The organism is Paenibacillus sp. MAHUQ-63 (assembly GCF_028765165.1).
Lineage (GTDB): Bacteria > Bacillota > Bacilli > Paenibacillales > NBRC-103111 > Paenibacillus_E.
On sequence record NZ_JARADB010000003.1, the window covers coordinates 1,183,713 to 1,241,383 of the forward strand.

A 57,671-nucleotide genomic window follows, 5' to 3' on the forward strand; every position below is an offset into this window, starting at 1 on the left:
CGTAACAAATGCCGTTTTTCCATTTAAGAAATATGAATTCATGATATTTAGTCTCCTTTTAATGTGATTTACATGTGATCTTAGGGGAATGATCGTTCCAATTCAGAACAAAAAAAATTATCGTAAAAAATAAAGGGAGGTCTCTAAAATGGTATCCAATGTTTTTCGATCTGCAGACGCGGAGGTGATGGTTATTCCATTCGTAACGTTTACAAGGTATTGAGAAAGATCACGTAAATTGGGTTTACCTTTTATTTCGCCATTGGCAAGCCCGCGTGTAAGTAATTGAAAGAAAGCTCTTTCTCTTAAGTTGTTATTCGTACTAACTCTTGCTCGAACTTCAGGATGCTCACTCATTTCCAAGGATGCATAGATTAGTAAGCAAGTTCTAACACTATTATGTTCAAACAATTTATTGAAAAACCTCAATAGCACTTCTTTACAAGTACCAGGTTCATATAAGATGGCAGTAATGTCGCTCGTTTTCTCCCCATAGCGATCAAGTGCCACTAAATACAAGTCTTCTTTACTTCGGAATGTCTGGTATATGCTGCTCCGATTTAGAGACAATGCACTGACCAAATCCTGCATGGATGTACCCTGGTAACCTTTTTCTCGAAAAACATCAATTGCCTTATCGATTGTCTCTTCTATCTGAAATGTTTTTAGTCTGGACATTACTCATCATCCCCTGTTACGTATGCTATCTCAAATAAGACTCACTGTCAATACTTTAGGAAACGATCGTTCCAATTGAAGCGTATCAAGTCGCTATTGTAATATTCTCCGTTAAGTTGAACGAATAGAAACTTTTTCATTCATCGATTTGGAACTATTCTGCCCGTTAGCGTGGAAAAAGCAGCCGATCGTCATGGCCGGCTGCCGCGGTGTTTTATTAAGCTATAGTTCCTCGATAGTTCAATGAGCGTTAGAAGTTACTGATTCTTTTCTTAATCAAGTATTACTCTGATAGTACTAGATCGAGCCAGGATCTCGCCTCATGATACAGAACTGGATTGTTTTCCGGCGTGTAGTAAGCCAGTACGCCCACTGCCTGAGAAACGACCCATCCGCGGGCTCTTGCCCACGTAGCGTCGTCCGTCGGAAGATATTCACGGAACGCATCACGGGCCGCCGGCGAGTGTAACTTCCAAGCGACCATGACATCGCATGCAGGATCGCCAATGCCCATTGTAGCCCAATCGATCACACCGGTGATACGTTTTATTTCGCACGAGCCAGTTACGCGCGTCAAGATCACCGTGATGCCAAACCGGCGGGCCTTTCCACGTAGGCGCAGCAAGCGCCGATTCCCACACAGCAGACACCGAGGGATCGCCATCGAACCGCGCCAGCCAGTAGCGGAACTCCTCATCCAGTTGAGCTAAAGGAATGCCGCGGCCCGGCGGCCCGCCCGATGGATCGAGTTGTTGCAGCGTTCCAACGAACGCCGCAAGATCACGCGCAACCTGAATCGCATCAATCTCCTCTATCGGTACAGTCTCGCCTTCAACCCACGTATGGATCTCCCAAAACCACGGATATTCAATATTCGGTTGTCCCTGAGCGATAGGTACGGGGATTTCAAGTGGAACCAATGGCGCCAGCTTAGGCAGCCAAATAAACTCGCGCCTATCTGGTGTCGAAGGCCCCTCCCGCCGCGAGAGCCGAACAGAAAATTCGTCGCCTAGCCTAAAGACGGCGTTCTCTGTGCCAGCAGGCTCGATTCGTCGCAGGGACAGTCCTGCCCAGTGGGGAAACTGGGCGACAAGTAGTCGGCGAACGAGAGCCTCATCAATTTCTATTTCGTCGTCGTGCATCTTCTCACCCATTAGTCGACTCCTCCTCGTCCGCATTCACGTTTGTAATTCGAGTTCTGCATCATGTGATCGTGTTGTTCCCCCTAACACCTCTTTAGTTCGTAGCCCTCGTATAAACGAGTCCTCACAGCCGCTTGTTCCTGAATCACTGCGCTGTTATCAATAAACAGAACTTGACCAGCCCCTTGCTTATTACGTTATCTTCACAGTTAGTTCAACGAGGCATGTGACATATATTCACGTTTGATTCTAACCCTTATATTTCGTAAAGCTTTAAGTTCTGGGACACTATTTTCTCAAGATTATTCTATTTCAATGGATTTTGTTCAAAAAACATTGCTCATTGTTCCTTATGTGCTGTATTGCCAACTAACTTTTTACCAGAAGAAAAAGTGATTTCATAAACATAATAATTTTGATTCTGCGGATCAAATCGGTCTTCCCTGAGATCTTCTTCGTTAATTGGACTTGTATCAAGTATGCATTTTGTTTGCAACAATTTCTTCTTGAAGTTACTGAGAGCTAACTTTCTTCTTAATAACGAAATTATACCTGCTTCTTTCCAAAGCTCTAATCCATTTCCTAATTCTATATGCCTAAAAGCCTTTTCTTTCCATTCAGTTATAATCGTTACCGCCGAAGTTGCTAAACATTGAATCAACACAAATGATGGGAAATGATAATAAATGAGTAACTTGTTGTGAATATTAAATATGTGCTGTTTTCCAGTTCAAATAAATATTTAAAAAGGAGTCACAAATGGCTACCCAACAATCAAATCAAGCAAATAATCAAGCTAGTAATGCAGTATCACAGTCTCAATCAGCTAGTAATCAATCTGCCACCTCAGCTAGTAATGCAGTATCACAATCTCAACCAGCTAGTAATCAAGCAGCCACCTCAGCTAAAGCTACACAAGCTCAGACTACTGGTTCCACAAATATTTCTGAGCAAGAGCATGAATAAAGGAATTTGTTGAATTCCATGAAAAGTAGTCTATTCGCTATAATATAAAATTTGCTACTTATCATCAAGCCCCCAATAATAAGGGGCTTGTTTCTTATCTTAAGTGGGTAGGCACTCAATTTATTTCAGCATCACTTAAAATTTTCGCTTGAATATTGGAGTATATAAAAACCACCCCATCGCGCATTCCAAATTAAAAAACCTAATATATTGCTCAAAGATAAAACTGTTTTGGTGATAGCACGACAAAAGATGACGGGTACACTTGAACTAACGTTCTTTCGTTAATTCAACAACGTTTATTTACTTCTTAAATACATGAAGACGTTTATCCAGAAGATGCATCCGAGTAAAATATGAATGCCGCTTTCTTCAATATGTATCCCGTTACCACTTAGTAATATTCCTGAAAAGAAGCCAAGCACAATAGATATAAATACTTCAAGCAACCTACTATTCATAATCTTTCTCCTTTCTATCCTTCTGCAATCGGTTCAAATTTAGCATAAGAAACACTTCAAAAAAACCATATGTGATTTGCTCTACTATATTGCCCTTTAGTTTAATGAAGAGAACTGCTGCCGGCCGCGGCGAACTGCTCCCTTAACTTTCCACTAACGTTCCCGATAGTTAAATCGTGTTTTTTAGGGGCTGACTTCGAATCGGTATACTTTTCTTTTCTTTTCTTTGAGCATCACGAATTTTTTCTAATTAACATCTTGTATCTATTCGATTCCTCCTCCAATAGCGGGGGAGCAAATCGCAGCAACTACGATTGGATAATCCGCTCCGCCTCCAAAGCATCCCAGTTCGGCATAGGCACATCCGACCTGGTCCTCAACTCGGCGAATGTGTAATTCAACGCATTAAGCTCCACATCCGTCCCATCAATCAACCGACTAACCGGGAGCAAGAAGAAAAGCATTAGGGCCCAGCGAACTAAGCGTGGATACCTGATAATCCAAGATGCTTGACCCACCGGGGTCAGCGGGTAACCCAATGAATCCAGTACGTGAAAGCCCTCCCTCATAGCCGCCACCAACTGACGCAATCTCTTGCCGTCACGAACAACCTGTTTCATTTGGAAGCCATGGAACAGAATGACCATGTTCATGGGCACGACTAACACCATGTGATTTTTAAGCCAGGCATCGATCTGATCATGATAGTTGAGCTTGTACTTGGTTCGCTTGAATGCCTGCTCCAGCAGGGAGCGGAACGGAATGGGGCCGTTCAATCCCCCGATGACCATCTGCCCGTGGCCGCCACGGATGCAAATGACTTGCCCATCGGCACGAGTACCAGCGGTAGTCTGGAATCCAAATGCGACCTGCTTGGGTGACCGTCCAACCTTCAAATAGTCCTGCATAGCATAGGTATCCATATTGTTGCCAACCAGTATAATATTGCGGCTATCGTTGTTCGCGAGGATCGACAGCACAGCCCCAAAGTCCGAATATTTCATCATGACGAAGATCAAGTCATACAAGTCACCCGGCTCAAGGGTACGAATCACACGAACCGGATCGAAGGTTGTCTTGCGCTGAAAGTAATGCCGGATGACCACTCCTTTCTTTTCCAGTTCCTCCGCTCGCTTTCCTCTTGCCAACACGGTCACATCATGACCGCCCCGTACTAGGACGTGCGCTAAATAGCTTCCCTGCACACCTGCTCCGTACACAAGTATGTTCAATATAGTCCCCTCCCCATGCAATTAACAGATGTTGAATATATAACACCTGTGTACTACAATCAAGGTATCATTGGAACTAAAGCAAGCGCAATGGCTAATCGTAACTGCTTTTGTTGAGAAATGAACAACGAAAGCTGGATATGTTCAAGAATGAGGGGAAAAACATGGATCGACGCATCGAGCGATCAAGACAAATGATTATGCAAGCGTTCATCGGGTTGTTGGAGGAGCAGGATTTTGAGAAGATCACCATTCAAGGGATTGCGGATCGGGCCAATGTCAACCGCGGAACAGTCTATTTGCATTTCACAGACAAATATGACCTGCTAGAACAGAGCGTGGAGACTTATCTGATGATGCTTGTTGACAGCTGTTTACAGGAGGAAGGAGTAGCCACTGAACTATCCCGGGAGCAGCTAATTCGTGCGTTCACGTATCTGAAGGAACATGCATCGATCTACCGCGTGTTGATGACCAACAAAGGCATTCCAACTTTCAGACATCGTATGACACAGTTCATTAAGGGAAATATTACCGTGGTGGTGAACTACATGAATCTTGAAACAGGTATCCATCGAGATGTGATGGCGCAATTCTTATCCATTTCCGTTACGGGGTTGATTGAGTGGTGGATCGTCGAATCCATGCCGTATACGCCAGAAGAGATGGTCGAACAGATGACTAAGATACTGGAAGCACGGCTGCAGCTATGGTCAACTTAATTACTAATCCAAGTATAACATCGTCGTTGCAACTAACCTGCTCGTTAGCGTGGAAAAGGCAGCCGATCATTATGGCCGGCTGCCGCGGTGTCTTGTAGAGTAGGGGACTGGTTTCCCAGTCCTCCCTCATCAAACCGTACGAGCGGTTTTCCCGCATACGGCTTTCCGATGTTCTTCACCTTGGGCAGTATAGCTGCCCCAAGCGCTTACTTGTTTCAAGCCCATACGGACAAATACCTCGGCGACCCTCCTCGGATGCAGTTGGTTTCGCTTGTGCTTTTTGTTCCAGTACAGTGTCAGTCTACGAATAATATGCCAGTCCACTTTTAATAGAAATTTGTTCGACATGCCAGGATCTACACTACCATAATAGTTCTTCCATCCTTCTATAATGGGATTGAGCTTGTCTACCATTTGCTTTGGCGACCAGTAAAGTCGCGCACGTGGCGCTGTTACTTCCTTTACTTTGTCACGCATCTTCTTCATCGCCTTTTTGGATGGAATACTTCGCAGGTCATAGAATTTCCCTGACTTAAATAATTTCGGCATGCGGCGTTGATGGAATCCGAGAAAGTCGAATCCCTCTTTATCCAGCCACAGGTTAACAAGCTTGGACTTATCTGTGTTCATTGTCAATTCCAGCTTCCTGAAAACTGCCTTAAGCACCTGAATGGCTTCCATAGCGTGGGGTTTATTTTTACATAAGATAACTAGATCATCCGCATATCGCACCAATGTACCAATATGGGAAAATTGCTTTTCCCATAGCGTATCGAGATGGGCTTCCGATCTCCGTGTTATGAACCTGTCCATCTTCCATGACACCGGCTTTCAACCACTGTCGAATAAGTTTCAACACTCTTCGGTCACTCACCCGTTGTTCCACGAGTTTGAGCAATTTGTCATGTGGGATATTGTTAAAGTAACCGGCGATGTCTACATCAACCACCCAGTACACTCTCCCATAGTTCACTGTCTTGTGTATTCGCTCGATCGCCTGTTTCGCGCTTCGCTTCGGTCGGAACCCAAACGAGCAATCCTTGAAATCCGTCTCGAATATTGCCTCAAGGACGATTTTCGTTGCCATTTGTACCAGTCTATCTTGAATGATGGGTATTCCGAGCGGACGTGTTTTACCATCGCCCTTCGGTATATCCTTCCTCCGAACCGGCTTAGGACGGTAGAGGTTTTCCACTAGCTGGCGTTGTACTTCCATCACGAATCGCTCTTCTCCATACTCCTGTACAATGTGCTGAATAGTCACACCGTCGATACCGGCGCTTCCTCGATTTGCTTTGACCCTTTTCCATGCTTCCCACATGACATCTGTCCGGTACACTTTGTCGTACAGAGCATGAAATCTGCGCTTGTTACTTGCCTTAGCCGCAAGGTAGAGGGTCCTTTGGAGTTCTTGAACTTTGACTTTGGTGTAGTTAGCAGATTTCACTGCATTCACTCGCTCTTACCTCCATTGTTACCCATAAACAAAGTAAGGGTGCTTTCCTCCCGCAGGTTATGTTGTCCTGCGTTCATAGGTACTACCACCCTCTCCGACTCCCTTCTCGCCGCTTACCACTTCACCCTCCGGGCTTATAGGTTCGCGCTTTACGACGCTGTCGTGCGAGGTAGGGTCTCCCTAGTTCCAGACACAACTGTTACTACATGCTGTTCCCCATACACCGGAGGATTCTTCCGCGCTGCTTTTCCAAGTTCTTCACGCGTTCCGTGGCCTTCACCGTAGAATACGGGGTTCGGCTCCCTCTTGTCCCCTTCGGGTTCGATATGTCGATGCGGCAGGATTCACTTTATGTTACAGCCTGCAGTTTTGCTTCACCCCAGTTGGGGGTTTTCACAGGGCTTCATCCTTAGGATCTCCCCACCAGATGCCTGCTAGCTACGAGGTGGCTTGGTCCCTACCTCGGTTGGACTTTCACCAACTAGTTGTGCCTAGCTTTGCTAGGCGCACTATTCAGCTATCGTTCCCCGTTAGCACAAAAAATAAATCTTTTAATCTTCATATTCCCAATTACATAAACCCGTTAGAAATGAGTTGAAGTTATTAGCCAGCTCAATAGTGAATCCACCATCACTCTCAATATATTTTACTGGAGGTTCATCGTTGCAATTGCGGTAATCTAAAGCAATCCACAAGTGACCATCGCCTGATATGATGATAAGTTCTTCGGTAGTCCCCATTCACTTTCCTGACTCCAAACTCCCGTTAGGTGAACGAAAGGCTGCCGTGCATTGCCGGCAGCCTCAGACTTTTTATTTTTAGGAAATATACGCAACCTGGTTTCCTGTAGATAATGGGGGCTCCCCGAAAGTAACCGGAATCAGTTTCGAAGCATTACTTCACTTTTGGTGATTTGCTCTTAGGGATTCCGGTTTGAGAACGATCCCCCTATTAGAAACGTTTGGCAACTTCCTTAGCATGTGCAATTGCTTTTTCTTTAATAGCTGGAGCTTGCTCTTGTGATTTTAATGCCGTTCCTTCTACAAAAATTGCCTCAATAGATTGAATCCCATAGAACTGTAACACCTTATTCAGATAGTTGTATCCCATTTCAAGTGGAGCAAAAGGACCTTCCGAATAAACAGAACCACTAGCTTGAATGTGTAAGGCTTTCTTACCGTTCAACAGACCTTCAGGGCCGTTTTCAGTATATCTAAAAGTCTTACCCGGAATTGAAGTCGCATCAGTGTATGCTTTCAAAACCGGTGGGATCATGAAATTCCACATCGGGGAAACATATACATACTTATCTGCAGCCACGAATTGATCAACAACCGCCTCAAGACGAGCCACTTTTGACTTCTCAGCATCAGTCAGTTGATCGAAAGATGAACCCGACCGAAGCTTTTCCCAACCTCTTAAAACATCAGCATCAAATTGTGGAATATTCTCTTTGTAGAGATCCAAATGAACAACTTCATCTTTCGGATTTGCCTCGCGGTACGCTTCGATAAACTCTTTGCCTACAGCGAGGCTATACGATGATTGGGGATCGAGAGGGTGTGCGGTGATGTACAATACGCTTGCCATGAATCAAAACTTCCCTTCTGTAATTAGAATAATTATACTTTCAAGGATAATCATATTATATATACTTACTTATTTTAAGTACGCACATTAATGTGCTATAGTATTAAAAAAGGTACTGTATTGGAGGCCTACGTATGCAAAAAAATCCTGTCCAATGTCAATTCGTTGTGGCGCTGGATTCGATCGTCGGCAAATGGAAGCCGATTATCCTTTATCATTTGCTTCAAGGTAAACCTTTGCGGTTCAATGAGCTAAGAAGATTGCTGCCCGATATCACTCAAAGGATGCTTACGCTCCATCTGCGCGAATTGGAAGAAGAAGAAATCGTTAAACGAGTCATTTATCCGCAAATACCGCCTAAAGTAGAATACTCCATCACGGAATACGGCATGAGCCTGTCTCCGATTTTGGAAACCTTACATCAATGGGGAGTGGCCCATGTAGAGCGAAAGCATATCAAAAAGGAGAAAAATGAACAAACTGAAACGGACTAGCGTGTTACGCTAGTCCGTTTCATTCTGCTCCGAGTCACAGCACCACGGCCTGCCAGAACATAAAGAAGATCAATAAATTCGAAGTATGCTGCCCGTTAGCGTAACGCGGTCACCGTTTCACGCCGACGTTTTTAGTGAAGTTGATTTCAGTTTCTGGTTGATCTAACTGGCGGGGGGAGCTAATTACATGTGTCCTTAGGCGAAGAGCGGCACTTAAATTGAACTTGCAACGGTAAACAATAACAAATGGAGGTTTTCCCGTCTCTTCGCATGTCACCTTCATACTAAACCTTAACATACCGATTTCGATCGGCCTCATCAATCTACATTTCTTTGCTGGATGAACATGCAAAAAAGCTCCTCTTCATTGAGAAGGGGAGCCTATCTGCCAGCCTTATGGATTATAGCTCACTTTGGCATCATCTACGCTCATCGAGCTGGCGTTGCCGCCGATTGATGTGCTCAGTTTGTCGACCTTGGTCAACCCGGAGTAACGATAGTTCCACTGGGAGCCTCGCAGCTCGCCGTTTACATAAACATCAAACTTTTTCATTGCTGTGTCGATCACCACTTTAAGACGGTATGGTTCTCCGTTCGTGATCGAAGTCAACACGTTCGTTTGGGTACTACCGTTATAGCCCCAGATTCTGCCGTTCTGCATAATGAGATGGGCTGCACTGCTGTTCGAAGCGACGCTGCTATCTGCGACGATCAAGGCGTTCTTCCATTGTTGTCATCGGCGGTTACGGTCGCTTCTGCGATGACAGTGCTGCCTTCCGGTGCTGTAAATACTTGATACGCCTCGGCTTTGCCGGAGGGGGACGTTGTTGTCAATTTGACAGCCTTGTTCGCAGCCGATCCGCTCACCATCTGTACAACCCCGGTATTCCCCGCAACACCGCCGTTATCGAACACCCAACTGCCTTGCCCATTTAGATTGCCGAGCGTGAGGCCATCAAAGTTCTCGTCGATGAGGGAGGTTAGCGTAAGCGGCTTATACGAAACTTTCACATCGTCCACACTCATCGAGCTGGCGTTGCCGGCGATAGAGGCCGAGAACTTGTCGAGCGTGTTCGCTCCCGCGTATCGGTAGTCCCAGTTCGTGGCGAGCAGCGCATCGTTAACGTATACATCATATTTTTTTGTAGATGTATTGATTACTACTTTTAGACGATAAGGCTGACCATTGGTTATTCCCGTCATAACATCGGTTTTGACAGAACCGTTATAACCCCAAATTTTGCCGCTTTGCATAACCAATTGAGCCGCATTGTTATTGGCAGTTAAGCTGTCCGCTATGATTAAGGCATTTTTCCAATTGCTGTCGTCAGCCGTTACGGTAGCCTCTGCAGTAATGTAGCCGCCTTGAGGCGCATGAAAGAGACGAAACGCTTCAGCACTTCCGCTTGTTGAGGCTGTCGTTATTTTCAACGATTTTTCCGTGTTATTGCTGTTCTCCGGCTGCACAACAACGGTATTCTGCGCCACGCCGCCGTTATTATAGATCCAGCCATTTTGCCCGGTCAGCGCCCCCGGCATCATACTGTCAAAATCTTCGTTCACCGTGTAGCCGGTAACCTGGCCGGCAATAGGCGTTGCAAAAAACGCCTTAATACTTTTCCCGCCGGCGCCGTTCACATTAACGGTGAGGGTAGTCGTGCCGTTGCTTGTGCTGACTGTAATCCGGGAGTCCTTGTAAGCCACCGGTCCGAGATTTTGCGTAAGTGTAACTTGAATGGTGCCTGTATTGGCCAATGTTGGGTCGGATACGGAAACTTCAGTTCCGTTCTCGCTCGTACGTACCATGACGGACGCCTTTTTGTTGCTTGTAATACCGCTCACGGTTTTTACCGCATCATTCCAGAAGTTAATACCCAGCACGCCCAATGAGTTTTCCTTCACAGCCTGTGCATCGCCTGAATTCTCAACGACTGTGATGTCCGGGTTAGCCGCATACGTATCCACTTCTCCACTCGTTTTGTTCGGCAGCAGTACATACGCATACCCTGAGTTCGTCGGATTCGTCCCATGATCGAACCATAGATTCATGTAGTTACGTGTAAAATTCGTCGTATACTCGGGACCAAGATTGTATTGGTTGATGCTCGACCATTGGTCTGTTCGCGCTTCACGCAATCCCTTAATCGTTGTTGTTGCAGGGAAATAGTAGCCGACATCCGAACCGGTTACACTTCCGGCCAAATGGATGCGATTTATGCCATTCATCGTCTCGCTCCATCCGAGTGCTGTGGATTTAGCTGCACCGTTGACCGTGAGCGCATTGTTTCCACTACTGTTCAGCTTGCGGTTATCAACAATAGTTTCGACAACTTTATTATCCGTAGACGTAATACCGGCGCCAAGATTTACAATTTCATCATCAAACATAAACCAGGATTTCTTCGCTGTGAGATTGTAGCCATTGGCCGTGTATTGCATGCCTGTTGCTCCGTACAAGCCTGCAACCTCTGTGCCCCCGACCCAACTATTCGGATTTTTGACATTAGCAGCAGCTGTCGTATTCTGATTAACGGTCGTACCCGGCATGCGATAGCTGTTGACCGTCGGCCAGAAGGAATCTTTATATTGCTCCAAATCCGAATTATACAGATAGGTCATCCCGTCCCCGGTATGCCAACCTCTTAAATTGACACCATTGATAAGCTCATAATTTCCGATTTTATTGGAAGACATGCTGACGCCAAATGCAAATCCCGGTCTATGGTGTACAACTCTAGCCATATTCGGGTATTGTTTGTTCATAATCAGAGGCGCTCTTGGTATTACGGATGCATCACCCTCGATTTGCTTAGCTTGTACGATGTCGCTCATCATAACCAAATCCGCATACTTCGTAGGCGAAGTGGCCTCCAGCAGCCACTTTTTGACCATCGATTTATAGGCTGCCCGATCGTTGGCATTCGGTGCGGACAGTGCCATCCGAACCACGGCAGGCCCAATCGCTTTTATAGAAGTTAATCCTTTATCATCGTCTCTAAATCCAGCAATACCTCTTCCTCTGACATTATCAAACATGGAGTTATTATAATATAGCGGTTCAAAAGCCGTATAAATCCATTGATATATGTTACTCACATCCGGATCTACGATATCCCAAGAGGACCCAGCTACGACATACATCAACTTTGTCAAATTATCGAGCAAAGCGGTGCCATATCCCCCGTTATAGGGAATGAGAGCGGTGTGTTGAAGAAAGGAACCGTCGCTGTAGACCCCTTCTCCGGAAGTCACATAATCAAAGACCGAGCTAAGCTGGTCTCTGCCCTCTATTATTTTGGCGTTGTTCTTGACGATAATCCCGCTCGTGATTTTAATGTAGCAAGCCCATACACGATTGGCCCCGGTTAATCCGGCCCCCCATGCCAGCGCTTGATAATCGATGACAGCATGCCAATTGCTAATCTGCGCTGCTGTTAAACTGTCGTATAACCAAATCGTGATGTTATTAATCACAAGCGGTGAGGTGACCTGCCAGTCAAACCAATTGTCATAACCTCTTTTTGGAATGCTGGTATTATATCTGTTGGTATACATCCAATCCATGGCACTAATGATATCCGCCCGCAAAGTGGCGTTGTTTTGAAGCGTCGAACCTCTTGTTACATAAGCAAGCGTCATCGCTTCTAAGCGTTGATAGCTTTGGGAAACATGCTCCGATTCCGTGGTCGTTGCCAAATCACTCCATAGGTAAGTCCTTCCGGCACTCTTATTCATCGTATCCCAGTTCGTTTGAGCAAGATTCGTAATATTGGCGATTTTAACGCTGATGTCCGGATCCGCTATATCGTAGGTCGTGCCTCCGGTCGTAAAATCATAAATTTTCGCACGCAATGTGTCGTACTCATCCGCCGCATAGACAGGTTGGCTTGGCAATGCCGCTACATGGACTACCATAGCCAGAACCAATATAAGCGCTTTCAATAAACGAAATTTACTCATTAACATAAAAGGCTCCTTTCTTAAAGCTCGATTTGTTGGCCTAACTTTCCGTCGCTTGAAGCTGACTTCTGATGTCTGGCACTAAGTTGGGAATGTTTGATGAATCTTCGTCACTTCCTTTCTCCATAAATTAAGCTCATCTTACTCGGCTGCCAGGCGCTAGAACAATATACATGATTTCGATCAGTTAACAGCCCCCGCGCTGTGCGGATATTCGGATTGCGTATAAGCAGCAAAAACATGTATATTGAGCCATTCCCCTTCACAGCTGTAAGCTAGACTTGTTTCCGCAGCAACTGCCGCCTCCACAGAGACCGGCGCTGCCGAACGCACCAAGAGAAGGAGTGAGATCATATGCATACGACACCGGAATGGACGAAACAAGCATGGACGGCGGGGGTTCATAAAATAAAAAAAGCCAGCCTCCGCATCGGCGCCAGATTTCCGCACGGCTCACACGCCGGCGAATACCAATTCGTGCCGCCAGTGTACTGGACTGCCGGCTTTTGGACAGGGCTTTTGTGGCTCGTCTACCGCGAGCATCGTGATGAAGAGCTCCGCACAATCGCAGAGGACTGTGAAGCCCAATTAGATGCGCTGCTGCAGGATTACTCCATGCTGAGCCATGACATTGGCTTTATGTGGACTCTGAGCTCGCTTGCGCAATGGCAGGTCACGGGAAGCGGCGACTCTCACCGCAGAGGAATGCTTGCGGCTAGCCATCTTGCCGGCCGTTTTAACAGACAAGGCAATTTCATCCGCGCTTGGAATCAGCCGGAGCGGACCGGCTGGGCCATCATCGACTGCCTAATGAACGTGCCTCTATTATACTGGGCGTCGGAACAGACGAACGATCCCCGCTTCCGTCATATCGCAATCGCCCATACGCAGACGGCAGCGAAGCAATTCCTGCGCGTCGACGGCTCGGTTCACCACGTCGTCTGCTTCGATCCTCAGACCGGCGAGCGGATCGGCGCACTTGGCGGACAAGGCTACGCCGAGGGGTCCGCATGGGCACGCGGCTCCGCATGGGGCATCTATGGCTGGACGTTAGGCTACCGGCATTCGAGAAGCCGGGAATTCCTCGATGCCGCCGAAAGCGCCGCCGCCTTTTTCCTGGCGAATCTCCCGGAGGACCGCGTCCCTTACTGGGATTTCCGGCTGCCGTCCAATGACGGAGCGCCGCGGGATTCCAGCGCAGCCGCCATTACGGCGTCCGGTCTTCTGGACTTGGCCGACATCGTTGGCGGCGACAAGGGCGGCTACTACCGTGAGCAAGCGCTGTCCATCCTTTCATCCCTCTACAGTCTTTACCAGGCGGATGATTCCGAAGAAGCGATTCTTCTTCACGGTACCGGCAATCTGCCCATGAATCAGAACGTAAACCGACCGCTCATCTACGGCGACTACTACTACATGGAGGCGCTGGCGAAGCTCAAGGGCAGCCCCGGCTTCTGGGGGCCATGTAGCCGATAAACTGCGTCGTTATGCGGGTTACGCCGCATGTTAACCGAACAAAATCATGTATATTGAGCACGTAAGCATGCCTGATATACGATAGCTTCAACGGAGAGGAAGTGGCAGCAGCAATGAATTCGATGGGCCAAAGAAAATATACGAAACGGGTGCTCAAGCAAAATATTCCGCTCTACATCATGTTCTTGCCGATCATCCTATATTTCCTGATCTTCAAGTACTACCCTATGACAGGTCTGATCATTGCTTTCAAAAAGTACACGTTCATCAAAGGCATCTGGGGCAGTCCGTGGGCAGGACTAAGCATGTTCGAACTCATCTTCTCTACGAAACAGATGACGAACATTATCTGGAACACCCTGCGTCTCAGCGGACTCAGCATTCTCATCGGCTTTCCGATGCCCATTATTTTGGCCCTGCTGCTGAATGAAGTCCGGAGAATGTGGTTCAAACGCGTTGTGCAAACATTCGTGTACTTGCCGCATTTCCTCAACTGGGTCATTGTCGGCGGAATCGTCGTTACGGTCTTTTCGCAGAGCACAGGCGCCATCAACCACGTACTCGACAGCTTGTTCGGTTTCACCTATCCGTTCCTCTATAAGGACGCGTCATGGGTGACGATTTTCCTGTCCGCCGGCGTGTGGAAAGAAGTAGGCTGGGCAGCGATTATCTACTTGGCCGCCCTCACTTCTATCGATCAAAGCTTGTACGAAGCTGCCAGCATGGACGGCGCAAACAAATGGCAGCAGCTGATCCGGATCACCGTTCCGGGAATCATTCCGACAGCGATTATCATGCTGATTCTCAAAATCGGCCATCTGATGGAAGTCGGCTTCGACCAAGTCTACGTGCTGCAAAATGATACCGTTGCGGAAATTTCCGAAGTCATCTCTACCTTTATGTACAAAACGGGTATTCAGCAAGCGCAGTTCAGTCTCGCTACCGCCATGGGCCTGTTCGAATCGCTTGTCGGCCTTGCGCTAGTCATCTTTGCCAACCGGATCGCCAGACGTTTCGGTCAAGGCTTATGGTAAGGAGGAATCATCATGAAGCACACCGCCGGGGAAAAAATATTCTATGGAATCAACTATGTGTTACTAACGCTTATCGGCCTCAGCTGTCTGCTTCCGATTATTCATATCGCAGCCGTTTCCCTCAGTGATAAACATGCCATCGCTTCGGGCTCTGTCGCCTTCTGGCCTGTGAATCTGGAATGGAGCGGCTATGAAGCGCTTTTGATAGAGACTCCGGTCGTGGAAGCTCTATACAATAGTTTCGTGATTACAGTCGTTGGGACGGCACTCAACATGTTCGCCAGCATTTTAGCGGCTTATCCTCTGTCCAAGCGTTATTTCATCGGACGCAGAGTCTATTCGTTCGGCATTATTTTTACGATGCTTTTTGGTGCAGGACTGATTCCGAACTATCTGCTCCTCAAGAGCCTTGGACTCATCAACTCCTACTGGGCGCTTTGGCTGCCTGGCCTCGTCAGCGTCTGGAACATGATGGTGCTGAGAAGCTTTTTTGAGAGCATGCCGGAAGAGCTCGAAGAGGCTTCGCGTATCGACGGTTGTTCAGAATGGATGCTCCTTACACGGATCGTCCTGCCGCTTTCGACTCCTGTTCTGGCAGCGCTCTCTTTATTCTACGCAGTCGGCCACTGGAACTCGTTTATGAGCGTACTCATATACATCAACGATTCCGGCAAGCATAACCTGGCCGTGCTCATCCAGCAAATGATTCAAAACTCAAGCCTTATGCAGGAAATGTCCAACGTACAGCAAGATCTTGCCATGCAGCTAACACCGGAAGGCGTTAAAGCCGCCGGCATTATCGTCATGACGATTCCCATGCTGATCGTTTACCCGTTCCTCCAGCGTTATTTTGTGAAAGGCGTTATGATCGGCGCTGTGAAAGGCTAATAACCTCCAGATTTCACCAGGGTGGTGATCGCACAATTCCGAGTTAGACCTTGTGAAAAAATTCCGAAGTATGCGACAATATGACAAGGGGAGTGTTCTACACAATGAAAACAATACTCAACAAAACCGCCGCAACATCTCTAGCGCTTATGTTTACAGGCAGTATGCTGCTCACGGCTTGCGGCGGCACATCCGATGAAGCGGCAAGTCCCTCCGCAGCAGCTTCTACCTCTTCCGCCAATGCAACGGCTACCCCAGGGCCAAAGCCGAAAATTAAAGTGTCCATCTACGATCGCAATAACGTCCCGGAAGGCGAAGGTAAAATTACAGATAACCGCTGGACCAAATGGATCAATGAACATGCGCCGGTTGACGTCGAATTCGTGCCAGTGCCAAGGACGAACTCCACCGAAAAATGGAACGTCTTGTTCGCTTCCGGCGACGCGCCTGATCTTATTTTGGAATACTCCAATGCTTATATGAAGGATCTTGCAGCCAAAGGGCAAATCATTCCGCTCGACGATGCCATTGAGAAATATTCCACAACGTATAAGCAATTTTTGAAAGACAATCCGATCATTAAAACACTGACATCCTATAACGGCAAAACTTTTTTCTTCGGCCGCTTGTTGCCGACTTCTACGAACCATTACCTCATGATTCGTAAAGACTGGCTGACCAAGCTGAATCTGAAATCCCCGACAACGATGGAAGATTTGTACCAGGTTGCCAAAGCGTTCACGGAGCAAGATCCGGACGGCAATGGCAAAAAGGATACGCTGGGTCTTGGGGCCATCTCACTGGACCTCGATCAACTCTTTGGCTTTGGGATAACTTCACCTTCGTGGATGTATCATTTGCAGGGTGATCAGTATGTTCGTTCCTGGGACCGTCTCCAAGCTTCCACTGAACTCAAGAAACGACTCTATGACGCAGGCGCGCTAGATAAAGATATCTTTGCGGACAAAACCGGCGCAAAAGCGCAGCAGGATTGGGTTAATGGCAAGCTGGGCATGTACTTCAGCGATAATCTGGAAGGCACCAAAGGCTACGGCATCTTCGACACCTTGATGAAAAACAATCCGAATGCAGACGTCGCTGTGATTCCGCTGCCTAAATCGGAATTCGGCCAATTCTCGCCGGCTGGCCCAGTGCCGTTCCAATTCGATGCGGCGATCAACGCCACTACCAAAAATGTCGAAGCCGTCGTCAAATACGTTGACTGGCTCATGAGCGATTCCACTGCCACTACGCTGCAGTACGGTTTGGAAGGCGTTCACTATCAAAAAGATGCGGCCACCGGCTGCCCGAAACCAATCGACCTCGAGAAGAACAAAAAAGAGCTTGTATGGAACGCCGACTTCTCCATGCTTAGCCAAACGTATAAATTCGGCAAATGCGCCGAATTCACGAATACTACGCTCAATATGAGCAAGCCGACCGACAAGAAATACGCTGAACTCATCGCCCAAGGCCGCGATGCTTACATCTCGCCGGAACGTCCTTTATACTATGATCTGACACTGCCTGTAACGCTGCCGGACGATCTTGTGGTGATCAACAACACCGTAACCACCACCATTACAAATATCATTACCAAGGCGGTTGTTAACGGCAGCTACACAACGGAACAAGCGTTGAAGGACGCCAAGGATGCTTGGGACAAAGCAGGCGGCAAAAAAATTGACGAATTCCAAGCCAAAGCCTATAATGACTACAAAAATAACGGTGTCATTTACACGAAGGATTTTTACAAATACCTCAAGAAATAAGCATACGGTAAAATGAAGACGGCGCTAATCGAAGGAGTGTGCATACATGAGCAGAAATTGGTTTCATCGCTTACTCCTCTCGTATTTGCCCGTCTTAATTTTAATTGTGTGTCTCTTTGTCTTCATAGGGGTTGTACAGCTAAGCGAGCTCTCTCAGAAAGAAGCTGCCAAATCAAGCCGGGTCTACGCGCAAAATTTGCAAAACAACATCGACTCCTCTCTCCGCTCCATAGAGCTGATGATGATCGAAACCGTTTCGCGCAACAATAAACTGACTTATTTTGCCGGCATGGAAAGCTCGCCGGAATTCATCATTGATTTGTCGCAGCTGCTGGAAAGCATGCTCAACACGAATTCGTTGATCGATTCAGTTTACATCTATCGGGCCGGAGACGGCGCGATCGTGACCGACAAAACGAAGCTCGACATCGAACAGTTTGCGGACCGCGCTTTTATTGATGCCAATCTGACTGCGCGTCCGAACAGCTGGAGCAGCCTCCGCACATTCCGTATCTTTAAGGATAGCAATGAGAAGGAGATCGTCGTCTCCATTGCCAAAGGCATTCCGTTAAGCGGCAAAGGCATCGCGCTGCTGGTTGTAAATGTGAAAGTCGAAGCCGTCAAGTCGTATTTGAAAAATTTCGGCCAATCCGAAGTGAACTACATCTCTGTTACCGATCAAAAAGGGGACGACTTATTTCATCAAGGCAGTAACACATCCCATCAAGATGACACAGTGCTTACTTCCGCCTACACAGGCTGGACCTATCACAGCGGCTTAAAAGTTAAGCAGTTCGGCATTCTGTACCACTACATGACCAGCGGTTGGCTCATTGTAGGCTTCCTTGGCCTGCTGTTCAGTATCTGGTGGATCATCTACATTTCCCGGAAAAACTATAAACCGATTATTACGATGATGTCCCGTATTCAGAAATACAACCAACAGCACAAGCATGCAACCATCCAAGAGCCGTCTACAGACGAGCTCAGTTATATCGATTTTACGCTCAGCAATATGATTGAAGCCAATCAGGGCTACGAGCACCGAGCGCAGGAGAACGAACGTTACCGCCGGTTACGGCTGTTTCAGCAGCTCGTGGAAGGCGACGGCCCACTGAATAACGAGGCTTGGCGGGAAGAATTGAGCGAATGGAACGACGGGATACGGAAAGGCGCATCGGTCAGCATTATTGAAATTGACAAATATGCAGAGTTTATCCATCAATATTCCCATCAAGACCAAACCTTGTTCAAATACATCCTGACCAAGGTCGTAGACGAAACCGCCAAAGCGAACTCGCTGCGCATCTGGCAGGAATGGATGACGAACCACCGCCTTTGCGTCATCTATTTTGAACATGATGAAGAACAACCGCTGCAAGCCCGCAGCCGCATTCTGGCGCAGTCCGAACAAATTCGCTTATGGCTGTTCGAGAATTTGAAGCTCACTGTCACATTCGGAATCGGAACGGCTGTCACCGAGGCCGGCGCCATCTCCCAATCTTATGAAACGGCGAGCAAAGCGCTCAGCTACAAATCGGCACTAGGTATCAACCGCGTGATCGGGCATTGGGAAATTGAAGTTCTGTCTCACGATGACTTGTTTGTCTATTTGCAATACGTAAGGACTATCGCGCAATCCTTCCGCGTCGGCAACGGCGGCTGGCAGGAGCAGCTGATCCTGCTCTTTAACGGACTCCGCTCCTTGCTTCTGCCCAAGGAAGAGATTGACGGCGTCCTCACCTATATGAACTACTTTTTCCAAAGAGAAATGATGGAGCTGCCGCCTGAGTACCAGGAGTTGTGGAACACCGAGTTCCGATCCAAATGGGAAGCGAGCATTGACTCGCTTGAGACGCTGTACGAATTGGAATCGTTCTATCTGGAACGTCTAACCGCCTGTGCCAGCCTCATGAAAAGCATGCGCGAAGAGAAAGGCAATTACGCCGTCGTCCGACGCGTCAGAGCATTTATCGAAACCCATTTCGACAATCCTGACTTGTCCCTCGCCATGCTGGGCGAGCAGTTCAATATGAACACCTCAAGTTTAAGCACTCTGTTTAAAGAAGAGTTCGGTGAAAAATTCGTCGTCTACCTGTGCCAAGTACGCATAGAGCATGCCAAAGACATGCTGTGCAACACCGATCTCCCGATTCAGGAGATATCGGGCAAGGTAGGCTACCTGTACCCGATGTCCTTTATCCGGACGTTTAAGAAGACGGTCGGCGTGACCCCCGGCGATTACCGCAAAGTGCACCAATAAGGAGCTTACCCTCACTCCATGCCAAAACCCGGCAACCTTCCTACTCAGCCCGCAGAGTACTGCCATGTACAGGGCAGTACTCTGCGGGCTGAGGCGTACTTTTCCCTCTCAAAAAAGGAGAACACGGATTCAATTACAATCAAAATAATTTGCACCTTGTGATTTTAATCACATATTCAAACTTTACTGCATGGTATATTAAAGGTGTAGAAAGGAAGTAAACATTGTAATCGAAAGGGAGATGTCACATGAAAACACAAAAACGATCCCGTTCTTGGCTGAATTAGATAAAATTTTTTAGCTGATCTTGTGAAAAAATTCACCACTTAAAATGAGGAGATGATTATCATGTTAGGTAAATGGCTTAGAGAAAATAAATATGCAGCAGGTATCCTACTTTTCATACGTTTGTATATGGGATATGAATGGCTCACTCACGGGTGGCAAAAGTTAACCGGCGGATTTACTGCAGATGGATTCTTAAATAACGCGATCGCTAAGCCGGTGATCGACAAAGCAACCAATGAACTTGTTTATCCGACCTTCACCGCATTCATTCAACATTTTGCCCTGCCGAATGTTAAAATAATTAACTATGCAATTCCCCTAGGCGAATTCTTAGTTGGTCTTGGTTTGATTCTCGGTGCTTTGACTACAGCCGCAGCATTCTTCGGACTTCTCATGAACTTCATGTTCATGTTCGCGGGTACCGTAAGCACGAACCCTTGGTTCATTCTTATCGGCGGGATCCTGTTCATGGCCGGAGCAAATACCGGCAGATTCGGTTTAGACTACTACCTGATGCCCTACCTGCGCAAGCTGTTCACACATAAAAAAGGCGACGCTGACCGCACAGCAGGAACGGGAACAAAGCATAAGCCGGCACATGCCTAACCATAACAGAAAAACCCAAAAAGGATCCGCAATTGCGGGTCCTTTTTGGGCACTACCAAATCTGTATTTACAAAACGCACTACCGGTCCCTCGACGCTGCTTTTTCTATTCCTGCATCGTTATTGTTATAATTAGAAAACGAAAACAATTGGAATTAAGGAGGAAAAATGATGGCTTGGTCTGAACTGAAATTGATACCGAACGAATACAATGATGAAGTCAAAGCAATTGACGAATCCCTTATCAGACTACTAACTGAACGCCTCTATGATTCAGCTCATGGAGAATGTGCGAAAAGCCACATTAATGCGTTTGAACCAGCCTGCTTCTCTGCGTGACAGATTGCTTGATATCACTGAAGCGCATCTGAAGGCGATCGATTTCTATCTTCATTCCTTCATGCGGAAGATGGAAGCGATTCTCACCGAAGAACAAATGAACACGATGCGCAAATCGGAACAAGCCCTCTTGGATGCATTGGTAACCGAATTCAATAAATCCTCCGCATCCGGCGAGATTGGCCCTGTCGATGCGCGTGTCATCGCACGTGCTTACACGTCCTTGCTTATGATGGGACACGCACGTGATGGTGAAGGTAACAAAATGTTCCCCCGCGAAGATGAGGCTGCCAAACAAATTATAGATATTCTATGGCATGGATTGTTCCCGCCTGTATAATGATTTTGCCCACTTAGTGACGTCTACAATCAATTTAAGGTCCTAAGAGCCGAGCTTCCGGCAGCACAAAAAGGCACGGTCTCAGTAGGGAACGTGCCTGCTTCATTTACTACAGATTCTGTAGTTCAATATTGCCGACTTACAGACGGATATTCGCGCAGGATCAGGCTCAATTGTTTAATCTAAATGCACCCTGAACGCGTACATCAGGAAGCAAACGATTACAATCGAGAGCAGATATGCTATTCCAGGCCTACGGCTGTGCAAGATCATCATCGGGAACATCATAATATCGAACAAAATCGAGTAGAAAAGGTTCCAATTGTTTTGATATGTTATTCGGCCGGTATGAACCATTACCCATTCCATCGAAGCATAAATCGTAATCCATAAGGCAATATGACGAGATTTCTTCCAAAAACCGTTCTCGGGAAGTGTGCTTAGAAAAAGAAGGATGTTTAGAGGCATCGTAAGTACCGCGTAAACAACTACCGTTACCGTGTGATTGTACAAAAAATCAGGATGAAACTTCCACATCGTTTGATCTTTCGTCAAAAATTCATACAAAAATGCGCCTGAGGTCATATAAAGCATAGTTGAGTGATATCTCTTCCAATCGCTTCTCTTCGACCACCACAGGGCTGTTATTATACTTAGAATTGCTAAACCAGCATGCATACGTTTTCGCCTCAACCGCATTAGATTCCATTGTTTAATTCTACCCATTTGTACTTCTCTTATGCTTCCCTACAGCTTAAAGAGGATGCCGGTCAAATTCGCTGCTTTCACATTACTTAAGTATTTCCACCTAAAAATCTAAAAGGCCCCAATTACTGGGACCCTTTATTTCTCAGGGAGTCAACTTTATTAAGGATTCTCATGGAGAAAGCTGTTGTCAAAGCAAGTCCTAATGCACCGAGCACCATTATTGTGAGGTCAAGCTTAGGTACCACGCATGATCGTACCTCCTTTAAAATTTTATCCCAAATATAGGTTTTCCACATATTACAAACAGTATGTGGTTGGAAAACTGAAATATCGGATGCTCTCGTATAATTAGACCTTATTCTTTGTGTTAGTCGAGAGTGATACCTCTATTCTAAGTTTTGTAAAATGAGAAAATAAAGGTGGATCCTATATGGTCCGTCTCCACTTTGAGTTCAGCTTCATGCCTTCTCGCGATATCATAACAGATCGATAATCCTAGACCTGTGCCGTTCGCTTTGGTTGTCAGGAATGGACTGCCAAGTTGCTCAAGAATTTTCGCAGGAATACCTCCTGCCTCGTCCTTAACCATAAACCCTACATGATTTTGATCTTCAAACAATTCGACCGTCACACTAGAACCAACTACTGAAGCCTCAAGACCGTTCCTTACGAGATTAATGAGCACTTGCTGTATTTCTTTCGTATTTATCCAAAGGAGGGGAACCTGCTTCTCAATAAACATGATCTTCTTGCCCATCATCAGTGCATCTGCTTCCAATAATGGCAATACAGCATGAAAGATTTCCGATAAATCACGCTCTTCTCGATCAATGTAATTGTTCTTCTTAGACAGGGATAAGAAATTTCCGATAATTTCATTTGCCCGATCTAACTCACTGATAATTAACTCATAATATTTTTGGAAATTCACAAAATTATTTTGCTTCATAGTCAGCTGCAAAAAACCTCTCACTGTTGTAATTGGGTTCCTTACCTCGTGACTGATACTAGCGGCCATTTGTGCAACTAAACTTAGACGGTCCAGTCGTTCAACTTCATTGCGAAGCCGGGTATGTTCCTCAATTTTTTCACTGACTATCCTCTCAAGATGTTCTTTATTCAATCGGACTTCCCGCTCTTTCAGTACGAAGTGCGAGATATCTTCGGAAGTGGCTAGCACGCCTATCACTACTCCTGCTTCGTCATAAATTGGCGTAGTATTCCACACTGATATCGATTTATGACCATCTTCCCAGACAAACTCCAACACTTCATTTTCGACCTCTTCTTTTAACCTTGCTGTTCTTTGCATAGGCATTTCTTGAGCTTCGAGCTCAATCCCATCCCGAAATACATTTACCTTGGGAGGTACAATTGAAGAATGGGAAAAAACCTCGCCTGCTTGAATGCGCAGCATACGCGAAGCTTTTTTGTTATGTTTAATTTTGGTGCAATGTGGATCCGTTGCAATGGAGACTCCACCTGGCGAATGTTCAAAAAGAAACCAGTATTCATCCGGGATATAATTCATATAAGGCCCCTTTCAGAAGTCCTAGATTAAGTTACATCACTGTGCCACATGTATTAAATCAATTGCCCACCATGAAAAATTTTAGAATAAATTCGCGTTTAGGAACCTGTAACCTACTATAAGAATGCAGGTTTATATTCAAATTATTCATTTAATCACAGAATCCTGCTCTTTCATGAAAAGAGGAGCTGCATTTTTCGCAGCTTCTTCACTCTCGATACTTTTTTGTGAACATGTATTCTGAAAACCCACGTCCAGTAAGGGATTGCATTTGTCGAATGATGACAAGAACATAATGTCTTAAATGACAAGAACTCTATCTCATTACCCATCGGGCTTCTGTTACCCCTTTATCAAGATCCACACAAAAAATAACCATCGCCACATAAGCGAAGGTTATTTTTTGTGTGTGCTTGCGTATGACTATTTTCATGCGCAAACTCGGATAGAATGAAGTTAGATCCATCTTCCGTTTATTTTATTCTACTTCAGAAAACTTTACTGAAGTTAATTGCTCACTCAACTTCCAAAGTTGCTCCGCTAATATCGGGTCAACTGCCCAAGGCAGCACGCCCGATAGTTTTTGATTGAGTCCTTGGGTACCTTCCACTTCAATGACTTCAGCAATATCGACGTCCAAGCAGTACACCCCACCTTTATCTTCGAGTTGAGGACTTGTTGCACACCATACACTCGTAGCTGCTCCTTGCTCCGCCGTCTTCAATTCCCCAGAAGCAGCTGCTTTCTCCTCTTCAGACATATACCGGACTAAGTCGGTCATTATTCTGCCTGGGTGTACCGAAAATGCGCGGATACCATAAGCTTCTCCCCGTTTGTCCAAAGCGACGGCAAAGAGTGCATTCGCTGATTTCGACTGGCCGTATGCCTTCCATTTGTCGTATTCTCGCTTCTCGAAGTTTGGGTCATCAAAATCAACGCCACCGAAGCGTACGCCTGTGGAGGACACGGAAACAACCCGCGCTTTCCCGGCCTTCCTCAACGCTGGCCACAATCTTAACGTCAACTGAAAGTGACCTAAATGATTTGTTGCGAATTGAGATTCAAAGCCGCGAGAATCGCGTACGAGTGGCGGAGCCATGATCCCAGCGTTATTAATCAGAATATCCAACTGCCGGCCGGATGCCAGGAATCGGTTCGCAAATGCGTCGATCGAATCGGGATCGATTAAATCCAGTTCCTCCAGTTCAGCACGTGGAATTCCGATAATTGAAGCGCGAGCTTTCTCTGGCGTGCGGGCCGGGACAATAACTGTCGCTCCTGCTTCTGCTAAAGCTCTGGTCGTTTCAAGCCCGACACCGGAGTAACCGCCGGTTACAATAGCAATCATTCCAGTCAAATCTTGACCGACAAGGACTTCCCGCGCTGTTGTATCCCAACCAAAACCTGATAATATTGGTTTTTGTAATGTCTTTGTATAGTCTCTATTTTGATTCATTTCATTCGCCTCCTAGCTTTAGCTGCTTCATTAATTCATTAAAATGCTCAATTTTATAATTCACAACACTTAAAGATTCTTGAATTTCCTTCAACTGCAATTCGATATCTAGCTTATGTGCACAGAGTATACGATAACAATTTACATATTGTTTAGTAGTTGCCAAGGTCATATATTTCTCGATTTCCTTTAGTGGCATGCCAGTTCGCTTGAGATGCGTGATAAATAGTAACCGTTCAAGATGAACTGATCCATATTCCCGTCTACCGTGTTCATTCAACTTTGTCGGCGGCAGAAGTCCGAGTTTGCCATAATAACGAATCGTATCATAACTCAGATTCGTCTTTTGGGAAATTTCTGCGATTGAAAATGTATACTCCATTGTGGTCCTCCCTTCTAGTACATGTTAAATTGTTACGTTTCAATTCTATTTCGCATCTTAACTCATGGAGTAAACTCCATGTAAAGGTATAGAATCAATATTTCTCAAATTTAAATTCTATATACTAGAAAATTCTCCATTTCTCTGCCATGAAGATCGATGCCATTAACGACTTCTATAGCATTCGTTTAGACGAGACGTTAAAGTGCTATAACCCTTTCACCATCCAAACAAATTCATTTTGATGAAAAGCACTCCTCCACCACGCTAATCTCCCCCTTACATTAATAAAAAAAGAGACCCACAGCAACGGGCCGCGAGTCTAAGTTATATATTTTAAAGGGGGTCTTGATTCTTAGTATAGGCTTAATTCATTAAGACAGAATGAAAATAATATTTCAATTTGATTACATCTTTAAACTAACGTTCCCCTTTAGCATAAGCCCGTGCCCGATATTCTTTACTCTATCGCCCACTCCACCTTTATCGCTCCTTGCAGACCGTTTCCTTCCACAACGAACCGATATTGGGCAGTCTTTTTTATTGTCACATTGTACTTTAGCCTACCATTGATGTTCTCTCGTGCTCCGATATTTTTACCATTTTCATCAAGAAGAGAATATCCGTAGCCGCCTCGTTCTGCATTCGTAATCTCCACTGAGTATGACAATGTCTCACCTTCTCGAACTACCACTGGAATCTCATGTTTTCCATTGAAATAGGTAAAGTTAGCTTCGAAAGATGTACTAGTTCTTTTATCGGTCCATCCATTCTTCACAGTTAAATCGATGTTGAGAACGACGACAAGCAGCAGCGGAAAAGCGATGGAAAAGGAGTATTTAACAGGTGATTTCAGCTTCGACCATTGTGTCCCAACATAAAAAATGAGAGCAGAGAAAGCACCTACAGTACCAGCAAATAACGTAAGCGCGTTGAACCCATTTACCATAAAAATGACATATCCTGCAATGACATATAGCAATGCTTTTCCTAATTTGTCCAACCTCGGTATGAGCCATGCGATAAGGTCAATCACTAAGGAACAGGCAATCCCATATAAATAGAAAAACTGCAAAAGTTTCAACTGAAAAATATCCTCAACAGTTTTATACATATCAAAACCTGTGTTCACGAACATGAATAAAATGAAAAGAAAAGTTGCAATGCCTGCTCCGGATAACTTGGAAAAAAGGTAAGGTATTATTCGATGTACGCGAAAAATGTCCTTCTTCATTTCTTCACCACACCAAGAACCATACCCAGTATATTATCTTTTGGGATTGTTCCAAAATGTCTGCTGTCCGCACTACGAAACCAATCGTCGCCAACGATAAAATAGTGCTCGTCAGGGACCTTTATCTCTTTCAAATTTGTTTCCTTGCTTTTTAAAATATCGTTAGCATTATCACTAAAATTATTACGAATGCTATCGGCTAAATCAGATTGATTTGCTGCCTCCTGCAATTTTTCAATGTTCATTCCAAGTCTGTGTGCTTGCCCGTAAAAGGTATCAAGTTTTCTTCTGTCTATATAAATCTGACCCTTATCAATGCGGATTTTCTCTCCAGGCAAGGCGATAATTCTTGAAATTTCATTCTCGCTCAAATTAATTTTGGAGTTATCCAACTTTGGATTTTTATAAAATACGATTTCCCCTCTTTGAATATCATTTGATTTGTAATACGTTTGATCGACTACAATATCGAAGCCATCGAACTCATGATGACCACGATCCATGTTATCATAACGGTGACTGTAAACATTCATACCTTCAACGGAGTTAATTATATTAATATCCTGTTTTGTTACATTATCTTTCAGCGGATCTACAGTGCAAGCTGTTAGTATAAAAGTAATTAACAAAAGAAATACACTTAATCTCATTTGCTCACCTCCAAAGTATCCTGTAATTATTATACTTCAAGAGGATATTTTATCTTCCATATTTTGTGAAAAATCAACAAACACTCGCATTGAATATAATTAATATCCTTTAGCGTAATATGTTAGCCTGTCAATCCTAATCGAAGAGTGCCCCCAACGCTAAACTCCCTGCTGACCGTTAGCACGGAAACAGCAGCCCATCGTAATGACAGGCTGCCGAGATTTCTTTATTCGACTATCGTTCCCCGTTAGCGCAATGATTGAGCTTCGAAAAATGATCATTTAAGGCATATTAGCACAGTAAATGCCCCTTCCTCATTTTGGCGATGTAAGTAATTTGTGCTGTGTGACCCGGCAAATGTCTAAATTGATGCAGAAGCATTTCGAGGGCAGTAGCTTGGTTATCAACTCCGCTATTCGTCAGTGGAGATAAGCTCAAATAAGGTTGTTCAAGTAAAAGTTCAGGTTTCGCTCTTATTTTTTCCAGAACCATAATGATGCGGTCAAAAGATTTCGAAATGAGCTCCAAAGCTTGAGCTTTCGACAGCTGTAGACCACGATCAAATTCCTTATCTCTGTCTCTTGTATCTGGAACATTAAAGAATGCAGTTTCAATTCGTTGATGTACTGTTCCCCAAATGTGTGCCACTAAATTGGCAATGCTGTTACTATCAGGGGTGGGCGTCCATAAGATATCTTCGTCTGACAGTTGTTCAATTACTTTCAATGTCGATATCTTTTCGGATATGTATTTCTTTAAGAGAAACTCTATAAGAATCGATGTGCTATCCACTAAACTCTTACCCTCCTATCGTTCAGGAAACGAAGTCGATCATCACGACCCGCTGTCCTGATGTCTTATTGAGCTATAGTTCCCCGTCAGCGTAACGTACTACCATACAGAAAGCCTTGTTCGCCCGTCAGTTTACTTCCTTATTTTAAGAAGAAGTAGATGGTTTTACCATAACACCCCAACCATCAGAATAACCACCATATTTTTTGGCCTCTTTATTAATCATCTTTTGAATTTCTACAATTGCATTCAACTCTAATGGCATCTCTTGTGAACATGTACATGTCCATTGATGGCCTTCAAAATCCTTTTCTAAAGAACACGCGAAATTTTTACCCATCATCATTTGTTTCACTTTTTCACCCGATATTTCATCTCTAATAGCGATTTGAAAATCGACATTATGCTTTTGGGCAAGATCAACTCCTGATTTTTCTAGGGAGTCTAAGTTCTGACGATCAGCACTATCATTAAAATAACTATCTTCTGACACGCTACTTTGACACCCCACTAATAGTGTTATTATGCAAACCGCAAAAATAAATCTTATCGTTTTGATCATAATTCTACCCTTCAACTTGTTCAACGTTATATTCTCATTATTCGGCTAAGACTACTATTTCACCTGCAATCGATTGACGAATACTGCCCATTGGTTCAATGAAAAAGGGAGCATTTGCCGGCCTGCGGCGATCTGCTCCCTGATTGCTCAACTATAGTTCCTCGTTAGTTTAGGGACTCATCATCTAACTCAAGTCAAAAGTTGACCATCCATTGTCTCTTATTCGATTTAGTAAGCCTAAATAAATTCGTGAACACTTACGAGAGTTTTGCTTAGAAATTCTCTCCCAAAGCGTTTTTTTATATGGAATTATTATCTTTATTTTTGGTTCACTAAAAAATTCAATTTGTAACATACAACGCCAAGCAACACATTTCGATTCAATTTCTTTTAAATCCGTTATATTAAAGTCATTAGATGAATTCACATAATTCACAAAATTTCTTCTGCACTCGATAAAATCAATAAAGTGTGTAACCCCTTCATCAATGTAGTATAGCCCCTGAGGTGTAATTTCTTTTATACTATTATAATGAACTTCTTTACCATTAAGGCGACAATAATCCACAGAACTCACTTCATCACCTCATTCCAAAATATCCATTGCAGATTACTCCCCAATGGCGGAACAGGCTACCGTTCATCACAGTAACCTGTTATTCGTTGAACTATCGTTCTGCGTTAGCGTAACGCTTGAAGTAATACACTAATTATTTCGATTTTGACGAAGTAAATATCTTAACATTGTCACTGTTAGAATAAGTGATGCAATTGCAATAACAAATAAACTAAATATCTCTACTATACTCTGAACTTGTAATCGTAAATTTAGGTGATCCAAAATTAGGAAACGTATTATTTTTAACACAATATAATAAATAGACCCAAAAATTAATATGGATGCTAACATTTTTACGAACTTATACATTATCAACACCCCTCAAAAACAACATTTTTACACTTTCTAAATTATCTTCTTTGGCTCCACTCACCAATATAGATCCAGTCATCATTTTGTATATAGTAGACAGTTCCTTATTGTAGGATGTTACTGATAAAACTTGTAATTTGTTATTACCAGCAGTACTTCTTAAATCATACCTTAAGATATCTCCTACACATATAACTTCACAAGCACGCCCTGCTATTTTCCAACGTCCTGCTCCTAAGTTATCAACACTTCCGACAATGAATGCCTCAATTCCATTTATCATTTGTAAGCCTCCAATATGGAAATGGGTGATAAATACTGCCTGGCACAGTAATCTGTTGCCCTAGATGCGTTGAACTAATGTTCTCCCCATAGCTCAATGGCACTGGTATTCAAGACAGACTGAATTTATCAAGTCATCTAGGGAACCAATCCTCTGTTCAACTGAATCTACATGATAAAAAGTACATGTGTTTCCGATTTCATTTAGTTCATTAGTCGAGGAGTATAAAAAGATTTTCTTTCCTGCTCCCAGAGCAATTCCTAACTCGACATGACTCCCTTTGCCTGCTGGGAGCATGACAATTACAACATCTGCAGCTAAAACCCCTGAAACTTCTTCTTGGCCAATTTTACGGAGTTTAGTGATGGAGTCTATATTCGAATGTATTGTCCAGTCGTAAGTATGTTGAAAACCACGTGCTTTCAAATTATCAGCGACATGACGCACGTTTTGTATGTTTTTGAGACTGGATGCTATATAAAACTTCATTTCGATCCCTCATTTCGGTCCTCAATACACACAGTTATATATTAACACATATTGGAAGTATCCTGCCCGTTAGCGTGGAAAAGGCAGCCGATCATGGCCGGCTGCCGCGGTGCCTTATTAAGCTATCGTTCTTACGATAGCTTAATAATCATAGTATTTTTTCGAGTTCAATTTCGTCATGGATCGGTATATCGTAATAACCCACTTTGGGGATTGCTGGCTTCAGTTTCCTAGCCTCGTCAACTGCGTTTTGATTTATAGTTTTTATTCGATACCCACGTCGTTGATAAAATTTTAACGCATCCACATTATCATTTGTTGTTATAAGCCAAATGCGATTTCTTCCCGATTGCTTTACCGTCTGTTCCACAGTAGAAAGTAATTTACTCCCAACACCTATGCCTTGTACAGTAGCATTAATACTCATTAACTCGCAATCATCTATACCTAGTCGGTATGGAGCTGCACCGACTCGTATATCATCGACCCAGGCTATGAATGCATCCAAGTCTTGAATATGATGCTTCTTCCCTTTGGTTATCATGGTTCCATCGCCCCACTGTAACCACTGTTCTTTCAGCCATTCCAAATCGTTTTCGCTCATAGAAGCAAGAATTTTAATTGCACCATTTTCACCCATTTTATCACCCCAATTCAGTATATAACAGAGAGAAATCGATTATGAACTATTCAATTATCCTGCCCTTTAGCTTAACACGACCAGGGAGCAGTTGCCGCGTGGCGATCTGCTCCCTAGTCATTACGCTATAGTTCGCCGTTAGTTCAATCATCAAGAATGCATTTTTCAATATCACATTTAATAATTCTAATAATTTCATCTTCAGAAGTAGCTTTTATAGAATATGCTTCTACATCCTCATAAAAATTATTGTGGGCTTCTTGAACAGTTTTTGCATATTCAAGAAAATAACTGTGATTTCCACCTTTAGTAAGCATATAGAATCCGTTTTTATGTTCGAAAACAATTTTTCCATTGATATTAACCTTCATGAAATTCAATTTCTGAAAAAACTCATTTATTTCTCTAATCACAATATCATTCATTAAACCACCCCTTCCTTTTAACTCTGCCGTTAATTGAGCAAAGGGCTGCCAAGCGGCACCCCCTTCTGTTATTAAGCTATAGTTCTTCGTTAGCTCAACGAAGCTATGTAATTATTTATTATTTCTCTGTGACTTCTCGGCATGTTCTCAGGAAGTTTTTCAATACCTATTTAAACTCCAAACTCATGGATTCTGCATCATTAATTTTCAAATTACCACTAAATTGTTTTGTCCAATAAGCTGTAACAACAACGTAAAATTCATCCCCATTGGGAGTTTTTATAAAATTTTCTCTTTCTGAGAAAACATCAATCAATTTAAGAATACTTACCTGGAGTCCTGTTTGTTCATAAACTTCTCTTTGAGCTGTCTCCACAGTAGACTCCCCCAACTCCATCATACCACCTGGTAGATGGAAAAGGCAGCCGATCAATGTGTGCCATTTACCGCTGCAGATGCTCTCAGCTCTCACTTTTGAAAATTTTCGTTATTGCAATAAACGAAAATAACCAAAAGGGGCAAGCCGAATATCAGCATTTCAGCGCCCTTTTTGGTTATTCATCTTGGGTTATTACTATACTATATTTTAGTTAGACCTTTTTTTATACGCGTATGCGGAGCCATTTTCGACCTGTTCCTTCCATTCCGGTGCTGCAATTCCCGCAACCTCATCTTGCAAAAGCGGATCTTTCGTAACCTTCATCCAATCACTAACTTTTAATCTGAGCTCTTCAAGAACGACCTCATACTCAGGTAAACCTACCAAATTACTCGTTTCCAACGGATCCTTCTCCAGATCATACAGCTCCTCTGGAACATTAGGGACATAATATTGTTCTCTTACGACAATCCCGGAGAGACTCCGGTGAATATCCAGCGGCAAATAAACGGACGGGCCATCCTCGAAATTTCGGATATATTTATACTTCTCAGTCCGTATACTCCTCATCGGGTGATACAGGTCATGCCACGTGAGCTCCGAGAAGAAATGATCCCGAGTCGGTACGTTTCTTGCATCCTGCTCCAAGATAGAAAGAAAGCTGCTGCCATCGGTGCCTTGCGGTGCGTCTGCTCCAGCGAATTCAAGAAGAGTCGGCATTAAATCTACATTACATAAGAGTTGATCAACAACCTTACCACCTTCAATACGATCAGGATAGTACATGACTAAGGCCGTTTCCAAACCTGCATCCATCAAAGTGCCTTTTGCTCTTGGGAATGCAATGCCATGATCGGTTGTATAAATAACCAGCGTATTTTTGCTTAGTCCCGTATCCTTCAACCCTCTTAGAATTTGCCCAATACTTTGATCCAGTACTTTCACCGATCCGTGTAGAAGCGCAAAATCCTCTCGGACTTGAGGTGTGTCAGGCAAATAAGGCGGAGGCACTACTTCCTCGACCGGATCTGCGATTGCTTCATATTCATCGAAATCCCGGTGTGTTTCAAAAAATCCGACGGATGCAAAGAAAGGTTGCATATCCTGACACGCTGCTTTTTCCTCTAAATATTGGACCACTCGCTTTGCCACATCAGGCCCTCTATCACCCGGAACCGGCAATACATGTTCGTATCCTAATTTATAGGTCGAGGAAGTGAGTCTGCTATCCGGTTCATCAATCGTTTCATGGCTGAAGCCGATTAATGCGGTTTCGTATCCGTGTTTGTGAAGCTCTTTGGGCAGCGTAGCCACATCAGGATTCATAGAAAACCCAAGGTGAGCCAAGCCAATCATCCCGTGGTTATGCGGGTACAATCCGGTAATGATACTTCCCCTACTAGGACTGCACTGAGGTGCCGGGCAAAAATATTGGTCGAAGCGCACGCCTTTTTTCGCCAGTTCATCCAAATTTGGCGTCTCTACCGTTTTACCGTAACAGCCTAAGTATCTGCCTGTATCATGTGAAATCATCAATAAAATATTCGGTTTTTCCATGATTACTCTCCTTCATGTGTTTTGTTTTTTGTGGGTCGTTATTCTTTTACTGCGCCCGATGTTAAACCCGAGATGATGCGCCGCTGGAATAGCAGGACCATGAGGACAATCGGTACGGTTACGACAATCGCAGCTGCTGAGATTTCTCCCCATGGGAAGGTGAACTCCCCCTGAAACATGGCAATACCGACGGGCACAGTCATCATACTTTCCTTCGTATTGATCGTTAACGAAAAGAAGAATTCGTGCCAAGCATCTACGAACACAATGATAGCAGTCGTGAAAAGTCCCGGAGACGCCAAGGGAAGCAGGATTCTCCAAAAGGTTTGCAGGATGGAGGCCCCGTCCACCTTAGCAGCTTCATCGAGCTCATAGGGAATTTTAGTGAAAAAGGATGTCATATACCAAATAGATAACGGCAGCGCAAAAGTCGTATAGGGGATAATTAAGCCTAAGTACGTGTTGCGTAAGCCCGTAGCTTGCATGAATAAAAATATAGGCGAGATGGTTGCTATTTGAGGAAACATGGATACCGCTAATAACAAGCCGAGAAACACGGATTTTCCGAAAAAATGAAGCCGAGCAATGGCATATGCGGCGAACGAAGCGATGCATAAACTAAACAGCATGCTCAATCCGGCAACAGCAAAGCTATTCAACAAAAATCGCCCAAACGGGTGATTGACAAAGACTCGAATATAGTTGTCTAACGTATAACCCGGTACAAATATATCGAAAGCATGTACACCATATAAAAACTGAGGCTGTTTCACAGAAGCGATAAAAACCCACAAAAATGGAAAAATAACGATACCTACAAAAACCATTAAGCCCGCGTAAAAAGGCAGGCCCGCTCTTCTAGTCATTTAGCTCTACCCCCCGCGTTTGCTAACTACGTCACCGCCCAATATTTTCACATAAATGGTACAGATGACAGCGATGCATATGAATACAATGACGGCCAGTGCGGATCCTGCACCAAAGTCTAACTCGGAAAACATCGTTTTGTAGGCATAAATGGATAACGACTCCGTAGCATTGGCCGGTCCGCCTCCGGTTAACACATAGATGAGGTCAAAGACACGGAACGCATCCAGCGTACGGAACATGAGCGCGACAAGGAACGTCGTTTTAAGGGAGGGTAACGTAATATGAACGAACTGCCCCCACTTATTCGCCCCGTCCATTTGTGCAGCTTCGTATAATGAGCTTGAGATCGTCTGAAGGCCTGCAAGCAGCAGTAAAGCAACGAAAGGTGCCGTTTTCCATGTATCAGCCAGTACAATAGAGAAAAGTGCTCCTTGTTTGGTGGAAAGCAGCGTACTCATATCCGAAATCACACCGATTTCGGCAAAAAATTTAGCTACGACGCCATTCTGTCCATCATAGAGGAAATGCCAGATCATCGCTGATATAGCGGTTGGTGTCGCCCATGGAATTAAGACAGCTGCCCGTACAAGTCCTCTCCCGCGGAACGACCGATTGATGAGAAGAGCAATCAGCAGGCCGAAAAGCATCTCCATCGATACCGCATATACAGTGAAAAGCGAAGTATTTCCAAGCGCATGCCAGAGCCGTGAATCTGTCATGAAACGTTTGTAATGTGCCAAGCCAACAAAGTTCGGCTTCATGAATGCGTCTTGAAGGGCATTGGTTAAACCAATGGGGTCATCAGGGCGTTGAAGCGCACCAGTTTCCTTAAGTTGTGCCAAACGATCGTGCAAATCGACCAGCTCTGCTTGAATCCGCTCTGCCTTTTGATTATTCAGATCTACGTATTTCAATTCATCCGGAACCGGCTTGAAATCAAACAAAAGCCTGTCAATTTGCTCATACTTGGCTTTTAGCTCTGGATCCGCCTCAAGTTCCTCTCTAATCTGGTTCACTTTCTGCTTTAGCGGCTCCAGCTGCGTATGTATTTCAGTACTTGCTTCGGCTTCTTTGTCGATCGTTCTTAGCAAAATGGGAAAGGTCTGCGTATACTTCTCCATATCTAGTGCATATGTGGTATGAATTTCACTTCGCGTTGGGTCATTCAAGCGGATATCGTATAAACTGATCCACACAGAGCGCAGCACAGGCCATATCGCGATTGCCGCTATCAATAAGGCAGCTGGCAAGATCAATACATAAGCAAGTCGGGCTTCTTTTGTTTTTTTACTGTTTTTGCTGCTGTTGAACATCCGGGTTCTCACCTGCCTTAGTCACATCGTGCGGTAACGAAAGGATAAGAAGGGGCCGACCTATACAGTAAGACCCCACTCTTCCGTGTGTGTTATTTCCCAACGGCTTGTTTAATTTGGGTTTCCAAATTGGCAAGCGTCTGTTCCGGCGTCTGCTCGCCCGCGATAGCCTTAGATACCTCTACTTGAATCACACCAGAGATTTTGGCGTATTGAGGTGTTATCGTACGCGGGATCGCACTTCCTAGACCATTGACGAAATCACGATTGGCAAATAACGGGCTTGCCTTTTGCACGTCGGCATCATCAAACAGGGGCAAATAGGTTGGCGTTTGCGTGCTGTTTACCGCAATGATCTTCTCCCCTTCGGCGCTGACAGCGAATTTCAAAAATTCCCATGCTTCCTTAGGATGCTTGGAATACTTGTTAATTGCAGCCAGCCATCCGCCTAGTGCAGCTGCAGATTTGGCATCACCCGCGGGCAGTGGAGCAATCCCTACGTTTCCTACTACTTTAGAAACCTTCGGATCGTTTGCCTGTGCATACAAGGCCGGCCAATGGCGGGCAAACACCGCACTGCCCTCAATGAAGGCATTTAAGGTTTCTTTTTCAGTGAACGTATTCAGGTTCGAGGGAACTGTAGGTGACTTGGCAATTTCAACAAGTTTTTTCAATCCTTTGAGCGTCTCCGGACTATTCACTGCTACATTACCTTTCTCATCAATAATTTTCCCGCCATATGCAGCTACAAGCTCGGTGAAGCCTACAGCTAAACCTTCATATTGCTTCCCCTGAGTGACAAAGCCATATTTCGTGCCGCCTTGACCTTTGAGCTGATCGGCCTGCTTTAACAAGTCGTCCCATGTTTTGGGCACTTCTTTCACGATATCTTTCCGGTAGTATAATAACCCTGCGTTATTATATCGAGGGAGCGCCCACTGCTGGCCGTTAAAATATCCCGCATCAATGCCGCCTTTTAAATATTTGCTCGTTTCAATTTTATCTTCTTGAATGAAGCGATCGAGCGGCAGTAGAAACCCTGCCTGTGCAAATTCCGCAGGCCACACGACGTCAAGATTGACTACATCCACCTCGGCAGATTTTCCACCCAATATCGTGACAAGCTGATCATGCATTTGCGAGGAATCATTCGGAAACTCTCGAACCTCTACCTCAATATTCGGGTGCTTCGCTTGGAATGCGGCGATCAGCTTCTTGGTGCCCTCTGTTTGATCAGCACCTTGGCTAAAAATGATTTTCACTTTTTCATTCGTAGGTGTTTGCGATTCTGCCGCTTTATTAGTTTCCTTCGGTTGATCTTTGGAGGAATCGGATTGATTGCCAGGTGTGCTGCTTCCGCAGGCGCTAATGGCCACACTGAGCGACAATAAAAGAACCGTATTCGTTACTTTTTTCAACATATTTATAACCTCCTAATGAATAAGTTACTTGCCTTCCAAATCTCTGAAAAGCTTTTCAGAAAATGCTGAGATTCAGTTCAAACTGAATCCCCAACCTGAAAATCATGATTTACTTCTTTAAATCACATACGGTTTCCCGTTCTACAATCCAATGTGCCATATAGGTTCTCAGCTCTTCCAAGGACTCTCCATTAATTAAACGATCCAGCTTACGGATAACGAATTGTCCCATTTCATGCAGAGGCTGAGCAACAGCCGTCAATTTCGGAAAAGACATCCCGGCTATCCTGGTGTTATCAAACCCGATAACCGATATGTCGTCAGGCACTTTGATTTTGTTTTCATGCAGATAAGAGATACACCCGATAGCACGCTCATCACTAGTTGCGAATACAGCGGTCATTCCTGGAAATTTCTTATGTAATCTCTTCATAGCCTCGTACCCGTCATTAAAATGATAGTTTCCATGCTCAATACATTTCTCCGGATCAAGATCAATGCCATGTGCCCGCAAGGCCCTGAGAAATCCTTGAATCCTTGGAAGTCCTGAGATTGGATCCAGCATTGAACCGCTGATCATGCCAATCTGACGGTGCCCTCTGCGGATCAGATATTCAGCTGCATCAAATGCCGCCAGCTCATCGTTGACCTTCACGGAAGGTATCTCATACTCCAAGCTATGGGTAGCCGCCAGAACAATCGGTACACCTAGTTGCTTGAACATCTCATAGCTGTCTGGATAGACCGGCTCACTGGTTAAGACGATACCGTCGATCTGTTTCTCGCTTAATACCTTGAAGCTGGAGTTCTTCCGATCCTGATTATTATCGGTGTTGCAGATAATCAAATTATTGCCGCTCTGATGCGCGGCATCTTCCATCCCTTTGATTAGCTCAGCATAAAACAAATTGGAGATATCAGGAATCAGGACACCTAAAGTCTGAGTACGCTTGTGAATTAATCCGCGAGCCAAGGCATTTGGTGTGTAATTCAATTGTTTGATCGCATCCAGAATGTTATCGCGCTTGTCTTTCGCCACAATATCAGGATTATTTAAAACTCTGGAAACAGTACTTATAGAGACGTTCGCCATTCTGGCTACATCTTTAATCGTTGATTTCATCTCATTCACCTGTCAAATAAGTCATGAAAAGCTTTTCATTCATCATATCAAAGCTATCCGGATTGTTCCACAACTTATTTCAAGCCAAAATACAAAATCAACTCTTATACCTAGTATTATACTTGGAATAATAAGATTTTCAATAGATTTATTATTAATCATCTTTTATGAGAAAAAAACTATCCTCTTGAGGATAGTTTTTCACTGAATTCATGCAAAAGATGCGGGCAGCGCATCCAAATTCCTTTGAATCTGCTCAAATGTGTATTTGTTTGTTTCCATTTTCCTGCGTTAATCGTTCGTAGTAAAGCGCGCTGCGATTTACCTGCCTCCTGATGCCTCTTCGCTTCGATCGGTTGCTAGTGGAGGATCGATCGATAACGCTGTAATTTCATTCCGCCATTCCTTCGTGAAGTCCAGATCCACCGCAGCCAGAGATGGCTCTAACTGTTCCACGCTGCGTGCACCTATAATCGGCGACGTAATCGCCGGGTTGCTAAGAACCCAAGCAACAGCCAATGTAGCAGGATGAACACCCTTCTCACGGGAATAGACTGCGAATCTATCAGCAATATCATAATAAGTATCGTCACCGTAACGCTTCGTATAGTTGCTCTGTTCCACAAGCCTGCCGGAAGATGGCCTTTTGCCTATTCCGTACTTTCCTGTCAACAGTCCCCCGCCAAGCGGGCTGTAACTGATAACCCCAAGCTTCTCGGCTTCCGCCAACGGCAAAATCTCGACTTCGGCTTGCCGCTTGACGAGATTGTACATAGGCTGAATCAGTTCAAAGCCCGCCAACCCTTCTTTGGCTGAAATGCCGAGCGCCTTCGCAATCTGCCAAGCAGCCCAATTACTGACGGCGGGATACAAGATTTTCCCTTGACGGCGCAAGTCGTCCAAAGCTCGCACAGTTTCCTCGATCGAGGTCAGCGAATCAAATCGGTGAATGAAATAAAATTCAATGCGGTCCGTACGGAGCCGCTTCAAGCTTTGTTCTACCGATAGGAACAAATGTCTCCGCGAAGCTCCGCGTGCATTGGGGTCGGTGCCGAACGGGAAGCCCACCTTGGACGTAAGAACCAACTCGTCACGCTTACCTTCGATGAGCTCCCCCAAGATTTGCTCTGCCGCCCCGCCGCTGTAGACGTCGGCCGTATCGAAGAAGTTAATGCCTTTATCCAAACAGCGGTGGAACAATTGTTTGGAGGTTTCCCTGTCAGCGTTGCCGCCAAAGGACATCGTTCCGAAGCAAAGTTCCGAAACTTGTATACCCGTTTTTCCAACCGTTTTATACCTCATCTAATCCGCTTGCCTCCTTCGTGCTAATTCGTATGTTCAATGCTTTTCCTGTACTGCGCTGCAGGGTGATCAGCCGGGAGCGAGCGGTTTCCCGCTCCGAACAGCTTCTCCCTCAGTGTACCCTGTTCATACTCGGATTGGTAGACGCCCCGGCGCTGCAGCTCGGGTACGACTTGATCAACAAATTCTCGCAAGCTCCCTGGCGTAATCAGATGCGCGAGATTAAAACCGTCCAGTCCCGTCTCCTCGACCTGCTCTTGCATGTAATCGGCGATTTGACCTGGCGTTCCCACGAGCAACCGCCCTTGCCGGTTATCCAACGTCCCGATACGTTCCATTACTTCCTTAACGGTAAGACGATTCTGGACATGCTTGGTAAATTGGGCAGCCCGACTCTGGCCATGGTCCGTCGCTCTGTATGCCAAATATGAATCAGGATCATAGGCGGATAAGTCATATCCGCTAGAACCGCCGAATTGTGCAAGAGCCGCTTCCGGGCTCCACAAGCCGGCGTATTCCTGCAGCTTCGCTTCGGCTTCCTCCTGTGTGTCTCCGACGATGACGTTCAAACCGGTAAACATTTTGATACGCTGCGGATCCCTGCCTAGTTGCTCTGCTTGGTTCCTTATGTCTTGAATGTTGGCTTTAAGCGATTCCTTTGAGTTGCCGCCTACAAAAACGCATTCCGCATGCTTAGCTGCGAACGCCCGCCCTCTTTCTGAGCTTCCCGCTTGATAAAGCACAGGGGTACGCTGCAAGGAGGGCTCGCTTAGATGAGGCCCCGGTACACGAAAGAACCGGCCTTCGTGATTAATAAGGTGTACCTTGCCAGGTTCCGAGTATACGCCCCGTTCCGTATCTCGCACCACTGCGTCATCTTCCCAGCTGCCTTCCCACAGCTTATAGGCGACTTCCAGAAATTCATCGGCCAACTCATACCGGTCGTCGTGCATAATCATTTTATCCAGACCGTGATTCAAAGCTGCATTCGGCAGATAGGAAGTCACGATATTCCAAGCGATCCTGCCACGAGTCAGATGATCGAGTGTAGTGAATCGTCTGGCATGTGCATATGGATGCTCATACGTTGTCGTCACCGTTACGGCAAAGCTCAGATTCTCCGTGACACTCGCCATCGCCGGAACAATGAGTGCCGGATCGTTTAACGGCACTTGAACGGCATCTCTGATCGCCGGATCGCGGCTCGTCTTATAAACATCATAGATGCCGACGACATCTGCAAGAAACAGCGCGTCAAACTTTCCGCGTTCAAGCAGACGGGCCATCTCCGCCCAGTATGCCAAGTCCGTATAGCGATGTCTTTCATTGTCCGGATGTTTCCATAACCCGTGTGAATTGTGCATCGCGCTGTTCATATCGAATGCGTTCATAATGATTCGCTTTCCCATAGCCCGCGGTTTCCCTCCTTGCTCCGTCACCATTATATTTTGTATTCATGGTAAACCCCATGAAGAAACCACTTTCCGACGTGATGCAGTTTTAGTCGAGCCGGATCGTGCAGCGTATGAATGCGAATGTTGCGCCAATGGCGGTCGTAATTATATTTGCGATCCATGGAAGAAGTACCCGCAACTTCGAAAAGTGCGTTGGTGATCTCGATCGCGGTTTCCGTTATGAGCCATTTGGCTGAATCAACCGTCAATGCAGCCCGGCCGGCGGTTTCCGTATTCAACACCTCGCGCGCATGATCGATTGCATCCGCGGCCCGGTCCAGCAAGGCTTCCGCCGCTTGAAGGCGAATGCCGAGCTCGCCAAACCGGCGGATGAGGTCAGGTTCCTCGCTTGCGCGCGCCAAGCCGCTCCCGTAAGTCGGACGCGTATGATCGCGAACGAAAGAGGCTGCGTCCTCCAAAGCTGCCTGCGCAATCCCGATGTCAATCGCGGCATGCATGATCTGCCCGAATGGAGAGAAATATTGGGGACCCTCGAATATTTGGTAGTGGGGCAGCAAATAGTTGTCCGGCACTCTCACATTGCGAAGCACAACACTGCCGCTCGCCGTCGTCCGCTGGCCGATCCCGGACCAATCGTCAAGCACAGTAACTCCTGGCGCATGTCTCGGGACGAAAGCGGTCATCCTTTGTTCGTCCTCATTTAGTGCAGTAACAGGAATCCAGTGCGAATAGAGCGCCCCCGTCGAATAATACTTATTGCCGTTTAATTCGAAGCCATCCTCTCCTTCCCGTTTGCGAATGGTTGTCGCAATCTTTCTGGCCCCCTTGCTGCTGCGTTCCGCTAAACCGTTCCCAAACTGGGCGCCATTCAAAACCTCTCGAAAGAAAAAGTTTTTCTGCTCCTCACTTCCAATCAACTCTATCGTTTTCACAAAAAAGTGGTGGTTTTGCGGAATTTGACCAATGGAGCCGTCTGCGTGTGAAATGATTTTAAAGATATCCACGAGCGTTCGGGTGGATACACCCGGTCCGCCATACGCCTTCGGCACGACGAGTCCAAGCAAGCCAAGCTCCGCCAAACGCTGCACCTCTTGCAGAGGCAGCTTGCGTCCGCGGTCCCGAGCTGAGGCTCCGGGCCGGATTTCCTCCGCGAACAAGCGTGCCGCAGCCAATGCATCCTCGTCGCCTTGAAGCAAGTGAGCCGGGCGTCTCTCATCGAAAAAGGAGCGCGGCAGATCGCGCTCCGCAAATTGCGAAAGCGGCTCCCTCTGTGGAGGCTCCACTTCTCCGTTATCTGCTAGTAATTGCGCGTTATGTATGGTTGTCAAAGCCAGCGTTTCATCCAGAGAGAACTCGCCTTTCAGACTTCCATTCTCTTGCATCTCCTTCTTGAGATTAACGAGCCTGCTCCACTTATCGTCCGTAACGCTTATTCCGAACTGCAGATGCAGCCGCTCGGAGAAAATAAAAGGGATCGCATTCTCGGACACGCCAAGCTGCCTAGCTGCGAAACGATGCGCTTCGGTGCGATTCTCGACTGCCCAGACAGAGGCCAAGGATAAATGGGCGAGCAAGCGCTCGACCTCCTGAGGACGCTCTCGAATCCATCCTGCTGAGACAGTCAGAACGGACAGTTCAGCAGAATGGGAGAAGAAGCCTTCCAGCTCACGAATCCCCAGCAATTGTCGAGACTCTGCGGATAGGATCTCATCGGTATATACGGCAGCCACTTCTTTGTTCAGCAGAGCAGTGAGATCTCTCCTCCCGGCGGGGGGTCCGTCCGATGCACGGTCGTGATGAATTTCCACCCACTTCGGACCTCCTGTCGGGATTCCCGCCTTATGCAGCGCAACGTTTACAGTCTTTGCCGCATCGAGTGTCCGAATGCTGTTATCTGGGTTATGGTTCACAGCTATCCCTAGTTTGACCCCCTTTAAATCGGCTATTGTTCGCAGCGGCGATGCCGAAGGCACGAGAATGACATGGCGCCGTTCCTGAAGCTGAAGTCCGATCATGCGGATGTCATCGCCTAAGGCGAACCTCTGAAGCACAACCGCCGCTTGCTCCATTCGGAGATCATATGCGTTCTCTGCCTCCAACTTTAGGCGAAGACTGCCGGATCCAGAGTCCCGCAGGACCGGGATGCCTCTTCGCCGCAAATCGAATGGCAGCTCTCCTAGCGCATAGGCAAGCTCAATGGCACTCGGAACGGCAGGCGCCGCCTGGCGTATAGCATCTATATTTATTGACATACTTATCCTCCTATTAGGTCAAAGTAGGCTGTTTACGGTAGACGGCGCCCGGATGATCTTCAGGCAATCTCTGAACGCCGGACCCAAACAAACGTTCACGAAGCGTCGATTCCTCATATTCTTCCCGAAACAATCTTCTGCGCTGCAGTTCAGGAATGACAAGCTCCACAAAATCCCGCAGTGTGTCCGGCGAGACGATCTGCGTGACGTTAAACCCGTCGATCCCCGTCTCTTCTATCCAGAATTGCATCTTATCGGCTACCTCTTCCGGCGTCCCGACGACGAACAGTCCCCGTCCGCCAAACGTCCCTAACGTTTCCATGACTTCACGGACTTTCTTCGGACGCGGGCTATCCTTCGTGAATTGTGCGGCAGCCGTCTGCCCATGATCCGTTTCTGTGTAAGCCAGTACGTCTTCCGGGTCGTACGCAGATAAATCGAAACCGCTTCCCCCGCCGTAATGAGCCAGCACGCCTTCCAAACTATACAGCTTTTGAAAGCTTTCGAACTTCGTCCACGCTTCCTCTTGTGTACGTCCTACAATAGCCAGTAAACCGGTCATCAGTTTAATATGTTCCGGGTTACGGCCAAAGGCCGCTGCTTGTGCACGAATATCCTGGGCATACCGTTTCAGCGCCTGAATGTTCCCCCCGCCAAGAAAGACGGCTTCCGCATGCTTCGCTGCAAACGTGCGACCGCGAGATGAGCTGCCCGCCTGATAAATAACGGGCGTCCGCTGGATGGAAGGTTCGCTTAAGTGCGGTCCGGGAACTTTAAAAAATTTGCCTTCATGATTAATGAGATGCACTTTGTCCGGGTCCGTGTAGACGCCGTTTTCGACATCACGAATGACCGCATCATCTTCCCAGCTGCCTTCCCAAAGCTTATAGGAAACATCCAAATACTCCTCCGCAATCTCGTAACGGTCATCATGTTTGATCATCTGATCCAAACCGAAATTACGTGCAGCGCTAGGCAAGTAAGAAGTCACGACGTTCCAAGCGATTCTGCCCTTCGTTAAGTGATCTAGCGTCGACATCCGTCTCGCATGACCGAATGGCTTCTCGTAGGTTGTAGAAAAGGTGACAGCGAAGGCCAGATGCTTGGTGGCAAGCGCCATTGGCGGGATGACGAGGAACGGGTCGTTGCAAGGAATTTGCACGGCCTCACGAATCGCCGTCTCCGGTCCTTGTTTATAGACATCGTATACCCCGACGACATCAGCCAAAAATAAGGCGTCAAACTTCCCTCGTTCCAGCAATTCCGCCAGCTCCGTCCAATAACGGATATCTGTGTAGCGATGCCGGTTGCTATCGGGATGCCGCCATAAGCCGTGCGCAATATGCCCGACGCAGTTCATTTCGAAGGCATTCAGGTGGATTTTCTTAGGCATGCTGATTCCCCCTTGCTTACAATCGTTTATCCAATTTGCGTACAATATAATTTCCTGTGAATTGAAAAACCTGTACAAACAACACCATAATGACGATCGTAACGAACATCACATCGGTTTGATACCGGTAATATCCGTAGCGGATGGCGAAGTCACCGATCCCCCCGCCACCGACAAGTCCTGCAACCGTTGAATAGGAAAGGAAGCTCACGGTGACAATCGTAACGGCGTTCGCAATACCGGAACGGGCTTCCGTGTATAAAACCTTCCAAACGATCTGGAATTTGTTTGCCCCCATCGACTCAGCTGCTTCAACCACACCTCGATTGACATCGAGCAAAATTTGCTCAATAAATCTGGCAAAATAGGGTACAGCATTAATAATCATTGGCACGGTGGCTGCTGTGGTGCCAAGCGCCGTACCGACGACAAGCCGAGTAAACGGAATGATGGCGATCATTAGAATAAGAAAAGGAAACGAACGTATCAGGTTAACGAATCCGTTAAGAATGAGGTAGAATTTCGGCCATTTCAGGAAGGAATCCGGCCGAGTCAGGAACAAAATCGTCCCAAGCGGCGTGCCGATGGCGACGGCAATTGGAATGGTCAAAATCAGCATGTAAAGCGTCTCAAGCAACGCTTGAATAAGCTCAGGCCAAGCAGTCGCGATGTTATCAAACATAGTGGGCCTCCAGTTCCCTTTCCAACGAAATCTCGTTGTTGAACAAATACTGTGCGATGTTGGATTGCGGCACGATATTTTTCTCGCTCAAATCAAATTTCTCCACAATTTTCCCATGCTCCATGACCGCCACTTTACTGCAAATTGCTTTCACAACGTTCATCTCATGCGTGACGATGACGATAGTAATGCCGAGCTTGCGGTTAATTTCCTTCAGCGCTGCCAAAATGCTGCCTGTCGTCTGCGGATCGACGGAAGAAGTCGGCTCGTCGCACAACAAAATCTTCGGATTGTTAGCCAGCGCTCTCGCGATCGCGACCCGTTGCTTCTGCCCTCCGCTCAGCTTGGCCGGGTACGCCTTGGCCTTGTCGGATAAGCCGACGGTTTCGAGGCAGCTCTCGATGCGTTTCTGCCGTTCGGCCTTTGGCACCTTGGCAATTTCAAGCGGGAAGCTCACATTGTCATACACAGTCAGATTGTTAAGCAAATTGAAATGCTGAAAGATCATGCCGATCGAAAGCCTTTTCTTTCGCAGCTCCCGCAGCGTCAGCTTCGTCAATTCCTCGCCGTCGACAAGGACACTGCCTTCGTCCGGCCGCTCCAGCAGGTTAATCGTTCGCAGCAGCGTCGATTTGCCCGCTCCGCTGAACCCGATCAATCCATAAATATCGCCTTGCTCAATTTGGAGTGAAGCGGAGGATACCGCATGTAGCGGTCCTCCGGCCGTTGTGAACGTTTTGCTTATATTTTGCAGGGTGATCATGACACGCACTCCCCTTCGTTATTTGTTCAAACCATCCAATAATTCAATGGCGTCTCCGTATTTTTCCTTATAAAAATCTTTGACAGCCTGGCTCTCATAAGCTTTTTGCAGCGCTTTGACTTTAGGAGTGCCTATCAGCTTGTTATTCACTGCCACAATGCCTTTATAAGGCAGGTCTTTCCCCGTCTCCAATGCCAGAGCGTCCTGTTTCGGTTTATAACCAATCTGAACCGCGGTACCGGCAAACAGGAAGCCTACATCTACGTCGTCTAGCGTCCTCTGCAGCATCAATTGATCGACTTCCTTAAATTTATACTTATGGGGATTATCCGTAATATCTTTAAGCGTCGCATGAATGACATCCACGCCGTCTTTCAATTTCAAGAGCCCCAGATCGCGAAGCATGAATAGCGCACGTCCGTTGTTGGCAGGATCGACGGGAATACCGATAAGGGCGCCGTCTGGAACCTCTTTGAAAGACTTGTATTTCTTCGAGTACAAGCCTGAAGGGGTGAAGGTTGTGTAAAAAGCTCTCGAGACGTTCTTGAGACCTTGGTCTTTCACGAATTGATCAAAATACGCCTCATGCTGGAACGAATTCGTATCGGCTTGGCCGTCGTTAACAATTTTATTAGGTTGAATAATGTCATTCACGATAACGTGGTCAAGCGTATAGCCGTCCTTCGCTAATTCGGCTTTTAAAATTTTGACAATCTCGCCGTTGAACCCGGCATCACTCATGACATGGTGAATCACTTTATCCTCTGGATTCGCTGTTGCAGCAGCTTTCGAGCCTGCATCAGGCTGAGCCGCAGTGTTCGTGCCGGCCGTGTCCGTCTTCGAGCAAGCTGCAAGAAGGAACGTGAGGGCAAGGATAACGAACATTGTGGTGAGTAGGCTTAGTTTTTTCATCTTGTTTTTACCACTCCTTTGATCTGAAATTTGTATGTTGAAAAAGAGACTAGGACTGCGGCATCAGCCGAACGTCGTTGTCCACAGTTGTCTGGTCGGTGCTCAAGGGTACACCTATTCCGGTTTGCCATGCGAATGGCGGGCGCGTCCCGTTAACAGCGTAATCGCCGACAATTCGTTCTTTATAAATCAAGGGATTATGTGAAGCGATCGTCCGGGCGTTCCGCCAATAACGATCAAGCCCCTTCGATCGAGCTGTGGCCGAGGCGCCAAGCGCATCGAAAATGGCTGCCGTGGCCTCAAGTGTCAGCTTCGCGACGACCGTCTGCGCTTGAGCCACTTCCACCTCCGCTTCGACGTTCGCATGATCGGCGTACCCGGTATCATCCAACGACTGAGCATCGCATGCTCGCTGCACGGCCTCAGCCGCCTTCAGTACGATCGCGCCAACAGCGTACGCCTGACTGTGCACGCGCCCCGCAACTTGCAGCACCTGTGGATCATCGCCTGCCCTGGCCGCTGATGCGTGCGAATATGTTCTCCGCCGTTCGGCGACCGCTGCCGCAACATCCCTTGCCGCCGCCCTCGCTATGCCTGCCAGTGTGGAAAGATGAACCATTTGAGCGAATGCCGTGCCATACTTCGTATATGTTTCTCGGGGAAATACATCCTCTCTCTCGACCGGTGTATCCACGAACCTCGTCGTGCCGCTGCCGGTCAGCGTTTGTCCGAAGCCTGCCCAATCATCGACGATGTCGACCCCTTCTGCGGCAGCCGGCACCATAGCCGACACAATGTCGTCTTCATCAAACGTCGCACTAACGACGATCCAATCGGCATAAAGTGTTCCTGTTGAATAAAATTTGGTTCCATTCAAAAGCAAGCGATCCTCTGTCTCGGATAAGGTGGTTGCGTAGCTACCCACCTTGTTATCTCCGATCTCTGTTAGAGCATTCCCAACGATCGCGCCGTTCGCGATGCGTCTTAACCATCGCTGCCTTCGTTCTCCATCCGGCAAGTGCAATATCCTTTCCACGAACCCGAAATGAATCCGCAGAGCTTGCGTCAAATTGGAATCCGCTTCTGACAATTCAATCAACAGACTAAACAATTCCGGAAGCGTAGCACCGAACCCGCCTTCCTCCTGCGATAAACGGAGTGCCCCGAATCCACACTCCCTTAGCCACCCAATTTCTTCGAACAGAAGTTTACGGTCCAGCTCCCGATGAACAGCCCCTTCGCGAATTCGTTGAAAGGCTGGCCGGAAATGCTGAGCCAGACTCGTGTAGTTACCCGATGGGCCGCTTCCCCACAATCCTTCCGTAATTCCCATACTGCTCCTCCTTATTCCTGATCTTTGCGGTACTACAGCATTCAAGAGGATGCGACTGACCGGTTCTCCTCATTAGGCAAAATATCATTTGCCACCATCTCGCCGAATGGACTTACGAACGCATACTTTTCTTTCGGTGCTTCTCTCTTACTAAGCGGAAGCTTCGGAAATAACAGTTCTTCGACCCGGAAGGCTTCTTCCAAGTGAGGATATCCGGACATAATAAACGTTTCAATGCCCAGCTCGCGATACTCCAACATGCGCTCGGCAATGGTATCCGGATCTCCGACCAATGCCGTTCCTGCTCCCCCTCTGACGAGGCCGACACCCGCCCAGAGATTAGGGCTGATTTCCAGCTTACTGCGATCTCCTCCATGCAGCTCTGACATCCGCCGTTGTCCGACGGAATCCATTTTTGCGAAAGCTGCTTGCGCTTTGGCAATTGTTGAGTCATCCAAGTTGGAAATTAAACGGTTTGCGGCAGCCCAAGCTTCTGCTTCCGTTTCCCGGACAATGACATGAAGCCTTATCCCGAAGCGAACTTTCCTTCCTTGCTTCGCAGCGAGCTCTCGAACGGCTTCCACTTTCTCTTTAACTTGTGGGGGAGTCTCTCCCCATGTTAGATAGACATCAACATGATCTGCAGCGATTTGTTGCGCAATCGGCGATGAGCCTCCAAAATATAACGGCGGATACGGCGCTTGAATGGGCGGATATAAAATTTTCGCCTGCTCCACCGTGATATGATCCCCATCGAAATTAACTTGTTGTCCCTGCATAAGCTGTCTCCAGATCGTCAGATATTCATCGGTAAGCTCATAGCGTGTATCATGATCCAGCAAAAGCCCATCGCCTCTTGCTTCAGAGGTATCTCCGCCGGAGACGATATTAATAAGCAGTCTTCCTTGGGAAAGCCTGTCGAAAGTGGCCGCCATCCTGGCCGATAGCGTCGGTGACATAAGTCCTGGCCGCAGGGCTACGAGAAACTTTAACCGCTTAGTAGCTGGGATTAGCGCGGAAGCTGTTACCCAAGCATCCTCGCATGATCTTCCGGTTGGCAGCAAAACGCCGCTGAATCCAAGCGTATCAGCTGCCTTGGCAATCTGGGTGGCATAATCCAAATCCACCTCTCTTGCTCCCTCGCCTGTTCCCAAATAGCGTCCATCGCCATGTGTCGGTATAAACCAAAAAACTTCCATTTTCATTTCCATCCTTTCTTATAAATAAAAAGGAGACCGATAGCCACATTGGGCAAAAGGTCTCCGGTTGTCCGGCTGACAGTTAGGCATACACTAACTTCCGTTTACAGCTCCCCGCTTGGCGGAATCTTTAATCAGCTGCCAAATTGGAGCGGTCAAACTTTCTTTATCGTGCGTCAAATACTGGTTGGCAAATCCCCGCACAGGGTCGCCGGCATAAAATCTCTCATACAGCTCGTGTCTGGATCCAAGCGGGCTTCCCACCAGATCCCATGCAAGTTTGAACAATTGAACCTTTTTCTCGGCGCTGACTGTGGCTCCCTCGAAATATTCGCTCATTAGCTCAGAAATTGTGCCATAGAAATCTTCGATACTGGAGGGGACTTGAACAAATCCTCCACCACCAATCTGCTGTAAAATTTCAACAGCACGCGGATAGAACCTTGTTCCAATATTTCTGGCTGTGTTTATGTAGGATAACTCCGGAATCAACACACCGTTCTCATCAAATTTGGCTTGCGTTTCAGAGGCAATGACAAGCGCTTTGATCGTATCGATTTGCGTTAATAATTCGCCTAGCTTTTCTTGAATGTGGAGAAATCCGCCTACACCAATCGCTTCTGCAACAGCAAACGTGACACCCGTTATAAATTCAAGCTTCGCAATATAACGCACGACATTTTGATGAAAAGCCAGTGCGTTTGCCGTTGTGTTCGCCCTTAACGCCATCACTTTTTCGGCGTCGCCGAACATGAGTACACGTTCCCACGGAATCAAGACATCGTCGAAGAACAAAACGGCATCCATCTCGTCATATCTGGCGCTAAGCGGATAATCATGTGCTTTATCGCTTGCATACGACTGCCGGCAAACGATATGAAGACCTGCAGAATTCGCTGGCACAATGAGGACATGGGCATGCTCGCGATGAGCTTGTTCTAATTTGAGGAAAGAGAAAATAACGAAGTCATGCGTATACGGAGCACCAGTCGCAATCATCTTGGCTCCTCTGACGACAATGCCCTCGCTAGTCTCCTTAACCACATGCAGGAAACGCGATGCGATTCGGCTATCGTCTAATCCGCTCGATCTGTCGATTTGCGGATCAATAATGGCTGTCGTCAAAAACAGATCGTTGTCCCTGGCCGATTCATAGTATGCTGTAATTTTTTGCGCAAATCCAGGCTCCAACCGATCCAGTTCGTTGCGCGCAGCATACCAGCCGGTTATGAATGAACGGGCATAATCAGAGAGCCTGCTCATCATACCGTTGCATGCTTTGGACCAAAAGGCGAAGGATTGACTTCTCCGCGCGAGCTGATCAGGCGTATAGGGAACAAGAAAGGAACTGTGAACGTAAGCTTCCCTCCCCTTGATCCGATAACCAACCTGATCTCGAAGCTCTGGATCGTCAAGCGAATCAAAAAGACTGCGTATCGTCAGTAATGTTCCGCGAAAAGCCGGGTGCGTTTCGAGCTGGGTGACTTTACTGCCATTTAGCCATACCGTTCGACCATCTTGTAAACTTTTAATAAATCTTTCGCCTCTCACGTGCTCACTCCTACCTTCGCTGAATTTCAATAATTCCGATGAATTAACTCAGGTATTAGTTTTATCTTATCCATTGAGCAAAGCAAGGTCAACAAACAAAAACAAGTAGAATGAAGCTTTTCGGACAAATTAGATATGATTGACCAGTTATTTCAGCAAAACAAACAGAATTCATTCAATTGCACACCTTTAAGCTCATCGCTTGATAAAAACCCATTGAAGCTATTCTGCTTAATTGAATGGCCATATAATTAGGAGAATAAATCATCCCTTGTTTAAACCAGCTCAGGACAATCCCTACGATCCAAGTGGCCATGCTTCCCAATAAAATATCCAATGGAATAGGCTGCTTCTGATCCATTCGATTGCTGTCGATCCGCTGACCTATCGTATGCTGGACCGCTTCAATCATACGGTCGCCAAAGCACGAATCGGGCAAATGAAATAACAGTACGCGATACATGTGTGCATTCACGGACATGTGCTCGAATAGCAGCAGGAAGTAGGGGTCGGGAACTTCGTGATGCGGCATATAGCCCAATATTTGCGATTTATTGCTTTCGTACAAATCTGAAATTTCGGCAAGCTCATCTTTCATGATTTGTTCTAGAAGATCGTACTTGTCTTGATAATGGGTATAAAAGGTGGATCGGCTAATATCCGCAGCATCTGTAATATCCCTCACGACAATGGTCCCGAACGCCTTCCTCTCACAAAGCGACAAGAATGCGCTGGTAATATGTTGTCTTGTCTTATAAATACGTCTATCTGATCGTATAACATTCATGCACATCTCCCCCTTACACAGAATACTTGACATTTTGGCTAATAATGTCCGATATCGGACATTTACTGGAATTATGTTCCTTGTCTTGAATTTGTTATATGTTATCATAAAGGACAATTCATAGTTAATCAATTGGAATTATAAAATTTAGCAAGGTTATCTTTCCGTTGTCAAAGATAACAGCTGCCATCGTCAAAACTTATCCAATCCATGTGGGTATAAATCAAAAAGCACCCAACTAGGGTGCTTTCGTTCATGCGCTATACCATTCCGTTTCTATCGTTGAATGCGGTCCCTTGGCAAACCGATTATTAGGATAAGGAAGCTCGTAGTGATCGCGAAGGGTGGTTCCCCTGTACTCCGTTCGGAACAGTCCTCTGCGCTGGAGTTCAGGAACAACTAGATCCAGGAATTCCTCTAGTCCTCCGGCCATCAGCTGCGGCATAATATTGAAGCCGTCAGCAGCCCCGTTCTGAAACCAATGCTCTATGATATCGGCAATTTGCTGTGGTGTACCGGCTATCGTCTGGTGACCGCGACCTCCGGCCAGACGCTGCAGTAACTGACGAAGTGTCAGATTCTCACGATGTGCCATCTCGACAATCAAATTCGCGCGACTCTGATGGCCTCTCACTTCTTGAACCGGCAATTGCGGCACCGGGCAGTCTAGTGGATAACCGGTCAGATCAAAGCCGACCCGATTGGATAGCATCATTAAGCTGTAGGCAGGATTGGAAAGCTCCACGAGCTTCGCTTCCTTCTCTCTGGCTTCATCTTCCGTGCGTCCGATAATTGGGCAAATTCCCGGCAAGATGACAATGTGCTCCGGTAAACGCTTCAATTGAACCGCCCGTTGTTTCATATCTCTATAGAAGGACTCCGCTTCTTCGAAGGTTTGCTGAGCCGTGAATATCGCTTCCGCATATTCCGAAGCGAACTGTCTGCCATTCTGCGAAGAACCAGCTTGAACAAGCAGCGGTCGCCCCTGAGGTCCACGGGATATGTTGAGCGGCCCCTTCACGGAGAAATGTTCGCCTTTATGATTAAGCTCATGAACCTTGGAGCTATCCGCATATATACCGGTTTCCTTGTCTCTGATAAGGGCATCGTCTTCCCAACTATCCCATAATAGGGTTGCTACGTCCAGAAACTCCCGTGCCCGATCATAGCGCGCAGCGTGTTCCGGGATTTGCTCATAGTTGAAATTTTGCGCTTCCGCATCTGTTCCTGACGTAATGATGTTCCATCCGGCGCGGCCACGGCTGAGATGGTCGAGTGAAGCAAATCTTCGAGCCAGATTGAACGGCTCATTGAAGCTCGTGGACACAGTCGCTATCAGACCGATTCGCTTGGTGACCACAGCAAGTGCGGAGAGGAGCGTCAGCGGTTCGTATCCGCCGATTGCCCCGTATCGGACGGCATTCGGACTGGTCGCTACGCGATCCGCAAAGAACAGTGAATCAAGCTTTGCTGCCTCCGCTTTAGCAGCTAAGCGTTGGTAAAAAGTGAAATCAAGCAACTGATCTAGATTCGTCTCCGGGTGTCTCCATGCTGCTTCGTGGTGCCCCATCGGGGAAACGAACAAATTTAAATGAAGTTGACGATGTGCATTGCTCATAGCGATACCTCCCCGTTTGTTGAAATTAGAAAAGGCTCCCGAAACAAGAGATATCGCACGCGAAACGAGTACGGTAAACTTGTGTTTGGGAGCCTTTGGATATCCAATTGGCCGACATCATGTATTCTCACATCTTACATGAATTATACCAATTATACAAGTGGGATTAATATGTTTTATAGACTGTTGTTCGATCATGCCTTAGCGTTGCGGCAATTGTAGAGAACTATCGACTTTCCCAACGATGCCAGTCAAAAGAGGATGACTCCAGCCGCGTCTGATAGTGCGGTGAAATGATGAATGGCTTGCCTGCCTGAGACACTAGCTTGCCGCCGTCGGTCAGCCCTAGATTTCGCTGCTCCAACACCTCGACGAGAAGTCGACGCCACACAGCTACTTCCTCCTGCCATTCAGGGTGGTCTGCCAGATCAGCGCTTTCGCTGAGATCGGTGCGCAGATCAAAGAACTGTTCCGTCCCGAGGAGCGGGAACCAGATGTATTTGAACCTTCCGTCCGTAATGTACTGCATCTCCTGCTCCTCCGAGTAACACGTCGAATGTTCACCGTGAACGAATTCGCGCGTGTTCGCGGGCTTTCCTTGCAATAAACCTTTCATACTGATGCCGTCTACGGTGGCGGGAATAGCCAGCCCCAGCATATCGAGGATCGTCGGCATGATATCCTGGATGGCCACTGCCCTCGAGACGGTCTTCACAGGGCGTCCGTCCTGCGCAGGCGGCTTGATGATTAGCGGAATCCGTGCCGAACCTTCGTAAGCATAGGTTTTGCGCCACAGGTGATGATCTCCCAGCATATCACCTCAGATAGAAAGACGAACAGCGTGGAGTCAAATAATCGTTGCTTCTTCAAAGTGCCGAACAGCCGGCCAAGCTGGTGGTCGATAAACGTGATCGACCCGTAGTACCCTATCCGGGCTCGTCGGATCAGCTCATGGCTCTTGACGCCTCGCCAAGCATCAGGCCGCAAGAAGCCTGTCGCGGCGATCTGTCCCTTGTATTTGCACTATCGTCTCCCGATAGCTCAATCACACTTTTGTATAATTGTTCATTCAATGGATACGCCCCTTTTAAAAAATATCTTTTTTACAAAACTATCTATGTTTAAAGTACAGTGTTGATTCTGGACAATAAAATAACCGCATTGTCCAAAATGCGGTTATTTTATTGGCAGGTCTCTTAAGACTTTATTTATTAAGCATATTGTATTCAATCCATTTATCTATCTCGACTTTATTAAAGTATTTTTGATTACCTATGTCGATAAAAGGAATGAACCTATATGTGTCGTAAGTGCTAATTCCTGATTTTAACTCGGTTTGACTCTTAATAAGGTAATCAAAATCTTCTAAAGAAATTCCCATGTATTGTGCTGCATCATCAGAAGTCATTAGTGCTTTTGTTTGAGTAGTGGTTTTTAGTGGTTTTTCTAAATGTTCTTGGCTTTTCAATCCATTAGATACTACCCAACCTGATAAAATTAAGCATCCTCCGAGAATAATAATTGAAATTGGCAATAAGATATTTTCTTTTTTCAAGTTTTCCCTCCAAAATTCAAGACATTAGTAAGAATAGGACGATTGCAAAAGCTTTCTATTCGTGTTGCTCGTTGATTGAAAATTATTGTACCATATATTGGAACTAAACTCCCTCTATAGAGAAACGCTTTGCTCTCAAATACTCTCGTTTTCTCAGCTTTTGACCTTTAAATACTTTTTAGCAGACAACATTCAATGGTATGAAGTTGTAGAGGAAGAAATTTATGGATATGCTGAAGGGCAAAAGACTCTCTGCCTAAACCATCTGTTGTAAAAAACGGATGGTATGGTAATGTATGGTTGCACTTTTGGATCTCCACATGTACTCATGGTGGTCAACCCTCCCACATCTCGCAGAGTCTACGCTCCCTCATTCCTTCATTCAACCTGTCCATGAGGTGGAGGTCAGATATGCTGCCCGACAGGATCTTTGTCCGTAAGTTTAGTGCCTTTCCGACTCATCCGTGCTTCTTGTTATCTTGCTGTGCTTTGGTCATCAACATAAAAAGCGATCATTAAGCTGCTTGTGGTATCTCCGTAAATCGAGGGATATCCTGAATCATCTTCTCTTCACTAAACTCATGGCACTTCTGCAAGATACCGAAAAGAATGCGTATGAGTTTGTTACATAACGCGATGAGAGACTGCATCTTCTTTAATGGATTCACAGGCCGTTTCGTGTAATACTCGTGTAGGGTTCGAAAGGCTGCATTTTTAGCGACTAGCGGCATTATCACTCTAAAGAGCAGAGCACGAAGGCGTTTCCTGCCTCTCTTTGTGATCCTGGTTTGTCCTATATGTGTGCCGGATGAATTTGTTTTCAAATTCAGTCCAGCAAGCTTTGTGATCTGTTTTGGATGACGGTACTGGTCAATGTCTCCTACCTCTGCTAAAAAGCCAGCGATCGTATCCCGGCCAATTCCTTTTATGGCCAATATTTGCTTCACATGAGGGATCTGCGCTAGCAGTTCATCTAACTTTACTTCCAATTCCTCAAGCTTGTTCTTAAGCCATTCGTACTGTGTTAGCAACAACTTTAGCTCCATTTTAGCCAGCTCAGAACCTTGCTTGATACCAACAGAACAGCCGGCTGCTGCCTTTAGACTCTGTATTCGACCTAGACCAAGCCCACGCTTTGCAGCCTCCCTTAAATGCTGCAGCAACGTCTCGTCTGGCACAGAAACAAGCTCATATGGCAGTAGATTGAGGCTTAGCATCTGGATGGCAGACTTGCACTCCCAGTCCTTAAATACCGTCAGAAACTCTGGAAAATACCGATCTAGCCAATTATGGACACGTAATTGTACAACACAAAGGTCAGTTGTCAGGTGCTCGCGAATTTTCATGGCTTCCCTCAGTTCGCCATAAACACCTTGAGGAAGGCTCGGTACAGCGTATCTCCCGTCTTTGACCAACTGTGCGATAACTTTTGCGTCCTTAATGTCATTCTTTGTTGGGGAATTGTCATCTAATTCTTTACTTTTCTTTACGTATAGTGGGTTCACTACGCCGTATTTTACTTGCTCTTCTTCAAGAAAATGGGCTAGGTTTAGCCAGTAGTGACCCGTTGGTTCCATACCAACTATAACGTCCTTGAGCCCTTGCTCCGCCGCAATCTTCCTAAACCAGCTCACAAATAATTCAAAGCCTTCTCGATTATTTTCAAACGTGAGTGGCTTCCCGAACTCGACCCCGCGGAAGTCTTGAGCTCGCGCCACATGTCTAAACTTTGCGATGTCGACTCCGATAATTAAGGTAGAAAAAGTGATTTGATTAATTCGTTCATTTTGAGTAGAATGCATGTTGTAGTCTCCTTTGGTTTTGTTTTTGGATCCGACGCTGGCCAGCATCAGGGATCCCTAAACATCATACCAAGGAGTCTTTTTATTTCTCAAATCTCGTATTTCCTCATAATAGGAATGCTGCCCGTTAGGTTAAGGAGCTACCCCTGATTTATCGACAATCCAGCCTAATCTTGTTTGTTTAACTTAAATATAACTCGAACTTAGATCACTAGCATAGAATAAGTATCCTTCGGATCCCCTTTTTTCTTTATTTTCCAATTCGGTTGTAACTGCAAGTAACGGATGTCCAGTAAGTAAGATGTGTTTTCTTACTTCAATATTTGCTGAAGGAGAAGGAAAAAAGCAAAATAGTATAACTAGTCCTAAAATTGTTATGTAAATTACACGCCCTTTTTTGCTCACCATTATCAACCCCAGTTTCAGTATTAATAAATCGATCTCCGAGAGGAAAGCATTTAATGTCTATTAAAAATGACGTTAAAGATAAAAGAACTAGCCACCGCTTGCGGCGATCTACTCTCTTCTTTCAACTATCGTTCTCCGATAGCTGAACCTCTTCTTTTCAAATCATTCTTGGCTACGTCCAATGCAACGGCTATCTTAATCTGATTTGTTTTACTGAGTCCCTTAATCAAATGCTCTAATGGGCAT

The 57,671-nt window shown here is 46.0% G+C and carries 56 protein-coding genes (1 of these 56 only partly in view); 10 read left to right on the plus strand and 46 right to left on the minus strand.

Features of this window, described 5'->3' with window-relative positions:
- The 5 genes from PUT07_RS21085 to PUT07_RS21105 form a co-directional block, all read right to left on the minus strand.
- Nucleotides 1-42 carry the start of a 3-oxoacyl-ACP reductase family protein gene (locus PUT07_RS21085; protein WP_274470392.1) on the minus strand. It extends 705 nt beyond the left edge of the window, so the window shows 42 of its 747 coding nt (coding positions 1-42); its start codon is at nt 40-42; the stop codon falls past the left edge of the window.
- A gap of 75 nt (nt 43-117) precedes the next feature.
- Nucleotides 118-678, minus strand: coding sequence for a TetR/AcrR family transcriptional regulator (locus tag PUT07_RS21090; protein WP_274470393.1), 561 nt, complete (start codon nt 676-678; stop codon nt 118-120).
- 283 nt (nt 679-961) lie between these two features.
- A complete protein-coding gene (locus PUT07_RS21095; protein WP_338000771.1) occupies nt 962-1,192 on the minus strand; it encodes a hypothetical protein in 231 nt (76 codons plus the stop codon).
- Nucleotides 1,125-1,832, minus strand: coding sequence for a phosphotransferase (locus tag PUT07_RS21100; RefSeq protein ID WP_274470396.1), 708 nt, complete (start codon nt 1,830-1,832; stop codon nt 1,125-1,127). The genes PUT07_RS21095 and PUT07_RS21100 overlap by 68 nt, the downstream gene beginning before the upstream one ends.
- A 328-nt stretch (nt 1,833-2,160) precedes the next feature.
- Nucleotides 2,161-2,484: a hypothetical protein gene (locus PUT07_RS21105; RefSeq protein ID WP_274470397.1), complete on the minus strand. Its 324-nt coding sequence runs from the start codon at nt 2,482-2,484 to the stop codon at nt 2,161-2,163.
- A gap of 95 nt (nt 2,485-2,579) precedes the next feature.
- On the opposite strand from PUT07_RS21105, the gene PUT07_RS21110 reads away from it, so the two are divergent.
- Nucleotides 2,580-2,786: a hypothetical protein gene (locus PUT07_RS21110; protein WP_274470399.1), complete on the plus strand. Its 207-nt coding sequence runs from the start codon at nt 2,580-2,582 to the stop codon at nt 2,784-2,786.
- Between the two features lie 769 nt (nt 2,787-3,555).
- On the opposite strand, the gene PUT07_RS21115 is transcribed toward PUT07_RS21110, so the two are convergent.
- Nucleotides 3,556-4,479, minus strand: a complete 924-nt coding sequence (locus tag PUT07_RS21115) for a ketopantoate reductase family protein (protein ID WP_274470400.1) — start codon at nt 4,477-4,479, stop codon at nt 3,556-3,558.
- Between the two features lie 164 nt (nt 4,480-4,643).
- Here PUT07_RS21115 and PUT07_RS21120 point away from each other — a divergent pair, with 164 nt between their 5' ends.
- Nucleotides 4,644-5,201: a TetR/AcrR family transcriptional regulator gene (locus PUT07_RS21120; protein WP_274470401.1), complete on the plus strand. Its 558-nt coding sequence runs from the start codon at nt 4,644-4,646 to the stop codon at nt 5,199-5,201.
- 129 nt (nt 5,202-5,330) lie between these two features.
- Here PUT07_RS21120 and PUT07_RS21125 read toward each other — a convergent pair whose 3' ends face one another.
- From PUT07_RS21125 to PUT07_RS21140, 4 genes are all read right to left on the minus strand, one after another.
- Nucleotides 5,331-6,014: a group II intron maturase-specific domain-containing protein gene (locus PUT07_RS21125; RefSeq protein ID WP_274470402.1), complete on the minus strand. Its 684-nt coding sequence runs from the start codon at nt 6,012-6,014 to the stop codon at nt 5,331-5,333.
- Entirely contained in the window at nt 5,917-6,657 is a 741-nt protein-coding gene (locus PUT07_RS21130; RefSeq protein ID WP_274470403.1) for a reverse transcriptase domain-containing protein, read from the minus strand. The genes PUT07_RS21125 and PUT07_RS21130 overlap by 98 nt, the downstream gene beginning before the upstream one ends.
- A gap of 551 nt (nt 6,658-7,208) precedes the next feature.
- On the minus strand, nt 7,209-7,397 hold the full coding sequence (locus PUT07_RS21135; protein WP_274470405.1) for an SMI1/KNR4 family protein: 189 nt from the start codon (nt 7,395-7,397) through the stop codon (nt 7,209-7,211).
- 211 nt (nt 7,398-7,608) lie between these two features.
- Nucleotides 7,609-8,247 (minus strand): NAD(P)H-dependent oxidoreductase, encoded by a 639-nt coding sequence (locus PUT07_RS21140; RefSeq protein ID WP_274470406.1) that lies wholly within the window; start codon nt 8,245-8,247, stop codon nt 7,609-7,611.
- Nucleotides 8,248-8,381: 134 nt separating this feature from the next.
- On the opposite strand from PUT07_RS21140, the gene PUT07_RS21145 reads away from it, so the two are divergent.
- Nucleotides 8,382-8,741, plus strand: a complete 360-nt coding sequence (locus tag PUT07_RS21145; RefSeq protein WP_274470408.1) for a winged helix-turn-helix transcriptional regulator — start codon at nt 8,382-8,384, stop codon at nt 8,739-8,741.
- Nucleotides 8,742-9,135: 394 nt separating this feature from the next.
- On the opposite strand, the gene PUT07_RS21150 is transcribed toward PUT07_RS21145, so the two are convergent.
- Both PUT07_RS21150 and PUT07_RS21155 read right to left on the minus strand, forming a co-directional pair.
- Complete coding sequence (locus PUT07_RS21150; protein WP_274470409.1) at nt 9,136-9,456, minus strand: hypothetical protein; 321 nt, start codon at nt 9,454-9,456, stop codon at nt 9,136-9,138.
- On the minus strand, nt 9,453-12,701 hold the full coding sequence (locus PUT07_RS21155; protein WP_274470410.1) for a polysaccharide lyase 8 family protein: 3,249 nt from the start codon (nt 12,699-12,701) through the stop codon (nt 9,453-9,455). The genes PUT07_RS21150 and PUT07_RS21155 overlap by 4 nt, the downstream gene beginning before the upstream one ends.
- 354 nt (nt 12,702-13,055) lie before the next feature.
- Here PUT07_RS21155 and PUT07_RS21160 point away from each other — a divergent pair, with 354 nt between their 5' ends.
- The 7 genes from PUT07_RS21160 to PUT07_RS21190 all read left to right on the plus strand — a co-directional run bounded on the left by PUT07_RS21160 (nt 13,056) and on the right by PUT07_RS21190 (nt 21,706).
- The gene (locus PUT07_RS21160) at nt 13,056-14,177 is read left to right on the plus strand and encodes a glycoside hydrolase family 88 protein (protein WP_274470411.1); all 1,122 of its coding nucleotides are present in this window, start codon (nt 13,056-13,058) and stop codon (nt 14,175-14,177) included.
- 113 nt (nt 14,178-14,290) lie between these two features.
- Nucleotides 14,291-15,211, plus strand: a complete 921-nt coding sequence (locus PUT07_RS21165; protein ID WP_274470413.1) for an ABC transporter permease — start codon at nt 14,291-14,293, stop codon at nt 15,209-15,211.
- Nucleotides 15,212-15,223: 12 nt separating this feature from the next.
- The gene (locus PUT07_RS21170; protein WP_274470414.1) at nt 15,224-16,099 is read left to right on the plus strand and encodes a carbohydrate ABC transporter permease; all 876 of its coding nucleotides are present in this window, start codon (nt 15,224-15,226) and stop codon (nt 16,097-16,099) included.
- A 104-nt stretch (nt 16,100-16,203) separates the two neighbouring features.
- On the plus strand, nt 16,204-17,871 hold the full coding sequence (locus PUT07_RS21175; protein WP_274470415.1) for an extracellular solute-binding protein: 1,668 nt from the start codon (nt 16,204-16,206) through the stop codon (nt 17,869-17,871).
- A gap of 46 nt (nt 17,872-17,917) precedes the next feature.
- Nucleotides 17,918-20,134, plus strand: a complete 2,217-nt coding sequence (locus PUT07_RS21180; RefSeq protein WP_274470416.1) for a helix-turn-helix domain-containing protein — start codon at nt 17,918-17,920, stop codon at nt 20,132-20,134.
- A 348-nt stretch (nt 20,135-20,482) separates the two neighbouring features.
- On the plus strand, nt 20,483-21,028 hold the full coding sequence (locus PUT07_RS21185) for a DoxX family protein (RefSeq protein ID WP_274470418.1): 546 nt from the start codon (nt 20,483-20,485) through the stop codon (nt 21,026-21,028).
- Between the two features lie 279 nt (nt 21,029-21,307).
- On the plus strand, nt 21,308-21,706 hold the full coding sequence (locus tag PUT07_RS21190; RefSeq protein WP_274470419.1) for a hypothetical protein: 399 nt from the start codon (nt 21,308-21,310) through the stop codon (nt 21,704-21,706).
- Between the two features lie 177 nt (nt 21,707-21,883).
- Here PUT07_RS21190 and PUT07_RS35460 read toward each other — a convergent pair whose 3' ends face one another.
- From PUT07_RS35460 to PUT07_RS21355, 34 genes are all read right to left on the minus strand, one after another.
- Nucleotides 21,884-22,432, minus strand: coding sequence for a CBO0543 family protein (locus PUT07_RS35460; RefSeq protein ID WP_338000764.1), 549 nt, complete (start codon nt 22,430-22,432; stop codon nt 21,884-21,886).
- Between the two features lie 373 nt (nt 22,433-22,805).
- On the minus strand, nt 22,806-23,945 hold the full coding sequence (locus tag PUT07_RS21195; RefSeq protein WP_274470420.1) for an ATP-binding protein: 1,140 nt from the start codon (nt 23,943-23,945) through the stop codon (nt 22,806-22,808).
- Between the two features lie 478 nt (nt 23,946-24,423).
- Nucleotides 24,424-25,401 (minus strand): oxidoreductase, encoded by a 978-nt coding sequence (locus PUT07_RS21200; RefSeq protein WP_274470421.1) that lies wholly within the window; start codon nt 25,399-25,401, stop codon nt 24,424-24,426.
- Nucleotide 25,402: 1 nt separating this feature from the next.
- Nucleotides 25,403-25,783, minus strand: a complete 381-nt coding sequence (locus PUT07_RS21205; protein ID WP_274470422.1) for a MerR family transcriptional regulator — start codon at nt 25,781-25,783, stop codon at nt 25,403-25,405.
- Nucleotides 25,784-26,243: 460 nt separating this feature from the next.
- Entirely contained in the window at nt 26,244-27,017 is a 774-nt protein-coding gene (locus tag PUT07_RS21210; protein WP_274470423.1) for a hypothetical protein, read from the minus strand.
- Nucleotides 27,014-27,667: a signal peptidase I gene (gene lepB / locus PUT07_RS21215; protein ID WP_274470424.1), complete on the minus strand. Its 654-nt coding sequence runs from the start codon at nt 27,665-27,667 to the stop codon at nt 27,014-27,016. The genes PUT07_RS21210 and lepB overlap by 4 nt, the downstream gene beginning before the upstream one ends.
- 292 nt (nt 27,668-27,959) lie before the next feature.
- Nucleotides 27,960-28,460 (minus strand): DUF1572 family protein, encoded by a 501-nt coding sequence (locus PUT07_RS21220; protein ID WP_274470426.1) that lies wholly within the window; start codon nt 28,458-28,460, stop codon nt 27,960-27,962.
- Nucleotides 28,461-28,605: 145 nt separating this feature from the next.
- Nucleotides 28,606-29,022 (minus strand): ribonuclease E inhibitor RraB, encoded by a 417-nt coding sequence (locus tag PUT07_RS21225; RefSeq protein WP_274470427.1) that lies wholly within the window; start codon nt 29,020-29,022, stop codon nt 28,606-28,608.
- A 184-nt stretch (nt 29,023-29,206) separates the two neighbouring features.
- The gene (locus tag PUT07_RS21230; RefSeq protein ID WP_274470428.1) at nt 29,207-29,599 is read right to left on the minus strand and encodes a hypothetical protein; all 393 of its coding nucleotides are present in this window, start codon (nt 29,597-29,599) and stop codon (nt 29,207-29,209) included.
- Nucleotides 29,600-29,942: 343 nt separating this feature from the next.
- Nucleotides 29,943-30,236 carry a hypothetical protein gene (locus PUT07_RS21235; protein WP_274470429.1) on the minus strand — a complete coding sequence of 98 codons (294 nt, stop codon included), beginning with the start codon at nt 30,234-30,236 and terminating at the stop codon, nt 29,943-29,945.
- A gap of 93 nt (nt 30,237-30,329) precedes the next feature.
- Nucleotides 30,330-30,725 carry a nucleoside 2-deoxyribosyltransferase gene (locus tag PUT07_RS21240; protein ID WP_274470430.1) on the minus strand — a complete coding sequence of 132 codons (396 nt, stop codon included), beginning with the start codon at nt 30,723-30,725 and terminating at the stop codon, nt 30,330-30,332.
- A 148-nt stretch (nt 30,726-30,873) separates the two neighbouring features.
- Nucleotides 30,874-31,365, minus strand: coding sequence for a GNAT family N-acetyltransferase (locus PUT07_RS21245; RefSeq protein ID WP_274470431.1), 492 nt, complete (start codon nt 31,363-31,365; stop codon nt 30,874-30,876).
- A 143-nt stretch (nt 31,366-31,508) separates the two neighbouring features.
- Complete coding sequence (locus PUT07_RS21250; RefSeq protein WP_274470432.1) at nt 31,509-31,790, minus strand: hypothetical protein; 282 nt, start codon at nt 31,788-31,790, stop codon at nt 31,509-31,511.
- Nucleotides 31,791-31,956: 166 nt separating this feature from the next.
- The gene (locus PUT07_RS21255; protein ID WP_274470433.1) at nt 31,957-32,262 is read right to left on the minus strand and encodes an NUDIX domain-containing protein; all 306 of its coding nucleotides are present in this window, start codon (nt 32,260-32,262) and stop codon (nt 31,957-31,959) included.
- 114 nt (nt 32,263-32,376) lie between these two features.
- Nucleotides 32,377-33,726 (minus strand): sulfatase family protein, encoded by a 1,350-nt coding sequence (locus PUT07_RS21260; protein ID WP_274470434.1) that lies wholly within the window; start codon nt 33,724-33,726, stop codon nt 32,377-32,379.
- A 38-nt stretch (nt 33,727-33,764) separates the two neighbouring features.
- Entirely contained in the window at nt 33,765-34,592 is an 828-nt protein-coding gene (locus PUT07_RS21265) for a carbohydrate ABC transporter permease (RefSeq protein ID WP_274470435.1), read from the minus strand.
- A 6-nt stretch (nt 34,593-34,598) separates the two neighbouring features.
- Nucleotides 34,599-35,909: a carbohydrate ABC transporter permease gene (locus tag PUT07_RS21270; protein ID WP_274470436.1), complete on the minus strand. Its 1,311-nt coding sequence runs from the start codon at nt 35,907-35,909 to the stop codon at nt 34,599-34,601.
- A gap of 92 nt (nt 35,910-36,001) precedes the next feature.
- Nucleotides 36,002-37,330 (minus strand): ABC transporter substrate-binding protein, encoded by a 1,329-nt coding sequence (locus tag PUT07_RS21275; protein ID WP_274470437.1) that lies wholly within the window; start codon nt 37,328-37,330, stop codon nt 36,002-36,004.
- 109 nt (nt 37,331-37,439) lie between these two features.
- Nucleotides 37,440-38,453 carry a LacI family DNA-binding transcriptional regulator gene (locus PUT07_RS21280; protein ID WP_274470438.1) on the minus strand — a complete coding sequence of 338 codons (1,014 nt, stop codon included), beginning with the start codon at nt 38,451-38,453 and terminating at the stop codon, nt 37,440-37,442.
- Nucleotides 38,454-38,774: 321 nt separating this feature from the next.
- The gene (locus tag PUT07_RS21285; RefSeq protein WP_274470439.1) at nt 38,775-39,755 is read right to left on the minus strand and encodes an aldo/keto reductase; all 981 of its coding nucleotides are present in this window, start codon (nt 39,753-39,755) and stop codon (nt 38,775-38,777) included.
- Between the two features lie 23 nt (nt 39,756-39,778).
- Nucleotides 39,779-41,164 carry an LLM class flavin-dependent oxidoreductase gene (locus PUT07_RS21290; RefSeq protein WP_274470440.1) on the minus strand — a complete coding sequence of 462 codons (1,386 nt, stop codon included), beginning with the start codon at nt 41,162-41,164 and terminating at the stop codon, nt 39,779-39,781.
- 32 nt (nt 41,165-41,196) lie between these two features.
- Nucleotides 41,197-43,422, minus strand: a complete 2,226-nt coding sequence (locus PUT07_RS21295; protein ID WP_274470442.1) for an SfnB family sulfur acquisition oxidoreductase — start codon at nt 43,420-43,422, stop codon at nt 41,197-41,199.
- A 13-nt stretch (nt 43,423-43,435) separates the two neighbouring features.
- A complete protein-coding gene (locus PUT07_RS21300) occupies nt 43,436-44,815 on the minus strand; it encodes an LLM class flavin-dependent oxidoreductase (protein WP_274470444.1) in 1,380 nt (459 codons plus the stop codon).
- Nucleotides 44,816-44,831: 16 nt separating this feature from the next.
- On the minus strand, nt 44,832-45,497 hold the full coding sequence (locus tag PUT07_RS21305) for a methionine ABC transporter permease (protein WP_274470446.1): 666 nt from the start codon (nt 45,495-45,497) through the stop codon (nt 44,832-44,834).
- Nucleotides 45,490-46,260: a methionine ABC transporter ATP-binding protein gene (locus tag PUT07_RS21310; RefSeq protein WP_274470448.1), complete on the minus strand. Its 771-nt coding sequence runs from the start codon at nt 46,258-46,260 to the stop codon at nt 45,490-45,492. Before PUT07_RS21310 ends, PUT07_RS21305 begins: the two co-directional genes overlap by 8 nt.
- Nucleotides 46,261-46,278: 18 nt before the next feature.
- Nucleotides 46,279-47,172 carry a MetQ/NlpA family ABC transporter substrate-binding protein gene (locus PUT07_RS21315; RefSeq protein WP_274470450.1) on the minus strand — a complete coding sequence of 298 codons (894 nt, stop codon included), beginning with the start codon at nt 47,170-47,172 and terminating at the stop codon, nt 46,279-46,281.
- Between the two features lie 49 nt (nt 47,173-47,221).
- The gene (locus PUT07_RS21320) at nt 47,222-48,505 is read right to left on the minus strand and encodes an acyl-CoA dehydrogenase family protein (protein WP_274470451.1); all 1,284 of its coding nucleotides are present in this window, start codon (nt 48,503-48,505) and stop codon (nt 47,222-47,224) included.
- A gap of 41 nt (nt 48,506-48,546) precedes the next feature.
- A complete protein-coding gene (gene ssuD, locus PUT07_RS21325) occupies nt 48,547-49,704 on the minus strand; it encodes an FMNH2-dependent alkanesulfonate monooxygenase (RefSeq protein ID WP_274470452.1) in 1,158 nt (385 codons plus the stop codon).
- Between the two features lie 93 nt (nt 49,705-49,797).
- The gene (locus tag PUT07_RS21330) at nt 49,798-51,255 is read right to left on the minus strand and encodes a 4-hydroxyphenylacetate 3-hydroxylase family protein (protein WP_274470454.1); all 1,458 of its coding nucleotides are present in this window, start codon (nt 51,253-51,255) and stop codon (nt 49,798-49,800) included.
- Between the two features lie 175 nt (nt 51,256-51,430).
- On the minus strand, nt 51,431-52,042 hold the full coding sequence (locus PUT07_RS21335) for a TetR/AcrR family transcriptional regulator (protein WP_274470455.1): 612 nt from the start codon (nt 52,040-52,042) through the stop codon (nt 51,431-51,433).
- 253 nt (nt 52,043-52,295) lie between these two features.
- Entirely contained in the window at nt 52,296-53,660 is a 1,365-nt protein-coding gene (locus PUT07_RS21340; protein ID WP_274470456.1) for an LLM class flavin-dependent oxidoreductase, read from the minus strand.
- A 226-nt stretch (nt 53,661-53,886) separates the two neighbouring features.
- Nucleotides 53,887-54,474 (minus strand): sulfatase/phosphatase domain-containing protein, encoded by a 588-nt coding sequence (locus PUT07_RS21345; protein ID WP_274470457.1) that lies wholly within the window; start codon nt 54,472-54,474, stop codon nt 53,887-53,889.
- A gap of 390 nt (nt 54,475-54,864) precedes the next feature.
- Nucleotides 54,865-55,215, minus strand: a complete 351-nt coding sequence (locus PUT07_RS21350) for a helix-turn-helix domain-containing protein (RefSeq protein ID WP_274470458.1) — start codon at nt 55,213-55,215, stop codon at nt 54,865-54,867.
- Nucleotides 55,216-55,730: 515 nt separating this feature from the next.
- Entirely contained in the window at nt 55,731-57,017 is a 1,287-nt protein-coding gene (locus PUT07_RS21355) for an IS110 family transposase (RefSeq protein ID WP_274470460.1), read from the minus strand.
- Nucleotides 57,018-57,671 lie beyond the last annotated feature (654 nt).

What these genes read in the sequence shown, in the direction of transcription:
- PUT07_RS21125 (WP_274470402.1), bottom strand. Translation starts at nt 6,014, where the DNA reads ATGGACAGGTTCATAACACGGAGATCGGAAGCCCATCTCGATACGCTA.
- PUT07_RS21270 (WP_274470436.1), bottom strand. Translation starts at nt 35,909, where the DNA reads ATGTTCAACAGCAGCAAAAACAGTAAAAAAACAAAAGAAGCCCGACTT.
- PUT07_RS21240 (WP_274470430.1), bottom strand. Translation starts at nt 30,725, where the DNA reads ATGAAGTTTTATATAGCATCCAGTCTCAAAAACATACAAAACGTGCGT.
- PUT07_RS21165 (WP_274470413.1), top strand. Translation starts at nt 14,291, where the DNA reads ATGAATTCGATGGGCCAAAGAAAATATACGAAACGGGTGCTCAAGCAA.
- PUT07_RS21285 (WP_274470439.1), bottom strand. Translation starts at nt 39,755, where the DNA reads ATGAGGTATAAAACGGTTGGAAAAACGGGTATACAAGTTTCGGAACTT.
- PUT07_RS21245 (WP_274470431.1), bottom strand. Translation starts at nt 31,365, where the DNA reads ATGGGTGAAAATGGTGCAATTAAAATTCTTGCTTCTATGAGCGAAAAC.
- lepB (WP_274470424.1), bottom strand. Translation starts at nt 27,667, where the DNA reads ATGAGATTAAGTGTATTTCTTTTGTTAATTACTTTTATACTAACAGCT.
- PUT07_RS21195 (WP_274470420.1), bottom strand. Translation starts at nt 23,945, where the DNA reads ATGAATTATATCCCGGATGAATACTGGTTTCTTTTTGAACATTCGCCA.
- PUT07_RS21300 (WP_274470444.1), bottom strand. Translation starts at nt 44,815, where the DNA reads ATGCCTAAGAAAATCCACCTGAATGCCTTCGAAATGAACTGCGTCGGG.
- PUT07_RS21170 (WP_274470414.1), top strand. Translation starts at nt 15,224, where the DNA reads ATGAAGCACACCGCCGGGGAAAAAATATTCTATGGAATCAACTATGTG.
- PUT07_RS21225 (WP_274470427.1), bottom strand. Translation starts at nt 29,022, where the DNA reads ATGATCAAAACGATAAGATTTATTTTTGCGGTTTGCATAATAACACTA.
- PUT07_RS21315 (WP_274470450.1), bottom strand. Translation starts at nt 47,172, where the DNA reads ATGAAAAAACTAAGCCTACTCACCACAATGTTCGTTATCCTTGCCCTC.
- PUT07_RS21355 (WP_274470460.1), bottom strand. Translation starts at nt 57,017, where the DNA reads ATGCATTCTACTCAAAATGAACGAATTAATCAAATCACTTTTTCTACC.
- PUT07_RS21250 (WP_274470432.1), bottom strand. Translation starts at nt 31,790, where the DNA reads ATGAATGATATTGTGATTAGAGAAATAAATGAGTTTTTTCAGAAATTG.
- PUT07_RS21290 (WP_274470440.1), bottom strand. Translation starts at nt 41,164, where the DNA reads ATGGGAAAGCGAATCATTATGAACGCATTCGATATGAACAGCGCGATG.
- PUT07_RS21210 (WP_274470423.1), bottom strand. Translation starts at nt 27,017, where the DNA reads ATGAAGAAGGACATTTTTCGCGTACATCGAATAATACCTTACCTTTTT.
- PUT07_RS21190 (WP_274470419.1), top strand. Translation starts at nt 21,308, where the DNA reads ATGGAGAATGTGCGAAAAGCCACATTAATGCGTTTGAACCAGCCTGCT.
- PUT07_RS21305 (WP_274470446.1), bottom strand. Translation starts at nt 45,497, where the DNA reads ATGTTTGATAACATCGCGACTGCTTGGCCTGAGCTTATTCAAGCGTTG.
- PUT07_RS21160 (WP_274470411.1), top strand. Translation starts at nt 13,056, where the DNA reads ATGCATACGACACCGGAATGGACGAAACAAGCATGGACGGCGGGGGTT.
- PUT07_RS21320 (WP_274470451.1), bottom strand. Translation starts at nt 48,505, where the DNA reads ATGGGAATTACGGAAGGATTGTGGGGAAGCGGCCCATCGGGTAACTAC.
- PUT07_RS21185 (WP_274470418.1), top strand. Translation starts at nt 20,483, where the DNA reads ATGTTAGGTAAATGGCTTAGAGAAAATAAATATGCAGCAGGTATCCTA.
- PUT07_RS21310 (WP_274470448.1), bottom strand. Translation starts at nt 46,260, where the DNA reads ATGATCACCCTGCAAAATATAAGCAAAACGTTCACAACGGCCGGAGGA.
- PUT07_RS21340 (WP_274470456.1), bottom strand. Translation starts at nt 53,660, where the DNA reads ATGAGCAATGCACATCGTCAACTTCATTTAAATTTGTTCGTTTCCCCG.
- PUT07_RS21120 (WP_274470401.1), top strand. Translation starts at nt 4,644, where the DNA reads ATGGATCGACGCATCGAGCGATCAAGACAAATGATTATGCAAGCGTTC.
- PUT07_RS21090 (WP_274470393.1), bottom strand. Translation starts at nt 678, where the DNA reads ATGTCCAGACTAAAAACATTTCAGATAGAAGAGACAATCGATAAGGCA.
- PUT07_RS21345 (WP_274470457.1), bottom strand. Translation starts at nt 54,474, where the DNA reads ATGCTGGGAGATCATCACCTGTGGCGCAAAACCTATGCTTACGAAGGT.
- PUT07_RS21205 (WP_274470422.1), bottom strand. Translation starts at nt 25,783, where the DNA reads ATGGAGTATACATTTTCAATCGCAGAAATTTCCCAAAAGACGAATCTG.
- PUT07_RS21235 (WP_274470429.1), bottom strand. Translation starts at nt 30,236, where the DNA reads ATGATAAATGGAATTGAGGCATTCATTGTCGGAAGTGTTGATAACTTA.
- PUT07_RS35460 (WP_338000764.1), bottom strand. Translation starts at nt 22,432, where the DNA reads ATGGGTAGAATTAAACAATGGAATCTAATGCGGTTGAGGCGAAAACGT.
- PUT07_RS21145 (WP_274470408.1), top strand. Translation starts at nt 8,382, where the DNA reads ATGCAAAAAAATCCTGTCCAATGTCAATTCGTTGTGGCGCTGGATTCG.
- PUT07_RS21155 (WP_274470410.1), bottom strand. Translation starts at nt 12,701, where the DNA reads ATGAGTAAATTTCGTTTATTGAAAGCGCTTATATTGGTTCTGGCTATG.
- ssuD (WP_274470452.1), bottom strand. Translation starts at nt 49,704, where the DNA reads ATGGAAGTTTTTTGGTTTATACCGACACATGGCGATGGACGCTATTTG.
- PUT07_RS21100 (WP_274470396.1), bottom strand. Translation starts at nt 1,832, where the DNA reads ATGGGTGAGAAGATGCACGACGACGAAATAGAAATTGATGAGGCTCTC.
- PUT07_RS21335 (WP_274470455.1), bottom strand. Translation starts at nt 52,042, where the DNA reads ATGAATGTTATACGATCAGATAGACGTATTTATAAGACAAGACAACAT.
- PUT07_RS21275 (WP_274470437.1), bottom strand. Translation starts at nt 37,330, where the DNA reads ATGTTGAAAAAAGTAACGAATACGGTTCTTTTATTGTCGCTCAGTGTG.
- PUT07_RS21280 (WP_274470438.1), bottom strand. Translation starts at nt 38,453, where the DNA reads ATGAAATCAACGATTAAAGATGTAGCCAGAATGGCGAACGTCTCTATA.
- PUT07_RS21180 (WP_274470416.1), top strand. Translation starts at nt 17,918, where the DNA reads ATGAGCAGAAATTGGTTTCATCGCTTACTCCTCTCGTATTTGCCCGTC.
- PUT07_RS21175 (WP_274470415.1), top strand. Translation starts at nt 16,204, where the DNA reads ATGAAAACAATACTCAACAAAACCGCCGCAACATCTCTAGCGCTTATG.
- PUT07_RS21110 (WP_274470399.1), top strand. Translation starts at nt 2,580, where the DNA reads ATGGCTACCCAACAATCAAATCAAGCAAATAATCAAGCTAGTAATGCA.
- PUT07_RS21095 (WP_338000771.1), bottom strand. Translation starts at nt 1,192, where the DNA reads ATGGGCATTGGCGATCCTGCATGCGATGTCATGGTCGCTTGGAAGTTA.
- PUT07_RS21135 (WP_274470405.1), bottom strand. Translation starts at nt 7,397, where the DNA reads ATGGGGACTACCGAAGAACTTATCATCATATCAGGCGATGGTCACTTG.
- PUT07_RS21140 (WP_274470406.1), bottom strand. Translation starts at nt 8,247, where the DNA reads ATGGCAAGCGTATTGTACATCACCGCACACCCTCTCGATCCCCAATCA.
- PUT07_RS21295 (WP_274470442.1), bottom strand. Translation starts at nt 43,422, where the DNA reads ATGTCAATAAATATAGATGCTATACGCCAGGCGGCGCCTGCCGTTCCG.
- PUT07_RS21200 (WP_274470421.1), bottom strand. Translation starts at nt 25,401, where the DNA reads ATGAATCAAAATAGAGACTATACAAAGACATTACAAAAACCAATATTA.
- PUT07_RS21260 (WP_274470434.1), bottom strand. Translation starts at nt 33,726, where the DNA reads ATGGAAAAACCGAATATTTTATTGATGATTTCACATGATACAGGCAGA.
- PUT07_RS21265 (WP_274470435.1), bottom strand. Translation starts at nt 34,592, where the DNA reads ATGACTAGAAGAGCGGGCCTGCCTTTTTACGCGGGCTTAATGGTTTTT.